This is a genomic window from Leeuwenhoekiella marinoflava DSM 3653, from assembly GCF_900129005.1.
GTDB lineage: Bacteria > Bacteroidota > Bacteroidia > Flavobacteriales > Flavobacteriaceae > Leeuwenhoekiella > Leeuwenhoekiella marinoflava.
In genome coordinates, this window is sequence record NZ_FQUN01000015.1 from 57,672 (window position 1) to 115,342 (window position 57,671).

The following is a 57,671-nucleotide window of genomic DNA, read 5'->3' on the forward strand; positions in this document are numbered from 1 at the left end:
ACTGCCGTAGATCAAGAAGGAGCAAAAAGTTTAATAAATGCTGCCAAAAATGCCGGAGTAAAGAAATTTGTGATGCTTAGTTCAATCAATGCAGATAATCCTGAAAGCAGCACTACGCTAAGACATTATTTAGAAGCAAAAAGAAATGCAGATAATTACCTGAAAAAAAGCGGATTGGTTTACACAATCGTACGTCCTGGAACTTTAAAAAATGAAACCGGAACTCGTAAGATTGAAGCAGCAATAGATGTTGAACCCGGAGAAATTACAAGAGATGATGTGGCTTACACTTTAGTACACGTTCTTAATGATGATGTGGCGCAAAATGCCGTTTTTGAAATGATAGAAGGTGATGAGCGTATAGAAGATGCGATTAAACAGATGTTCTAAAATGGCATCCCGTGTAAGATATCAAAAATACTCTAGTAAATGTTGCAATCATGTTTTGTTGAAATTAGGCTTGATCCATATTTTAGACTTAATTAATCGCATTACTATTTGTTCATTGCAATATTGCGATTAATAAGTGTTTAGAAACTGTTAAATCAATGTAAAAAGAATCCAAATATCTCAATAGTAAAAAGCGGCATCATTAATTGATGTCGCTTTTTTATTACCCTTTTGCGAACTAGCTCCTTTGAAATAAAAGCATAATGAAACCACACTGAAACCACAGTGAACCCACACTCCTACCACACTTTACCACAAAATCTGTGGGTGAGTGTGGTTTGATCACGGATTGACTCTTGAGTTACCTATAAGCATTCCTATCTTGTCAATAGTATGTGTATAGTTATTGGGATTATGCGAATAGCTTAGATAAGGTGCAATTACCCATTGAAGCCCTACAAGCTAGATCCCAGATGTGTGAAAAACTTTCCAAATCTGATCTCATTTATGTTGTAATGGTTTTAGAGGTGTATGAGAGGAGTGATGTGAATTTTGATCCTTACTTTGAATTACCGCTCTGTATTCAACTATTTTTTAAACAGAAGTACAAACGCTTCAGCAGAATCCTTTAATGCCAAAGTAAAGGCTTTTAGAGGATCACAATTCAGAGGAGTGAGGAATACCGAATACTTCTTATATCGATTGATTAAATTATATTCTTAAAATCGTAAAAACCCAGATTTTGGACTTGATCCAAAATAGACAAGATAAATTCAGATATTGTTACTCTAAAAAATGAAAAACCCTGTAAAGCAAGAGCCTTACAGGGTTTGTTCAATTCTAGTGGTACCCGGAATGGGACTTGAACCCACACGTACAAAGTACACACGGCCCTCAACCGTGCCTGTCTACCAATTTCAGCATCCGGGTTTGTTTAATTCAAAAATACATTAAAATTAAAACCAGCTGTTGCTGTTGTTTGAATTTGTGACTTGGCTGGGGCTCGAACCCAGGACCCTCTCCTTAAAAGGGAGATGCTCTGCCAACTGAGCTACCAAGTCGGTAATATTTAGTTCAATTCAAGACAATCTTAAAAAAAAAACCAGATGTTGAGATCTGGTTTATATTTTGTGACTTGGCTGGGGCTCGAACCCAGGACCCTCTCCTTAAAAGGGAGATGCTCTGCCAACTGAGCTACCAAGTCTTTCCTCAAATGCGGGTGCAAATATACATCCATTTTTTTGATCTATACAAGTCTTTTTGTGATAAATTTGAATAAAAATCACGAAGCGGATATAGGATTCTGAAAATCAGTAAATTTAACAATGAAAATATATTTAATAGGCTATATGGGGTCGGGTAAATCTACTCTAGGGAAGGTTTTAGCTCGTGAAAAAGAGATGGACTTTATCGATTTTGATGATTACCTAGAAGGAAAAGAAGGGAAACGTATAGCAGAAATATTTGAAGAAAAAGGTGAAATCTATTTTAGAAAGCAAGAAGCTCATTACCTTCAGGAGCTATTAGAAGGCTTTGATAATACGATTATAAGTCTTGGGGGAGGTACGCCTTGCTATGGTAACGCAATGGAGCGTATAAAAGCTGCTGAAGGAACTTCGGTATACATAAATGTACCTGTAGATGAGTTAACGAGACGTTTGTGGTCGCAACGGGATCATAGACCTGTCTTAAAACACCAAAACACACCTGAAAAGTTAGAAGAGTTTGTGCGCAAGCATTTATTTGAGCGTAGTTATTATTACAATCAGGCAGCTATAAAAATAATGGTCAAGGGGCAATCTGTGCCGCAATTGGTAAACGAACTCGGCGAAAAACTATTCTAGTACTGCTGAGTCTTTACCGGGCTTAAAGCGAACCTTAACACGTTCCTGTAAAGAAGTGCTTAGAGAGATTCCTTTAAAATCAGCTTTAACTGGATACTTTTTATGATTTCTGTTTACTAATACTGCAGTTTTGAACTTTTTTAGCGGTACATCAAGAAAATGTTTAACTCCATAAATGAGTGTGGTTCCCGAATTCAAAACATCATCAATCAATACAAGAGATTTATCCTGATATTCTTTTGATTCTAATGAAGTCTCAACAGTACCTTGTGGAGCCGTTTTATTCATAGTCACTTTACAAAGTGTACAGTTGAGGTCAGATACCTCTTCTAGAATCGCTTTAAGGCGCTCTGCGATTACATAGCCATTTAGAGCAATACCGGCAAGAATGATTTCCTGCTCGTCTACATTACTCTCGTAAATTTGATACGCAATGCGGCGTATTTTATTTTGAATATCCTCGTGATTGAGTATGGTCTGCACAGCAGTTTTCATCGGGTCGTTGTTATTGATTTTTCAAAGATAAAAAAGAGTTCTTTGCCATCTCGTGGTTTTATTGAATTATAACAGCGTTCTAAAGTTTTTATGCGGAAATATTCAGAAAAGAGTTGTTGATATTCCCTGAAACTTCCTCCAAACGGCGGTCCTTCTTCAGTTAACGGAAAATCAAATAGCAAACCCATCAGTTTTCCTTTAAGACTTAATAATTCGGAACATTTTTTAGCATAATCCGCTCTCAATTCGGGCTGAAGGGCACAAAAGAAAGTTTGTTCGATAATCAGATCGTAACTGCCGTTATGGTCAAAAAAGTTTCCTTCGATAAAATGAGAAGTAGGAATTTGAGGCAAAGACTCTTGAAGTCGGTTTAAAGCAGATGTAGAAAAATCGATAACCGTTACATCTTTAAACCCATCATTAATCAAATATTGAGCTTCGTAGCCAAATCCAGCTCCGGGAATTAAGATATTCAGGCTTTTATCAGTAAGCTGATCTACATAAGTTTTTAGAGGCGTGGAGATATGACCAATGTTCCAACCGGTTTTTTTGTTTTGGTATCTGTTCTCCCAATATTCCTTATTTAAATCAGTCTTCAAAAAAGTCGTCGTTTTCGTGAAAGTCATCCAAGTCTCTGCGGTCTTTTTTAGTAGGCCTTCCGGTTCCTTTTTTACGGTAATAGTCTTTAGAATATTTAAGCAGATCTAGTTTTTCAAGATTTTCTGCAGGTGTTCTATCTATATAATACAATCCCACTAGTTTTGCGCCAACCCGGCTAAGAGGTTGGGTTAAAACCTCAATAACATAGTTGACTTGGTTTTTTCTTATCTGTATGGTATCTGAAGGAAAAACTTCTCTTGAGGGTTTTACTGCAACATCATTTATTTTTACCTGTCCTTTTTTACAGGCATTTGTAGCGATAGAACGGGTCTTAAAGTACCGTACACACCACAAATATTTATCAACACGCATAATCTATTGCTTTAAAGCTCGTTTTTAACAATACAAAAATAGCGTAAAATTGTATCTTGCGCGACCTAAAAGCAATATGATGATTATGGTAAGAAATGTATTAGTGGCTGCTCTGGGCCTTTTAATTATTGTCTCTTGTAAGAAAGATGATGATGGGACAACAGAAGTTGAAATACGTGATCGGGGAGAGGTTCAGGCAGAAAGTTCAGTTAACCTAATGACTTATCTTGAAACTCATTTTTATAATTATGAAGAGTTTGCTGATAAACCTTCAGATTTTGATTATAAAATAGTTTTTGATACAATCAGTGGTGATAACGCAGATAAAATACCTCTAATAGAGCAAGTGATTGCGAGAGATTATACATATCAAGATACAGATTATAAACTGTATATTTTAGAAGCTCAAGAAGGCGCCGGGATACAACCTACTTTTGCAGATTCAACATTAGTAAACTATCAAGGAAGTGTTTTAGGCGGGAATAAGTTTGATGGTTCTGTTACTCCTGTTTGGTTTGATTTAAGCCAAGTAGTTTTTGGTTTTGCAAACGGAGTTAGTGAATTGAAATCAGGGACTGAATTTTCTCAAAATGCAGACGGGACTTATAATTTCGGAACAGATTATGGTATTGGAGCAGTGTTTATTCCTAGTGGCTTAGCATATTTCAGTAGTTCAGGTAATGGTTTTAGTTCGTATTCAGATTTAGTTTTTACCTTTGATTTATACCGTGCTATTGAAGATACAGATGATGATAATGACGGAATACCTAACTGGCAAGAGGATATTAGTGGTAATAACTATGTGAATGAACTTGCTGACGATACAGATGACGATGGTGTTCCAGATTATTTAGATGCCGATGACGACGGTGATGGTACTCCAACAAGAGATGAAATAGGCTTTGATGAAGATGGTAAATGGTTTCCTATTTACTCAAACGGTAATACAATACCGGATTACTTGAATCCAGATGTGAACTAAAGTCATTTGATTTCATAAAAAAAGGCTTGCTTTTAATTAAAAGCAAGCCTTTTTTTATGTTTTTTAAATACTATGCTATAGATTCAAAGAAAAACTCAGAATCAATTGATCTGGTCTTGTGTCTATTCGGCTTCCGTCTGTAATGATTCCGTTAGAATCTAAAAATTCAGCTTCATTATCTCCAAAACCACGCTCATAGCGCAAATCAATTCCTAGTTTACCTAAAGCTAAACCGGCACCAATATTAAGACCTACCGTAAAATCATTTTTAACATCACCTAGTGTGATGCCATCATATTTGGTATCTAAAATATATTGAAATGCAGGACCGGCAAAAATAGAAAGAGGGCCTATAACTTCATAACCTACAAGTACAGGAAGGTCTAATTTCTGCATGCTGAAGTCATTATCTTCATAAGTAGAATTGAGTTTAGTGTAAACTAATTCTGGTCTTAAATAAAGCTTTTCGCCAGTGCGGCCAAAAACTCCAACGTGGTAACCTATATCGCTGCTAGGATCTTGGTAAGCTCTTGAAGCGGAGTCTGAAATATCTCCAGTTCCTCCATAATTAAGACCGGCTTTTATACCAAAGCCTGGGTCTGATTGTGCGTGTGCATATGACACGACTAAAAATAAAATTCCTAAAAACGCTTTTTTCATATCAGTTAAGTTTAGCCCAGAAACTGGGCGTTTAAAATTAAATTTGATCGGTAAAGATCAGAATAATTCTAGCTGATTGAAGTAAACATTTTTAGGAATATTCAATAAAAGTGCTTACTTCTTAGCTAGCACCTTATTAACGGCTTCAACTATTGATTTAGTATTTAGACCGTATTTTTCCATAAGTTGAGCAGGAGTACCACTCTCACCAAAAGTATCGTTTGTGGCAACAAACTCTTGATAAACCGGATCTTTCTTAGCTAAAAGACCAGAAACACTCTCGCCAAGACCACCTAAATAGTTGTGTTCTTCACAAGTAACTACACAACGGGTTTTCTTAACAGAATTTAAAATAGCCTCATCATCAAGTGGCTTAATTGTGTGAATGTTTATTACTTCAGCACTAATTCCTTTTGCTTCTAATTCTTCAGCAGCTTCTAGGGCGTGCCATACTAAGTGACCGGTAGCAAGAATAGTAACATCAGCACCTTCAACAAGATGCAATGCTTTTCCTATTTCAAACTTTCCGTCAGCTTCCGTAAAATTAGGAACGCTAGGTCTACCAAAACGTAGGTAAACAGGACCTTCAAAGTCTGCGATAGCTTTTGTAGCTGCTTTTGTCTGATTGAAGTCACAAGGATTGATCACAGTCATTCCCGGTAACATTTTCATCAAACCTAGATCTTCTAAAATCTGGTGAGTTGCACCATCTTCTCCAAGCGTTAGACCTGCATGAGATGCGCAGATTTTCACATTTTTATTTGAATAAGCAACACTTTGACGTATTTGATCGTAAACGCGACCTGTAGCAAAGTTAGCAAAAGAAGTAGCATAAGGTATTTTACCGCCTATAGTCATACCGGCAGCCATACCTATCATATTAGCTTCTGCAATACCGGTTTGAAAAAAGCGCTCCGGGTGATTTTTAGCAAAATCGTTCAATTTTAAAGATCCGGTAAGGTCGGCACATAAAGCAACTACATTTTCATGAGTTTCTCCCAGTTCGTCCATACCTGCTCCAAAACCAGAACGTGTATCTATGTTTCCTGAATTTGTGAATTTTTTCATATTTCTGACCCCATTTTAATCTAAAGACTAAAACAAATCGGGGTGATTTTTAAATTAATAGATTGTTTTAAAGATACGCCCTAATTAATAGTCGCCTAAAGTCTCTGGGTTTTGAGCAAGAGCTTTTTCCAGTTGCTCATCATTAGGAGCTTTACCGTGCCAAGCATGGCCTTGCATCATAAAGTCGACGCCATATCCCATAATAGTATGTAATAAAATACAAACCGGTTTCCCTTTTCCGGTACGGGATTTAGCTTCGTTAAGACCAGTGATGATCGCTTCGATATCGTTTCCTTTTTCAATATCTAAAACATCCCAGCCAAAAGCTTCAAACTTAGCGCGTACGCTACCCATATTGAGTACATCGTCTGTACTACCATCAATCTGCTGACCGTTAAGATCTATTGTAGAGATGAGGTTGTCAATTTTATTACCGGCAGCATATAGAATAGCTTCCCAGTTTTGACCTTCTTGTAATTCACCGTCACCGTGAAGAGAATATACAAGGTTGTCATCGCCGTTTAATTTTTTAGCTTGAGCAGCACCAAGTGCAACACTCATTCCCTGACCTAAAGATCCCGAAGCAATACGAATACCCGGCAGGCCTTCGTGAGTTGTTGGGTGACCTTGCAGACGAGAATCTATTTTTCTAAATGTGTTTAATTCTTCAACAGGAAAATAGCCAGAACGAGCCAAAACGCTGTAAAAAACCGGAGAAATGTGACCGTTAGATAAGAAGAATAAATCTTCATCTTTTCCGTCCATATCAAAACCTTCTTTACGTTTCATTACTTCTTGGTATAAGGCTACAAAAAATTCAGCACAGCCTAAAGAGCCTCCAGGATGACCAGAACTTACTCCGTGTACTTGCCTTACGATGTCTCTTCTTACCTGAGAGACAAAATCTTCTAATTGTTTTGTGTTTGGCATTTTGATTAAGTTAAAATTTGAAATTCAAAAATACCCATTTTAAGCAGGTATTACAATCAATAACCCATATATTACTAAGCTTTTAAGGAAATTTAAGAAGTTTTGAGTTTTAAGTGTAAAATAAGCACTTATTATCGCGTTTTTGTGTCAGACACTATCTCTTAAATAGTTTTATCTTTGCCGTTCTAAATTATACTATGCAATTTAATCTTGTTACAAAAGACGCTGCCAGCAAGGCACGTGCAGGAGCAATCACTACAGATCACGGAACCATTGAAACCCCAATTTTTATGCCGGTGGGTACAGTTGCCACGGTAAAAGGGGTGCATCAGCGGGAGTTGGAACAAGACATAAGTCCAGATATTATCTTAGGTAACACCTATCATTTGTATCTGAGGCCACAAACTGAGATTCTTGAAAAGGCAGGAGGCTTGCATAAGTTTATGAATTGGGATCGAAACATTCTTACTGATAGTGGAGGCTATCAGGTTTATTCGCTTTCTGCTAACCGAAAGATTAAAGAAGAAGGTGTAAAGTTTAAATCACATATAGATGGCTCATTTCATATGTTTACGCCAGAACGTGTGATGGAGATTCAGCGGAGCATAGGTGCAGATATCATTATGGCTTTTGATGAGTGTACACCGTATCCTTGTGATTACAATTATGCAAAAAGATCGATGCATATGACGCATCGCTGGTTAGATAGATGCATCAATCATCTGGAGAAAACACCGGTTAAATACGGTTACGATCAGGCATTTTTTCCAATAGTTCAGGGAAGTACTTATAAAGATCTTAGAAAACAATCTGCAGAATATATCGCAAACTCCGGAGCGGTAGGTAACGCAATTGGTGGACTTTCAGTTGGAGAGCCGGCTGAAGAAATGTATGCAATGACTGAAATTGTCACCGAAATTTTGCCTGAAGAAAAACCGCGTTATTTAATGGGTGTAGGAACCCCTATCAATATATTAGAAAATATTGCGTTAGGTGTAGATATGTTTGATTGTGTGATGCCTACCCGTAATGGTCGTAATGGAACCTTATTTACCCAACACGGAACCATAAATATTAAAAATAAGAAGTGGGAAGATGATTTTTCACCACTAGATCCAGACGGCACGACCTGGGTTGATGCCGCATATTCTAAAGCTTATGTGCGTCACTTATTTACTGTAAGTGAAGCTTTAGGTCGCCAGATAGGTACGTTGCATAATTTGGGCTTTTATATGTGGTTAGTGCGTGAAGCGCGTAAACATATTATTGCTGGTGATTTTTATACATGGAAAGAAAAAATGGTAAAACAAATGGATAAAAGACTTTAAATGAAAATTCTTGACTGGTATATACTCAAGCGTTATCTGGGGACTTTTATTACCATGCTTGTGCTGTTTATCCCTATTGGGATAACCGTAAATCTGGCAGAGAAGATAGATAAAATGCTGGCTAACGAAGTTCCTTTTTTGGAGGTTGCTATTTACTATCTCAATTTTACAATCTATTTTGCTAACCTGCTTTTTCCGTTATTTCTATTTTTATCGGTTATCTGGTTTACGTCAAAATTGGCAAACAATACAGAGGTTATTGCTTTTTTAAGTAGTGGGGTTTCTTTCTATCGTTTTTTAAGACCTTATATAATAGGAGCTTCCATAGTTTGTGTAGGAGCTTATATTTTAGGAACGTATTTAGCTCCTAATGCGAGTAGAGGTTTCAATGAGTTTACTTACGAATATCTCAAGAACGGAAAAGCAGCTCGAGAAACCCGAAATGTTTACCGGCAGATAAATGATAATGACTATATCTATGTAAGTAGGTTTACACCTTCTAGTAAAATGGGGCAAAATTTTACGTTGGAGCATTTTGAGAACAATACTTTGAAGTACAAGATTCAGGCTCGTAGCATTGTTTATAGACCAGAAGATACCCTTTATCGTCTAAACGGTTATAAAAAACGTATCATCGGTCAAGAAGGTGATATTCTCATTTCTCAACCTAAATTAGATACCTTGTTTTCTTTTGATTTAGAAGATTTAACTCCATTAGAGTACATAGCTGAAACGCTTACAACACCAAGATTACGAGAGTTTATAGCAAAGGAAAGAGCACGGGGTTCATCTGCTATTAACCGTTATGAAGTAGTGCTTTACAAGCGCTTCAGTCTGCCGGTAAGTGCTTATATTTTAACCATAATCGCAGTAGCGGTTTCTTCTATGAAACGTCGTGGCGGGATGGGGATAAACTTGGCCTTAGGTATTTCGCTCGCATTTATTTTTATCTTTTTTGATAAGGTTTTTGGTACAATTTCAGAACAATCAGACTTTTCTCCTATGGTAGCTGTGTGGCTTCCTAATGTATTATTTGGAATTTTAGCCATTTACTTGCTCAACCGTGCGAAGCGATAATCTTAAGAGTTACCTGCATTTACACTTCATAGTTTTTATATGGGGTTTCACGGCTGTTTTAGGAGCACTTATTAGTATTGGCGCGACCGAACTGGTCTGGTATCGTATGCTTATCGCTTCGGCAGTGTTGTTTTTGTATATAAAATATAAAGGCATTTCGCTAAAAGCTAACCGAAAAACACAATTAGGACTTACTGTTGCCGGAATCTTAATAGCGTTGCATTGGTTGACTTTTTTTGGAGCTGTAAAAATCTCAAATGTTTCCATTACGCTAGCGATGATGAGTACCGGAGCTTTTTTTACTAGTATTCTAGAGCCTATTTTTTATAAACGGAAAGTAATCTGGTATCAGATTGTTTTTGGCCTGCTGGTCATATGCGGATTGTATTTGATTTTTGAAGTGGAAACCCGTTATACTGAAGGTATAATCGTTGCGCTTATTTCAGCTTTACTTTCAGCTGTGTTTACATTAATCAATGGTAAATTTGCGCAGAAACACAACCCTATCGTAATTTCGTTTTACGAACTTTTTACAGGAACGTTGTTTATTACTCTTTTTCTAGCGGTAACGGCACGTTTTGATGCAGCGTTTTTTCAGCTAAAACAACTAGATTGGGTGTATTTGATTGTGTTGGCAACAGTCTGTACAGCCTATGCATTTTTTGCTTCGGTAAAAGTGATGAAACACCTCACACCATACACGATTATGCTTACCACAAATATGGAACCTGTTTACGGAATCATCCTCGCATTTCTCATTTTAGGCGATGCTGAGCAGATGAATACAGGTTTTTACTTGGGAGCAATCTTGATTTTGTGTACGGTAATTCTTAATGGGATTTTAAAACATATGCGTAAACGCAAAGCAATCAGAGTGTTGAATGGAATAAAGACTATAGAATAAAATGTTTTTTTGACCGGTTTAAAAACCGATAAGGGTTTGGGAGAAGCTTTTTAAAACCTTTATATTTGTCAGCTAACTAAAAATTTCCCCTTAATGGAATATTTAGAATTTGAACAACCTATTAAAGAGCTAGAAGAACAGCTCCAGAAATGCTCACTTATTGGAGAAGAGAGTGATGTAGATGTCACCAATACTTGTAAGCAGATCGAGAAGAAATTAAAAGAGACTAAGAAAGAGATTTATAAAAACCTAACGCCTTGGCAAAGGGTTCAGCTTTCGCGTCATCCTAATCGTCCTTATACTTTAGATTATATCAAAGCTTTATGCGGAGATACCTTTCTTGAGCTTCACGGGGATCGCAATGTTAAAGATGACAAAGCGATGATAGGTGGTTTAGGTAAAATAGGAGATCAGAGTTTTATGCTTATTGGTCAACAAAAAGGCTATAATACGAAGACCCGTCAGTACCGTAATTTTGGTATGGCAAATCCAGAAGGGTACCGTAAAGCACTTCGTTTGATGAAAAGTGCAGAGAAATTTGGTATTCCTGTGGTTTGTTTTATTGATACTCCGGGAGCTTATCCTGGGCTTGAAGCAGAAGAACGCGGTCAAGGAGAAGCTATTGCTCGTAATATTTTAGAGATGACACGTCTTAAAGTACCTATTACAGTTGTAATCATTGGTGAAGGAGCTAGTGGTGGAGCTTTAGGTATAGGTGTTGGCGATAAAGTACTGATGTTAGAAAATACATGGTATTCTGTTATTTCTCCAGAATCCTGTTCTTCTATTTTGTGGAGAAGCTGGGAATTTAAAGAGCAGGCTGCTGCTGCTTTAAAGCTTACTGCAAAGGATATGAAGAAGCAAAAGCTTATTGATGAGATTGTAAAAGAACCTTTAGGAGGTGCGCATAGCGATCGCGAAGCGACCTTCTCTACAATAAAAGAAGAGATTTTGAAAGCGTATAATGAGTTTAAAAACTTATCACCAAAAGATTTGGTTGAAAAACGCATGGATAAATATTCAAATATGGGTGTGTTTAAAGGGTAATACACTTAAACATCACTTGCGACTAAATTCCGGAGTTTTGCACTTCGGATTTTTTTATGGTTGTTAACAAGATTATTTAGTTATCAACAAGCTATTTGTTAACTTATGGTGGACAACGGCTACGTTAAAAAGTTGAACCCGCCTTAACAAATTTTTTACATTCGCCCTCATGGAAAACCTGAAGACTAAACCTAATTATATTAAACCCAATAAAGACGTTATCTCTCTGGAGCGCGGTAAATTACCGCCTCAAGCTATTGATTTAGAGCAAGTTGTTCTAGGGGCGATGATGATTGATAAGAAAGGCGTAGATGAAATTATAGATATTCTCAGCCCAGAAGTTTTCTATAAAGAAGCACATCAGCATATTTATGATGCTGTACGCGCTTTATTTGAAAACGGGGAGCCTATTGACTTATTAACGGTTTCTGAGCAATTGAAGCAAATGGGTAAACTCGAGCAGGCTGGTGGGGACTATTACCTCATACAATTGACTCAAAAAGTATCTTCTTCTGCGCATATTGAGTATCATGCACGCATTATTCTTCAGAAATACATTCAGCGTAGCTTGATTAAGATTTCTAACGAAATCATCGAAGAAGCGTATGATGAGACTACAGATGTTTTCGACTTACTAGATACCGCGGAAAGTAAACTTTATGAGGTAACCCAAGGAAACATCAAGAGAAGTTCTGAAACAGCGCAGAGTTTGGTAATTCAGGCGAAAAAAAAGATTGAAGAGATTTCTAATAAAGAAGGTCTATCTGGTATTCCTTCCGGGTTTGACCGTCTTGATAAGTTGACTTCAGGCTGGCAGGCTAGTGACTTGATTATTGTTGCGGCACGTCCGGGTATGGGTAAAACAGCTCTTACACTTTCTATGGCGCGTAATATTGCTGTGGGACAAGGTATTCCTGTTGCTTTTTTCTCTTTGGAGATGGCTTCGGTACAGTTAATTACCCGCCTGATATCTTCAGAAACCGGCCTTTCTTCAGAGAAATTACGTACTGGTAAACTGGAGAAACACGAGTGGGAGCAACTAAACGTAAAGGTTAAAGGCCTTGAAAAAGCACCTTTGTTTATTGATGATACTCCGTCGCTTTCCATCTTTGATTTGCGAGCGAAAGCACGCCGACTAGCTTCTCAGCACGGTATCAAAATGATTATTATTGACTATTTGCAGTTGATGACTGCCGGAGGTAGTCAAAAAGGAGGAAACCGGGAGCAGGAGATCTCGATGATTTCTCGTAACCTGAAAGCTTTGGCAAAAGAATTGATGGTGCCGGTAATTGCATTATCTCAGTTATCACGTGCTGTTGAAACGCGTGGAGGTAGTAAAAGACCGTTGCTTTCTGACCTTCGTGAATCTGGTGCGATTGAGCAGGATGCAGATATTGTATCGTTTATTTACCGACCTGAATATTATAAAATTGAAGAATGGGATGATGAAGAACGAAGCCCAACAGATGGTCAGGCAGAATTTATTATTGCAAAACACCGTAACGGTGGTTTAGAAAATATACGACTGAAGTTCTTAGGGCACTTAGGTAAGTTTGACAACTTGGATGATTTCAATACGCCGTATCAATTTGAATCTGCAATGAATCAGAATGCCGCAGCTAATGATGATACGTTTACACCAGATACCTTCCCGACTCCAGATCAGGTATTTGGGAGCTCTATGAATGACGGTGGCTTTGATCGTAGCGGAGATGATGAGGTTCCGTTTTAATTGAACAACAAAAATATTTTGAATGAAAAAGGAAGTTGATAAAGCTTCCTTTTTTTATGGAATCTAATTTTACGGTATACTAGGCATAATCTTTGAATCGTTGTAAATTGAACAGGATAAAAAAACATACCTTTTGAGATTGAAAAGCCACACTTATTTTTTCCGAATTATATTAACCGTTTTCCTGTGCTTTTTTAGCGCTTCAGTTTTTGCATCCTATGTTTTGATACCTATGGATGCCGACGGTCAAAAAGAGCATTTAAAGGCATACGGAATAACCTACTGGACACTTGCAAAGCATGAAAACGTAAAGTGGTTGCTTAACTATCGTGGGGGTTCATTCCTCTTACCAGATACTGAAGCTTTACGCAAAGAATGCCAGATACGTGGTGTTTCTTTTGAAGTTTTAAGCGACGCTAAAACCGAAAGTATTTTAAAAGAAATTGAGAGTCCGTCGCAAAATATGGAAGCGGTTGTACTCGAGAAAGCTCCAAAAATAGCAGTCTATACTCCAGATGGTTCGGTGCCGTGGGATGATGCGGTGACGATGGTACTAGAATATGCAGAGATTCCTTATGAAAAAATCTACGATCGCGAAGTTCTGGCTGATGAGTTGGTTTTATACGATTGGTTGCATTTACATCATGAAGATTTCACAGGTCAGTACGGTAAGTTTTACGGGCGTTATCGTGCCGCTCTCTGGTATATTCAGGAAAAGAAAGATGCAGAAGCACTGGCAACAGATTTGGGTTATGATAAAGTATCGCAAGAGAAACTTGCTGTGGCGACAAAAATTAGTGATTATGTGATAGGTGGTGGATTTATGTTTGCGATGTGTAGCGCGACTGATAGCTTTGATATTGCGTTATCTGCAGCAGGTGTAGATATTTGTGAGCCTATGTTTGACGGCGATGCTTCAGATGCTAATTATCAGTCAAAAATAGATTTCAGTAGTACGTTTGCTTTTAAGAATTTTGATCTTGAGAAAAACCCACAGCGTTATGAGTTTTCCAATATAGATACGACACCATTTAGAAGGGTTAATAATGATGCAGATTATTTCAGTTTAAAAAGTTTTTCCGCCAAGTGGGATCCAGTGCCTGCGATGCTGTGTCAAAATCACACAGCGTTGGTAAAAGGCTTTATGGGGCAAACTACAGCTTATAATTCTGAAGTTTTAAAACCTACAGTTTTGGTTTTAGGGAAAAACAAATCAAACGGAGAGGCGCGTTACATTCACGGCGTAAAAGGCAAAGGCTTTTTTACGTTTTACGGCGGACACGATCCTGAAGATTACCAGCATTTGGTAGGTGATCCTAAAACAGAATTGAAATTGCATCCTACCAGTCCCGGTTACCGTTTGATTTTGAATAATATTTTGTTTCCCGCAGCTAAAAAGAAAAAGCAAAAAACCTAATGATTCGCGTTTTATCATTGTTGGCCTGCGTATTCTTTTTATCAAGTGTTCAGAAAAAATCTTATCGCTTTCCGTGGGAGGCAAACAAACTGCTACAATGGTCAGATTTTATAGGAAGGCCAGACCGGTCGACCAGTTATTCAGCTATGGCTAATACGGGAATTAGTCATAGATATACAATCAACAGTAAAGGATTTTTGGTTAAAGAGAAATCAATTATTCAGGCAAATTTTTATCCAAAACTTTCATGGTATAAGCCTAATTTGATTGATACGCATACACTCTCTCATGAACAGACGCATTTTGATATTTCAGAAGTTCATGCTAGAATGTTGCGTAAAGCAATAGCCGGGTTTAAATTTTCGAGACATTCTCAAAAAGAAGTAGATGCGATTTATAAACCTATAGAACGATCGCGTAAAGCGATGCAAATCAAGTTTGATATAGAAACTGAGCATTCTCAAAATTTAGAAGCTGAAATGAAATGGGAGCGTAAAGTGCGAGATCTGCTATATTTATACCGGCGATGGGCGCACTAACGTCCTGATTTTTGTTTTGGTTCATTTGTTGCGTTAATCTTCTGTTAGAAATTCGTTTTAAAAAGCTGGTGTCATTTAACTTTAAGAAAAAAATGATACGAAAAGGAAGTGGAGTAAAGTGGAAATGGGGTAACGGTACCGCAACCGGGAAGGTGAAAGAGAGTTTTTCTAAAGAAATCACCCGTACGGTAGATGGTAGCGAAATTACCCGAAAAGGAGAAGAAGGGAATAAAGCACTTGTTATAGAGCAGGAAGATGGTTCTAAAGTGCTCAAACTAGAAAGTGAAGTAGAAAAAGCATAGCCAATGGCAGAATTTATAAAATTATATGATGAGAACCCTAATGAGCGTGATATAAAACGTATTGTTGAGGTTTTAAAAAATGATGGGGTAATCATTTATCCTACAGACACCGTTTATGGTCTGGGGTGTGACATCACCAGCAATCGTGCTTTAGAGCGTGTTGCGCAGCTACGCGGAATAAAATTAGCAAAAGCTAATTTTTCATTTGTATGCGAAGATTTAAGTAATTTGTCTGATTATACCCGACAGATTGATACACCAACGTTTAAATTATTAAAACGTGCATTACCGGGACCTTACACCTTTATATTGCAAGGCAACAATAATTTGCCTACAGTTTTCAAAAAGAAAAAAACTGTAGGTATTCGTGTACCTGATAATAACATTGCGCGAGCTATTGTAAAACAGCTGGGAAATCCTATTATTTCTACTTCGATTTATGATGAGGATGATGTAATAGAATATACCACAGATCCTGAACTTATTTTAGAAAAGTGGGACAAGCTGGTAGATGTTGTCATTGATGGAGGTTACGGTGGAAACATTCCTTCTACGGTTATTGACCTCACAAGTGGAGAAGCTGTGCTTATTCGGGAAGGAAAAGGTGATTTGACTATTTAAGCAGCTAATTTAAAAAAAAAAGATACATGAAAAAACCCGGTCTTGAGGACCGGGTTTTAATAGTTTACAACTAAATCTAATTAGTTTTTAGGCATTCCGTCTTCGATCATTTTATAGAATTGATCTAATTTAGGAAGAACTACGATACGCGTTCTACGATTACGAGCACGACCTTCTGAAGTATCGTTGCTAGCTAATGGCACGTAATAACTTCTACCTGCTGCTACCATACGCTCTGGTGGTACACCAAATTCTTCTTGTAAAATACGTACTACTGAAGTTGCACGTTTAACACTTAAATCCCAGTTGTCTTCAATAACTGAAGTGCTAATAGGTTTGCTGTCTGTATGACCTTCAACCATAAATTCGATTTCAGGCTTGTTTTTTACAACAGTAGCAACTTTACCTAAAACTTCTTTAGCACGGTTAGTTACATCCCAACGACCACTGTTAAATAATAACTTGTCTGAGATAGATACATAAACCACACCTTTTTCAACGTTGATTTCAATATCTTCATCATTAAGATTTCCTATAGCTCCTTTTAAGCTTGTAACTAACGCAAGAGTAACAGAATCCTTTTTATTGATAGCATCACGGAAACTTTTGATCTGAAGATCTTTTTCTTTCATCTGCTCCAAAGATTTCTCTAAGTTTTCTGCGCCCTTAGCAGAAAGCGTAGTTAAATTTCCTTGCGTATTTATAAGGCTGTTGTTGGTACTTCTAAGGTCTGTGATTTGCTCTTTCATCGTTTCACTTTGTGCTAAACAAGCATTCAGTTTTACGGTTGCTGAATTAAGCATATCCTGAGTTTCTTTTTGTTTAGCCTCTAGTGCCGCATATTTCTTCTGAGATACACAAGAGGAAAGAAGTATCAAGGCTGAAGCCGATACAATCATTAATTTTCTCATAATTATAGTTGTTATCTTTAATTTTTAATAACGTCAAATGTATTAAAATTAGTGTCTAAAAGCCCAACCTTAACAATACTTTAAAATTTGTTAAAATAAGTCGCTGTAATACTTTTTATTGCGGACAAAATACTGCGTTACAATTGAGTTTATCGCAGCGTATTTCTTGGTTCCCGCAGTTTGCTTTCTGGTTTCTAGTATTTTAGGAATCAGCTTGTAAAAGTTAAAATGCGCTCTAAGAATTGCAAGAAAGTGTTTTGGTTTTCCTTCTGCTAAAAACTTCAGTGCGGCAACACCATCTAAGCAAAGTCTTGTGAATAAAATCAAATAGACTTTAGCACCTGAAATATTTTTAAGTAAAAGCATCAGGTTATTCCTGAAATTTAAAAAGGTTTTCTGTGGATTCATCTGTTCTAATGTAGCTCCGCCCAAGTGATATACAGAACTGGTCCCGATTGATTTTACACTATAGCCTAAATTCTGAACACGCCAGCAAAGATCTATCTCCTCCTGATGAGCAAAAAAGAGTTCGTCTAAAGCACCTGCTTGCTGAAAAACTTCTTTACGTACTGCCAGACACGCGCCACTCGCCCAGAAAATAGTTTTTATATCATCATACTGGCCAGTATCTTCTTCACAGGTTTCAAAAATACGCCCCCTGCAAAACGGATAGCCCAGAGCATCTAAATAACCACCGGCAGCACCGGCATATTCAAAATGCGTTTTCTTTTTGAGGTCTTTGATTTTAGGTTGCGCAGCCCCCATTTTTTTATCACAATCAAAAGCAGCAATTATAGGTTGTAACCAACCGGAAGTAGTCTCAATATCACTATTCATTAAAATGAAAAGATCTTCATCAAGACCTTGTAGCGCGTCGTTATAACCCTTTGCATAGCCTCCGTTAGTGGTATTTTGAATAATCTGAATCTGTGGGAAGCTCTGTTTTACAAAGCTTACAGAATCATCAGTCGAAGCGTTATCGGCAATGTAAATAGTAGCCAACTTTTCACTATGGGCAATCACAGCGGGTAAAAAGCGTTCGAGAAGCTCTTTTCCATTCCAGTTGAGTATGACAATAGCAGTTTTCAAAATCTTGTATTAGGGCGTGTAAACAGGAAAATCCGGTAAAAAAATATACTTTTTAGCATCATAATCCATCTGACAATAATAATGGTTTAGTCCATTTGTCACCATAAGATAATCGGCTTTTAGAGCGAGGTTGTATCGGGCAATCTGATCAAAAGTTTCTTGATTGATTTTAATTTTTGGTGCTTTGCATTCTACGATAAGTTGTATGCTTGCGTCAGGTTTAAAAACCACAACATCATAACGTTTAGAAACCTGATTCAGTTTTAATTCTTTTTCAACATTTACAAGCGAAATAGGGTAGTGATACGCATTTAAAATATGAGCGACGGTGTGTTGACGCACCCATTCTTCTGGCGTTAGCCTCACGAATTTTTTGCGGATCTCATCAAATATAAGCGGTTTATTTTCGCTACTTTTGAGCCTGAAGGGATATTGAGGAAAGTTTAATTCTTGCATCGATTCAAAGGTAATCAACCTGCAGAATTTAAGCACTCAGCAAGATTTAAATCTTTTGGCCAATTCTTTTAAATTCGCTTCAGACAATAGAAAAAATTTCAACTCAGACTTTGTGGAAGAGGTTACGCGTATTGTAAAAGACATTAAGAATAAAAATCTGAAGCCCATCTATTTTTTTATGGGTGAAGAGCCGTATTATATTGACCAATTAGCAGATTATATCGCAAATAACGTGCTTACCGAAGAAGAACGCGGGTTTAATCAGATGGTGTTGTATGGTCGTGATGTGACTTTAGATGATGTGGTATCGCAAGCTAAGCGTTTCCCGATGATGGCAGAGCGACAGGTTGTTATTGTTAAAGAAGCTCAAGATCTTTCCCGTGCTATTTTGGCGCAGTCTGATAAAACTAAAAATACTTTAGAAGCTTATGCTGAAAATCCACAACCTACAACGGTTTTGGTTTTTTGCTACAAATATAAAAAGCTAGATAAGCGTAAAAGAGTTTATAAGGCACTTTCAAAAAACGGACTCATTTTTGAAAGTAAAAAGCTGTACGAGAATCAGGTAGGGGATTGGATTCGACGAGTGATGACTGGCAAGGGATATACGGTTGAGCCAAAAGCTGCTCATATGCTTGTGGAGTTTTTGGGTACAGATTTATCTAAAATCAATAATGAGTTAGAAAAGTTGAGATTGATTCTTCCGGAAGGAAGCACGATTACTCCGCTTGCGGTAGAACAAAATATTGGGATTAGTAAAGATTTTAATAATTTTGAGTTGCAGCGTGCTATTGGTGATAAAGATGTGGTAAAAGCGCATCGCATCATCAATTACTTTGCGCAAAACCCAAAAGATAACCCGATGGTCATAACCATTGCTTTATTGTTTAGTTTTTTTCAAAATTTATTGATTTATCACGGGTTGTCTAGTAAAGACAAATCTTCGGTAGCAAAAGCGCTCAAGGTGAATCCGTATTTCGTGGGGCAATATGTAGATGCAGCTCGCAATTACCCGATGAAAAAAGTAAGTCACGTAGTACATCTGCTGCGCACAGCAGATGTAAAAAGCAAAGGTGTGGGAGCGTATAACATTCCACAAGGAGATTTGCTTAAAGAATTACTTGTGCAGATTATGGCATAGTGTATTCGAAATACGAAGTGGGAAATATAAAGTTAGAAGTGAAAAGTCAAATTTGAAATTCTAATCCTTAAACCCCACACAACCTTAAGATGAATAGTTTTTAGTAAAATATGATTAAGCGGATTGAAATTTTATACACTGTCTATTCTGGAGATTATATTAAGCGGCAAGTTGAGAAAGAATTATCAGTTGAAACAAAATTGGATTGGAATCTAATAAATTGGCTTCAAAAATTTGAAGCTAATTCCCAAGACGGAAAAAAATTTAGTGGAACAATCATTGGAAATAAAATTGAACTTCGATCAAAAACTATTTTTTACTGGCCAAAGACCATAATAGAAATTGAAGAGGGAACAAAGACCAAACTGATTTTAAATTATAGACTATATTGGCTGTATGTTTTAGCCTTTACAATCCTTGTTTTGGGCTATAGTATAATGATTTTCGAATCCGGTAGTTTCCTTGCTCTTGACCTAATAATGCCACTAATTCTTTTTGGAGGAATAGCGACATTTGGTAGATGGCTTCAAAATAATACTAAAAATTTCTTCAAGGAATGAAAAAGTTAAGTTCTAAAAAAATGAACCAGCTTCACTACTTTACCAATCTGATTTTTGATAATCAGGAATAAAGAATAATAAATAAGAATGGCAATAACAAAAACCTACTCGTTTACAAATGCTACGCTGTGTGTCGCTACTACAGCGGCAGTTTCAGTACGTAGTCTGCTTTCTCCCAACATTACAGGAGCAAAACCAGCTTGAATAGCTTTCTCGATTTCTGAAGTCGAAAAATCACCTTCAGGACCTATAAGAATAAGAATATCTTGTTTTGGCTGAAGTTTTTGTTTGAGTGAAAAACGATTGGTTTCTTCACAGTGTGCAATAAAGCGATCACCATTAAATTCTGACTGCTTCGCAATAAATTCTGAAAAAGAAACAGCCGGATTAAGTTTTGGGATAAAAGCTTTTAACGACTGTTTCATTGCGCTTTGTAAAATACGCTCATAGCGTTCTTCTTTGATGACTTTCCGTTCACTGTGGTCGCAAATAATAGGAGAGATCTCTGATATTCCTATTTCAGTAGCTTTCTCTAAAAACCATTCAAAGCGATCGTTGAGTTTAGTAGGTGCAACGGCAAGATGCAAATGGTAAGGTAACGGTTTTTCGGTAGTAACTTCAAGAATTTTAACTGTACATTTTGACGGACTTGCAGCGCTTATTTCGGCTTTAAAAAAATTACCGTTTCCATTAGTGATATCTAATAGATCACCGGTACGTTTCCGTAACACCTTTATAATATGCTTACTCTCATCTTTAGGAAATGTAGCTTCTGCTGCATCTGCAGTAATATCCGGATTGTAAAATAATTGCATACTTAGAGTTTAAGGCGAGATTGAGCCATTACCTGCGTGTTCGTGTAGCCAGTTGCTTCAAGTTTGTTTTCGGTATATTTTAGATAACCTACAATACCTATCATTGCAGCGTTGTCTGTGGTGTATTCAAATTTGGGGACAAATGTTTTCCAACCGTATTTTTCTTCGGCATCTTTCAGAGCTTTACGAATTCCGCTGTTTGCAGAAACTCCACCACCAATGGCAACCTGAGTAATTCCGGTTTGTTTAACGGCTTTTTTTAGTTTGTCCATCAGGATATTTATAATCGTATATTGAATTGAGGCGCAAATGTCGTTGCGATTCTTTTCAACAAAATCAGGATCTGCGGCAATTTCTCTTTGGTAAAAATATAAAACCGCGGTTTTTAATCCGCTAAAACTAAAATCCAGATTGTCTACTTTAGGTTTGGTGAACTTATAGGTTTTAGGGTTTCCTAATTGCGCATATTTATCAATTAAGGGTCCTCCGGGATAGGGTAAACCCAATATTTTTGCACTTTTATCAAAAGCTTCACCAACGGCATCATCAAGAGTTTGACCTAAAACAGTCATCTCAAAATAGCTATCTACACGTACAATTTGGGTATGGCCACCAGAGATCGTCATCGCCAAAAACGGAAATAGCGGTTTATCAAAGCCTTCTTCATCAATAAAATGAGCCAGAATATGTGCTTGCATATGATTGACATCTATCAGCGGAATGTTGAGACCCATCGCTAAAGATTTTGCAAAAGAAGTACCTACCAGCAGCGAACCCATAAGTCCCGGTCCACTGGTAAAAGCTACTGCACTAAGCTGTTCTTTTTTTACATTTGCCTTGCGTAAAGCCTCGTGTACAACAGGAACAATGTTTTGTTGGTGGGCACGAGAAGCCAGCTCGGGTACAACGCCGCCGTATTGTTCATGTACCGCCTGACCGGCAACAACATTTGCAAGGGTTTTGTCGTTGTAGAGCACAGCTGCCGCTGTGTCGTCACAAGAAGATTCTATAGCAAGTATATAGGTGTTATTTTTTGACATTATGGCGCTAGGTATAGGGAATGTTAATGTACTTTTACTCATTAAGAGCCAAGTTACTTCCGCAGTAATTTATAGCGTTTACATCGGTGATAGATGTTCGCGCTCTAAGTGTTTGTTAATCAATTTTGTAATATGCTATCGCTTTATTTGCATAATTAAAACGAGTGGCAAAGTTAAAACTTAAAAACGTATCAGAAAATTAAGAAAAATAGTTACGCGAATCCTGTTCATTCTAATAGGTGTTTTTGCATTGCTATTAATCATATTTTCTATACCCGCTATACAAACTACGATTGCAGATAAAGTTACCCATTCTATTAACGAGACTTACGGTACTTCAATCTCTATTAAGCGAATCAGTCTAAAATATAACGGCAATGCTTTGATTAAGCAGGTTTATATAAAAGATCATCATCAGGATACGCTTATTTATTCAAAAGAAGTAGAAACCAGTTTGCTAAGCATTCGGGCTTTGGTCAATAACCAGATGAATCTGGGTTATGTGCATTTAAATGGTGCAAAGTTCTTTGTTAAAAAATATGCGGGTGAAGAGAATGACAACTTGTATGTATTTTCTCAGAAATTCAATACCGGTAAACCATCAGCGACTCCTTTTAAGCTTTCTTCTTCTGAAGTAGAATTGAGCGATATGCATTTTAGATTTACAGATGAGGACTTAGATAGTCCGGTTGTGGTAGATTATAAAAACCTGCATTTATTAGCAGATGATTTTAAACTAAATGACGTTGAGGTTACTGCGCAAATAAACGATTTGCAGCTTGATGCAGACCGTGGATACAATCTAAGAGGCCTTCAAACCGACTTTAAATACAATCCAGATGAGATTGTCTTAAACGATATGATTCTGTCTACAGAGCATTCGGTAATTCGTGGAGATGCATATTTAGATACTCGAGAAGATGCATTTCAGGATTTTAATGATAGTGTAAACTTTGATATAGATTTTGCGCAAAGCGAAATATCCACAACAGATTTACAAGCGTTCTATTCAGAGTTTGGCGCAGATCATAAAATATTGCTTTCCGGAAAAATGCTGGGAACGCTGAATGATTTCACCGTAACTAATTTTGATTTGGCTGGTTTCAGTAATAGCCGAATTTTAGGAGATGTGCGTTTTCGCCGCTTACTGGGCGATGATAATACTTTTACCATAGAAGGAGATTACGGGCAATTGAAAACCAACTATCTGGATCTAACAGCCCTTTTGCCTAATATTTTGGGAACTAATTTGCCTGAAGAACTGGTGCGTTTAGGAACTGTTGATTTAAACGGAATTGTAAATGTTACCGAAAATACAGTTTATACAAAAAGCATTATTCAAACCAATCTGGGTTTTCTGGAGACTGATATAGACTTGCAGAATACTCAAAATATGGCTCAAGCTTCTTATGTAGGGATGTTACAAGGAAAAGCATTCCATATGGGAAGGCTTTTGAAAGTCCCAGAGTTGGGTACAATGACTTTTAATATGCGTGTTAATGGATCTGGAGTTGAAGCCGAAACGCTAGATACACGACTTGAAGGAATCATAAGCAATGTTACCTATCAGGGGTATACCTATAAAGGAATTACCGTTTCCGGAAATTTAAAGAATCCCATTTTTGATGGAAAACTAAGTGTTAGAGATCCTAATGCAGATTTTACCTTTGATGGCTTGGTTGACGTTTCAGAAGAGATACATAATTATGATTTTACAGCAGAAATCAATCGAATCGATCTGGGGAAACTCCATTTTCTTAAAGATTCTTCAGCAGTATTAAAAGGTAAAGTTGTGATGGATATGCGCGGTACCAATATTGATGACACCGGTGGTGTTATTTCCTTTACAGACGCGAGCTTTGAAAATGCAAATGACTTATATGAGTTTCAGGATTTCGTGATTACTTCTGGTTTTAGACGCGGAATCCGCACAATAACGATGAATTCACCTGATATTATTTCAGGTCAGGTTTCAGGTCAGTTTAAAATAGGAGATGTGCGGGCATTGTTTCAGAATGCAATCGGTAGTTTGTACACCAATTACGAACCGCAAAAGATCACTGAAAATCAATTCATGGATTTTGACATTCAGATCTATAGCAAAATTGTTGAAGTCTTAGTTCCTGATGTTGAGTTAGAACCAGATACCTATGTAAGAGGTAGTGTTGTTTCAGATGATTCTGATTTTAAACTAACTTTTAGATCCCCCAGAATCAAAGCCTACGGTGTGCTGGCTGAAGCTATAAATGTGCGAGTAGATAATAAGAATCCACTTTTTAATGCGTATGTAGAAGCAGATAGTATAGGTAGTGGTTTATATGGCGTGAGTGATTTCAACCTCATTAACGTTACATTAAAGGATACTCTTTTTGTTCGTTCAGAATTTAAAGGAGGACCTGATAAGCAGGATGTTTTTGACTTGAGTTTTTATCATACTATTAATGAAGAAAATAATTCTGTGGTAGGTTTTAAGAAGAGTAGCCTCAAGTTTAAAAATAATCTGTGGTGGTTGAATGAGGCAGATAATAAAAATAACAAGGTTGTTTTTGATAACAATTTTATGGATTGGGATATCAAAGAATTGATATTGTCTCATAATCAAGAGCGTATTTCGCTTGAAGGAGTAGTGAGAGACAGCACGTTTAAAGATATTAAGACCAATTTTGAGAGTGTGCGTTTGTCGCATATTATGCCGTATGTAGATAGTCTAGATATGCGTGGTCTGGTAAACGGTAATCTTGATATTTTACAGAAAGAAGGTGTTTACTTACCTAATAGTACCGTGAATATTTCAAATTTTACGGTTAACGAAATTTTGATGGGAGATCTTGATCTCTCCGTTTCAGGGAATGAAAGTTTGACTAGCTACGATATCAACACGCGTCTTATTAATGAGGATGTTGAGGTTTTAACTGCATTAGGAACTATCAATGTAAATAAAGAAACACCGGCAATAGATCTGGATGTTCAAATGCGAAAATTGAATCTGAAAGCATTCAGTCCGTTAGGTGGTGAGGTCATTTCTTCAATACGTGGCTTAGCGAGTGGAAGGGCTTCAGTGACTGGAGATTACAGGAACCCCGATATTGATGGTGAAATTCTATTACGAGAAGCAGGTTTGGCAATTCCTTATTTGAATACAAATTATGATTTTAAGGGCACGGCGAGAATTAGTTTAAGTGATCAAGAGTTTAGGTTTGGTTCTGTAGCACTTGCAGACACAAAATATAAAACTACCGGGACGCTTTCCGGGACTATAAGTCATCAGTTCTTTAGGGATTGGGAGCTTGATCTTGATGTAAATACAGACCGACTTTTAGTTTTGGATACAGAACCCGATGATTTTGCTTTGTATTATGGTACCGCTTTTATTAGCGGGGGCGCGCAATTGCGAGGACCTACAGACGAACTTGTTATAGATGTTGAAGCTACAACTGAAGAAGGAACCGTGTTTAAAATTCCTTTAAGTGATACCGAGTCGTTTGGAGATAATAGTAAAATTTACTTCTTAAGTCCTGAAGAAAAAGCGGCGCGTTTGAAAGGTGAAGAAGTCGTTATTGAAGAAATTAAAGGACTCGAACTTAATTTTGATCTAGAAGTAACACGTGACGCCGAAGTAGAAATCGTAGTTGATGAAGTAAACGGAAGTACACTCAAAGGAAGAGGTGCAGGTTTCTTGCTGATACAGATTAATACAAACGGTAAGTTTAATATGTTTGGTGACTTTACACCCTATCAAGGTTCTTATAACTTTAGGTATAGTGGAGTCGTTCAAAAACAATTTGATATCCTTCCGGAAGGAAAAATAAGTTGGGATGGTAACCCTACCGAAGCCTTACTAGATATAAGTGCAGTCTATAAAACTCAGGCAAACCCTTCAGTTTTATTAGATAATCCATCTATTAACCGAAAAATACCGGTTAGTGTAATTATCAATCTTGATGGAGAACTCGTACAACCTGAGATAACTTTTGATTTTGAGTTTCCTAATACCAGTTCTATTGTTACATCTGAACTGTCTTATCGTTTAGATAACAGGGCTACTCGCGAGCTTCAGGCATTCTCTTTAGTTACTCAGGGGTCTTTCTTTAGTCAGAATGGTATTGATGCACAATCAGCCGCTTATGGTAACCTTATAGAAACCGCATCAGGAATCTTTAATGATTTACTTTCTGATGATGATGGTAAGTTTAATGTAGGGCTAGATTATGTGCAGGCAGATAATAGACCAGACTTACAGACTTCAGGCCGTTTTGGATTTACACTTTCAACTCAAATATCTCAAAAAGTAATCATAAATGGTAAAGTAGGGGTTCCTGTAGGAGGAGTTAGTGAGCAAGCTGTGGTGGGTGATGTTGAGGTTAACTTTTTGCTTAATGAAGATGGTAGTTTGCGGGCAACTATTTTTAATCGCCAGACCGATATTCAATTTGTAGCACGAAACAATGAAGGGTATACTCAAGGTGCCGGATTATCGTATTCAGTAGATTTTAATACATTTAAAGAGCTAATCCAGAAAATCTTCAAAGGAAAAGCTCGCGAGGTTGAAGAAGAAATTAAAGTCATTCAGCCAGATTCAGAAATTCCATATAACGGTTTAGAGCAGTAATAAATTTCTATATTCCTTTGAGAATATGATATTTTGAGGTTGATTAAATTTTTAATCTCATAAAAAGGGGGTGTTTAGATTATAAATAAGCCAGTTTTATCCTTTTTAAAAAAATAGTTATTAACGATAACGATTGAAATTGCGAATGCCGTCAAATTCATTGAGAATGGCTTAGGAAAATGCAATTCAATTGCTATTTTTACTTCTCATTCAACAGTAAATGGCACAAAAAATTAGAAAAATCGGAGTTTTGACTTCCGGAGGTGATTCTCCGGGAATGAATGCAGCAGTTCGTTCAGTAGTTCGTACATGTGCATATCATAAAATTGACTGCGTAGGTGTTTACAGAGGATATGAAGGGTTGATTGATGGAGATTTTGAACCGATGGACGCGCGTAGCGTAAGAGATATAATAAATAGAGGAGGAACGATGCTTAAATCTGCTCGTTCTGATCGCTTTAGAACAACGGAAGGCAGAAAAATTGCTTTTGATAATCTAAAGGAAAATAAAATAGACGGCCTTGTTGTAATAGGTGGTGACGGTACATTTACCGGAGGACTTGTTTTCAATCAAGAATTTGGCTTTCCGGTTATCGGGATTCCTGGTACTATAGATAATGATATTAGTGGTACAGATAAGACCTTAGGTTACGATACAGCATTAAATACCGCGGTAGAAGCGATTGATAAAATCCGTGATACTGCAAGTTCTCATAACCGTTTGTTTTTTGTTGAGGTTATGGGACGTGATGTAGGTCACATTGCATTAAATGCAGGTGTGGGTGCAGGTGCCGAAGAAATATTAATCCCTGAAGAGAATTTAGGTCTAGATCGATTATTAGAATCTTTATTGCGCAGTAAAGCCAGTGGTAAGACTTCAAGTATAGTGGTGGTTGCAGAAGGGGATAAAACGGGTAAAAATGTTTTTGAACTAAAAGACTACGTTGATGAAAACCTTGAAGGTTATGACGTGCGTGTGGCTGTTTTAGGGCATATGCAACGTGGTGGTTCTCCTAGTTGTTACGATCGCGTTCTCGCAAGTAGAATGGGTGTAAAGGCAGTAGAGTCTCTTCTTGAAGGAGAAAGTAACTATATGGTAGGTATTCAACATGAGAAAATGAAACTCTACCCGCTTGAAAAAGCAATTAAAGGAAAAACACATATTAATAAAGAACTTGTTCGTGTGTCTGAAATAATGACCACATAATTAGTAATACAAATCAAATAGTAAATAAGATGGGAAATTTAAAATTAGGTATTAATGGTTTTGGCCGTATAGGTCGTATCGTTTTTAGAGCAACTGTAAAACGTGATAACGTAGATGTTGTGGCGATTAATGATCTACTTGATGTAGAACACTTAGCATACCTTTTAAAATATGATTCAGTACACGGAAATTTCGACGGAACAGTTGAAGTAAAAGACGGTAACCTTGTTGTAGATGGTAAAACTGTACGTATTACTGCTGAGCGTGACCCTAAAAATCTTAAATGGGATGAAGTAGGAGCTGATGTTGTTGCAGAGTGTACGGGTATTTTTACCTCTATGGAAACTGCAGATTACCACATTCAAGCTGGAGCTAAGAAAGTTGTAATTTCTGCTCCCTCTAAAGATGTACCTATGTTTGTAATGGGGGTTAACCATAAAGATGTAACTGCAAACGATAAGATTGTTTCTAATGCTTCTTGTACGACAAACTGTCTTGCTCCATTAGCAAAAGTTCTTAATGATGCTTACGGTATTGAAGAAGCTTTAATGACAACCGTACACGCAACTACTGCTACTCAAATGACAGTAGATGGTCCTTCTAAGAAAGACTGGAGAGGTGGTCGTTCTGCAATGGCAAACATTATACCTGCTAGTACTGGTGCTGCTGTAGCAGTAACTAAAGTAATTCCTGAATTAAAAGGGAAATTAACAGGTATGGCTTTCCGTGTTCCTACTACAGATGTATCAGTGGTAGATTTAACTGTGAAACTTTCTAAAGATACCAGCTACGAAGATATCAAGAAGACTTTTAAAGCAGCTTCTGAAGGGGAGATGGCCGGAGTTCTTGGTTATACTGAAGAAGCGGTTGTTTCTCAAGATTTCGTAGGTGATGCACGTACCAGTATTTTTGATGCAGGCGCAGGTATTGAATTGAATTCTAAATTCTTCAAGATCGTATCTTGGTATGACAATGAGTTTGGATATTCAAACAAATTAGTAGACTTAGCGGAATACGTTAACGCTCTATAATCGCTTTAACTGAATACAAGCCCTTTTACTCAATAGGTTTAAGGGCTTCTTTAAACTCTTATAACACATGATATTATTAGTAGATAGCGGGTCGACAAAGACAGATTGGATTGCACTAAATGCTGAAGGCACAGAGATTTTTCAAACACAAACTTTTGGTTTAAACCCACAGGTTTTGTCTGCAGAAATCTTAACAGAACGTATCATTAACAATTACGAGCTGTATAAACATCGTCACGATGTAACACACGTGCACTTTTACGGTGCCGGATGCGGGACTCACAAACCCAAAGAATTAATCAAGGGTGTTTTTGAAGACTTTTTTGATAAAGCTCAGGAAATTGATATCAAAGAAGATACCTATGCCGCGCTTTATGCTACTACTAAGAGAAACGAGGCAGGTATTGTTTGTATCATAGGTACAGGTTCAAACTGCAGTTTATATGACGGCGAGAATATAGAGCAGAAAGTGACATCATTGGGCTACATCCTTATGGATGATGGTAGTGGTAATTATTTTGGACGTCAGCTTTTGCGTGATTTCCATTTTAATAAGATACCTAAAGAACTGGCTTATGAGTTTGCTAAACAATTTGATCTAACGGCAGAAAGTATAAAAAACCATTTATATAAAATGCCTAACCCAAACACCTATTTAGCACAATTCGCTCGTTTTATAATAACAAACAAAGACCACGAATACTGTAAAAAATTAATCAGAAAAGGTTTTAAATTATTTATAGAGCATCAGATTCTTCAGTTTGATAATGCTAAAGAAATTCCGATTCATTTTGTAGGTTCAATATCATTTTACCTTCAAGATGAGTTGAAATCACTTTTAAGTGAGTACGACTTGAAAATGGGTAAGGTGTTAAAAAGACCTATTGAAGGACTTGTAGCATATCACAAAAACTATATGATGGTTTAGTGAAAAACTAAGACTTAAAAAAAACCTGAAAGAATTATTCTTTCAGGTTTTTTTTTATTTACAATTGGTTTGTGCTATTTAATAGCGATCATCGATATTTCTACATTCACAAATTTTGGAAGGTTTGCAACCTCTACAGTTTCGCGTGCAGGAGCAGTTTGCTCGTCAAAATAAGTACCGTAAATTTCATTTACAGCAGCAAAACTATTCATATCGCTTAAGAAAATAGAACTTTTAATTACGTTTTCAAAAGTAAGTCCGGCTTCGGTTAGAATTGCCTTAAGGTTTTGCATAACCATTTTAGTTTCCGCAGCGATATCACCACTTACTAACTCTCCTGTTTTAGGATTTAGTGGAATTTGACCACTGATATAAAGCGTCTCACCGGCAAATACAGCTTGATTGTATGGCCCTATAGGTGCTGGTGCGTTTGAGGTGCTGATTATTTTTTTCATAATATAAAAGGTTTTCAGGTTAGTTTAAAGACGTTGATCTGGCGTGCGGCGTTGCTCATACTTAAGATCGCTCAATACGCTAGATTTGATACCTATAAAGAAGTTCCAAGAAGCGTAAGTCCCAAAGGGTGTCCACGCAAAAGTCATGTTGAAACTCTCCAAATCTCTGGCAAATCTTAATTGTGTAGGCGTGAATTTTCCGGTAGTTAAATCTATACCCGAAGAAGCTCCTACAAACCATTTTTCACCCAGTTCTACATCTCCGCTAAAATTTAAGGCGTGAGAAGTTATAAGGTCTTGCCGTGTCGCATTACCATAATTCACATTATAGTTTACACGTAAATTCCACGGAATGGTGTAATTGTAGAGTTTTTGCTTTTCATCAGGATCTTCGTCTGCACCTTCGGTATCGTTAAATTTATTCTGAAGCTGCCTGCTGTCTTCACCTAATAAGTTATCCCGCCTACCACCATTTCGTGCGGTTTGGGTGTTTTCACCTTCTACATCATCATTTTCTTTACCAAAACTTTTACTGCTGAACGAATAACCAAAGTTCGCACTGGCATTAGTAAGCCTAAAGAGGCTTCCGCCATTGGCGATATTGAGTTTGTCGATGCGCTTATTATTATTATTCAAAGCATAAGGATCTAGCGTCATATTGAAATTAACGCTCAGTTTGCTCTGAATAATCGGAATAGTACCTCTTACAGAAACCGGACTCAACCTTAAACTATCTGCCAGAAAATTGTAGTTTGTAGAAATAGCTAGATTGCTAATCAAATCAATCTTTTTAGGCTCTATGGCGGTACTGTCTTTATCACGCACTTTAGCTTCAAGCGTGTTGTTTATACTAAAACTGATACCACTAGAACTGAAATTACTGGGGGCTCCATAAAAACCACCTTCAAAACGAGAATACGTTACCTCACGCGTCAAGTCGCCGTTAGGGTCATCTAACTCTGGAGCAAGATAGGTATCATAATACTGATCAAATGCCGGATTGTAATTAAAAGAAACCGAAGGTTTCATAGTGTGACGTATGGCTTGAATTTTTTTATCATCTCCAAAGTTAGCCTGGCCGTATACCGTAGTGCCTAAACTAGTACTGAAATTATAGGTTCTAAATGAGTCAAAGCCTTTAACGGTGTCGCGTACAACTTCACGAAGATTAGGGTCGTAACCTTGATTTATAGTTTCAAAGACCCAACTTTCTTGATAGTTAGTGCTTGCAGATACACTAAAATGTTTAAATAATTTAAAGTTGGTCGTAATTGGGATGCTATGGCGTATTCCCAATTCTGCATCTCTAAACATTTGTGCAGTAAAAAACAAACTGTCTGTCGTTTCAAAACGATTTTCACCGCTACCGCTGTAGTTAAAGTTTATGTTCTGAATAAAACCTTTTTTGGAACCACTCTTTGGAGCAAAAGGATAAATACGGTCTACATTTAATTGTAAGCTCGGTAAGGTCATGTTGATAACCTGCGTCTGTGTGTTTTGAGAATGTCTCGCGGTTAAAGCAAGATTAACCTGAGGTACTGATTGAAAGGTTTTTGAATACGAAACAGAAGAACTCAAAGTATTGGTTAATCTACTCGCTGTGTTGTCAATATTTGTAGACTGCGTAAAATAGTTACTACTACCTAAGTTAACCGATGCAGAAAATCGAGAATTAGGACTCGCTTTAGAATCCTGACTATGCGACCACTGTATGTTGTAGGTATTCGTTTCGGCAAAGTTAGGGAGGCCCCGCTCACCATTTAAGAGTCTTTCGTAACGTATGTTTACATTACCGCTGAATTTGTATCGTTTTCTATATGAACTGCTTCCTCTTAAAGCATAACTACCATTTGTGTAATAATCACCCGTTAAGGTAAGGTCCATATAATCGTTGACGGCAAAATAGTACCCACCATTTTGTAGAAAATAGCCTCTTTCATTGGTTTGCCCAGGAGATGGCATTATAAAACCAGAAACACTAGTCTCTTTTTCCATCGGAAAATATGAAAAAGGAACTCCTAGCGGAATAGGTACATCGTAAACAAACATGTTTACGAGCCCGGTTACAATTTTCTTTCCGGGGACAAACTTTACTTTACGAGCGTAGAAATAATATTCAGGATCGTCCTCATTTTCACTCGTGGTGAAGCGTACGTTTTTCATAAAAACGACCGAATCGTTAACCCGCTTACTCACTTCGTTTTTAATATAGAATTCCTGCTGTTGCGTACGCGAACCGTAAATAAGCGCTTTTTCGGTTTTGAAGTTGTACTTAATAGAATCGGGTTCTACGGTATTTGCTCCCTGAACGAATACAGGACTTTGTGTGTAACCTGTAGAATCTTTAATTCCTTTAGCAAAAACAGTATTCGTATTGTTGTCAACTATAATCTGACCTGCAGTTATATTGATGTCTGTGTAATTTATTTGCGCTTCGTTGTATAAATAGAGTTTATTTTCTTTTCTGTTGAATTTAGAATAATCAGTGGCACTGTATTTGACAATATCAGTTAATGCTTCTCTGGGAGCAGCGATGCTGTCTTGTAAAGTGCTGTCTTGCTGAGATTCTGGCTCTTGTTCTGTTAATAGCGTTCCCGTAGGTTTTAAGCGGGAGTCAACGCCAGATGTGTCTGCAGGTATCTTGTTAAGTGTGCTAACCGGTAGTTCCTGAGACCATAAAGACCCACAGAATAAAAGGCTTATGCCTAAAACTAGCAGTACTGAAAGGATCTTTGTTTGCAATGGGATTAATACTATTTTTGTAAATGTAAGGGCAAAAATCAAAGTGCCAAAATTACATCTATTTTTTAGAAGCCCTAAAGTATTGCCATTAAAAATGGACGAATTAAACTCAGGGGAAAAATCTTTGATTTCAAATTCTAAAATACTATAATTTCTAAGACCTTGCTGCAAGTATACAAATCCCAGGCAGTATATAAAATAGTTAGACTTTAATTGACGTTACCCAAATATGAGAACGACTGCAACCTATATATTAGTATTCTTTTTTATAATTCCTTCAAAAAAGGTTTTTGCCAACCTTAAATCCGATGATTTTAAGAAATTTATTGTGGTGATAGATGCCGGTCACGGCGGTCACGACCCGGGTAAAAACACAAGAAATGGTATTAAAGAAAAAGATATTGCTCTTAAAATAGCTTTATTAATAGGAGATGAACTTCAAAAGCGAAAAGATATTGAAGTAATTTATACGCGTAAAACTGATGTTTTTATAGGCCTAGAAGAGCGCGGTCACATAGCAAACCGTGCAGGGGCAGATTTATTTATCTCTGTTCATTGCAATGCGCATAATTCTCAAGCTTCTGGAGCAGAGTCGTATGTTTTAGGATTGCACCGTAATAAAACCAATTTTGAAGTTGCTAAGGCAGAAAACGAAGTGATCTATCTGGAGGATAATTATGAAGAGAAATATGCTCAGTATAATTTGAATTCACCAGAATCTGTAATCGGGCTTACATTGATGCAGGAAGAATTTTTAGACCAAAGCATACAGTTGGCTAGTTATGTTCAGGATAATTTTAGACAAAAACTAAAGCGAAAAGACCGAAGTGTCAAACAAGCAGGATTTGTGGTTTTGCACCAAACCGTTATGCCTAGTATTCTTATCGAAACCGGTTTTATAACAAATAATGACGAAGGTAGATATTTGAACTCATCAAGTGGTCAAAGAGAAATAGCACACGCAATTTCTCAAGCTGTAGAAAAATATAAAGATAATGTGACGACAAATGACTTTTTGGGTATTAAAAAAGAGGTGCCTGTAGCCGAAGTGAAAGATGTGGTTGTTGATGACGCTATATTTAAAGTTCAAATAGCGGCTAGTAGTCGTAGTATAGATACTAAGCCTTATAACTTTAAAGGTCTCCGTGAGATTTCTAAAACTAAAGAGGGAAAGCTCTATAAATACTATTACGGCGACACTTCTAATTATACAGAAATAGAGCGTATGCTGCGAGAAGCTCAAGCTAAAGGTTATAAGACAGCCTATATAGTAGCCTTTAAAAACGGAATTAAGCAAAACGCTAATGATTTTATAAATAAAAGTTAGCGTGCGAAGTCCTAATAGAATTTATTCCTAAATTTGAGGCTCATCAAAAAAAAATACTTTGAACATTTCTAAAGAGGTAAAAACAGGTCTTTTAGCAGTTGTTGCTATAGCTCTGCTAGTCTTTGGCTATAGCTTTTTAAAAGGCAATAACCTATTGAGCAACGATCGTACCTATTATGCTATTTATGATAATGTAGAAGGTTTATCGCCGGGTTCTAATGTTACCATAAATGGTCTTATTGTAGGTAAAGTTTTATCTATTGATTTTGCAGATAATAAAGGAGATCTTTTAGTAACTTTTAATGTTCAGAATGATTTTCAATTTTCTAAATCTAGTAAAGCTCAGATTTATGGAGGAGGCTTAATAGGGGGTAAAAATTTATCTATTGAACCAGACTACCAATCAGGAGAAACAGCAAAATCAGGAGATACACTTGAAGGTACAATTGATGAAGGTATTTTTGAATTAGTAAATGAGCGTTTAACACCATTACAGGCTAAAGTAGAGTCTGTTATAAATAGTACAGATTCTGTTTTAACGGGGGTTTCTGATGTTTTAGATCAAAGTACTCGTAAAAATCTTAGAGAAACCATTGCGCACATTAATGAAACTGCAACAAACTTTAAGCAGGCTTCTTATAGTCTCAATAAGCTACTTGCAGATAACGATCAGAAGTTGTCAAGAACGTTTACCAATCTTGATGAAATGTCTGCAAATTTTAATAAAGTAAGTGATAGTCTATCTAAAGTAGATGTTAATGCGTTAGTAACCAGAATGGAAAGTGTATTGGCAGATTTTGAAAGTATATCTTCTAAAATAGAACGTGGTGAAGGTACACTGGGGCAGTTTATAAATGACGACCAGATGTATAATAATCTAGAGCGTGCTACAAAACAAATGGAAGAGTTGATGCAAGACATAAAGCTTAACCCTAAGCGTTATGTGCATTTCTCAGTTTTTGGTAAAAAACCAGGGCCTTATGAAGAGCCGCAAGATTCACTTAAATAAAACTTATGCAGTATCTGCCTAATATTTTGTTTGTAATAGCTCTTGCAGTAGGAGTTGGTTTTTTTGTACTGAATATTAAAAAACTCATCCGGAATATTAAGTTAGGTCGTGATGAAGATCGAAACGACAACAAGCCTCAACGTTGGAAGAATATGGCTAAAATTGCTCTTGGGCAATATAAGATGGTCACAAGACCGGTTTCCGGAATAGTTCACGTGCTGGTATATTTAGGTTTTGTTATTATAAATATTGAAGTGCTTGAAATCATCATTGATGGTATTTTTGGCACACATAGAATTTTTAGTTTTCTTGGAGGTTTTTACGATTTCTTAATCGCTGTTTTTGAACTATTTGCTTTACTTGTTTTAGTAGGTGTAATTATCTTTTGGATACGCCGAAATATTCTTCATATAAAAAGATTTCTTAATCGGGAGATGAAAGGTTGGCCAAAATTAGATGCCAATCTAATACTGTATTTTGAAGTGGTTTTAATGGTTTTGTTTTTGACCATGAACGCTGCAGACTTAACGCTTCAGACTAAAGGAGCTGAGCATTATGCAAGTGCTTCGGGCATCGTAGGATCTTTTCCTATAAGTCAGTTTATCACACCTCTATTTGAAAACCTGAGCATTTCGACCTTAATACTTATTGAACGTACGACTTGGTGGGTCCATATTTTAGGAATCTTAGTATTCCTTAATTATCTATATTATTCAAAGCACCTACATATTTTATTAGCTTTTCCTAATACGTATTTTGCACGTTTAAAACCACAGGGTCAGTTTGATAATTTAGAAGCTGTCACTAACGAGGTGAAATTGATGATGGATCCTGATGCAGATCCATATGCAATGCCAGACGAAGGTGCCGAAGATGAGGTGCCAGCAAAGTTTGGAGCAAGTGATGCTACAGATTTAAGTTGGGTACAATTGCTCAACTCCTATACATGTACAGAGTGTGGTAGATGTACCAGTGAGTGCCCGGCAAATCAAACCGGTAAAAAATTATCGCCACGTAGAATCATGATGGCAACCCGTGATCGTATAGAAGATATCGGTAAAAACATAGATGCTAATAAGGGATTCTTTAAAGAAGATGGTAAACAATTATTAGATGATTACATTAGCCGAGAAGAATTGTGGGCTTGTACCACGTGTAACGCGTGTGTAGAAGCTTGCCCGGTAGGCATTAATCCTTTGTCTATAATTATGGATATGCGTCAATATCTTGTAATGGAGCAGAGTGCTGCGCCAACAGATTTGAATAACGCAATGACCAATATTGAAAATAATGCTGCTCCTTGGCCTTTTAATCAAATGGACAGAGCAAATTGGATTAACGAGAACTAGTAACCAACCAGTAAATATTTAAATAGAGAACTCATGAAAAAAGAGGAAGTAGACAAAATGTTAAGTGAAAAACTTCAAGACGGAGAGCACGTAAGTCCTGTGCTACCTGATGGAGTTAAGAACTACCTCATTGACATAGACGGAACAATTACTGAAGATGTTCCTAACGAAGAACCAGAGCGTATGGGAACTTGTGAACCGTTTCCTGATGCTTTGGCTACATTAAACAAGTGGTATGATGAAGGTCATATTATTTGCTTCTTTACATCACGTACAGAAGAGCACCGTGAAGTAACCGAAAATTGGTTGAACAAACACGGCTTTAATTATCACAGCTTGCTAATGGGGAAACCACGTGGTGGAAATTACCATTGGATTGACAATCACTTGGTAAGAGCAACCCGTTATAAAGGGAAGTTTACAGATCTTGTAGAAAAAGATGTAACTATAGAAGTGTTTAAAGACTAAGTTTTAAACACTAACGCATAAAACAATTATCTATGGCAGAAGCTATCAAAGTACCTACGATGGCAGAATATATGGCGCAGGGCAAATCTCCAGAAGTTTTATTTTGGGTGGGTTGCGCCGGAAGTTTTGACGATCGTGCAAAAAAAATCACTAAGGCATTTGTTAAGTTATTAGCAAAAGCAGAGGTGGATTTTGCGGTTTTGGGTACCGAAGAAAGCTGTACCGGTGATCCGGCAAAACGCGCAGGTAATGAGTTTTTATTTCAGATGCAGGCGGTCACTAATATCGAAGTACTTAATGCGTATGAGGTAAAAAAGATTGTTACAGCGTGCCCACATTGTTTCAATACGATTGCTAATGAATATCCCGGTTTGGGAGGAAATTACGAGGTTCTGCATCATACCCAATTCTTAAAATCCTTAATCGATGAAGGTCGTTTAACGGTAGAGGGAGGTAAGTTTAAAGGGAAACGTATAACCTTCCATGATCCGTGTTATTTAGCACGAGCTAATCGTATTTATGAGGCGCCTCGAGATTTGTTGAAAAAGCTCGAGGTAGAACTTATAGAAATGAAACGTTGCAAAACTAAAGGTTTTTGTTGTGGTGCAGGTGGGGCTCAAATGTTTAAAGAGCCAGAGCCGGGTACTAAAGATGTGAACATCGAGCGTACCGAAGAAGCATTAGAAACAAAACCAGAAGTTATTGCAGCCGGTTGCCCGTTTTGTAACACAATGATGACAGACGGTGTCAAAAATAAAGAACAAGAAGACAAAGTTGAAGTGTTGGATATTGCAGAAATAATAGCCAGCGCAGAAGATTTATAGCTAAAATTTAATTTAAAGTATAAAAGCCATCTTAATTAGGGTGGCTTTTTTTATGCTCTTCTAATTTATCGCATATTCTTAGATATAAAGATTTGATTTTAGAGCCTTTTAACAGTATCTTTTTTAAAGGCGGACTTTATATACCTTAAGTTTGCGAGACTAAATTTCTCTTAACTTTATGTTGACTCCTTTTAAAGAATTACCGGATAATTCACGCTTATGGATTTACCAAAGCGATCGTAAATTTTCAGAAGAAGAACTTCTGAAACTTCAAGAATATTTAATTGCATTTCTAGAAAAGTGGACGGCTCACGGAGCAAGTCTTAACGCAGGTTTTGAAATAAAATATGAACGTTTTATAGCTATAGCTCTAGATCAAAGCACCAGCTCAGCGAGTGGCTGTTCTATAGATGCCCAAGTACATTTTATACAAGAATTGGAGAAAGAGTTTGAGATTTCTCTCCTTGATAAAATGAACGTGACTTATATTCAAAACGACCGACTACACTTTAAACCACTTGCAGATTTTAAAAAGATGGCAAAAGATGGTGCTGTGGGTAAAAATACCACTGTTTTCAATAATTTAGTAAACACTAAAGAAGAATACTTAGAACATTGGGAAGTGCCTGCAATAGAAAGCTGGCATAGCCGTTTCTTTAAATAAAAAGATATATGCTTAAAGATCGTTTACTCTTAGGAGTAGTACTCATAATGGCCTTTACTGGCTACTCACAAACTAATAATCCCTTAATAGCAAAAGAGCTTACCGAGCAACAGGCTTGGGTAGATAGTATTTACGACTCCATGACCTTAAAAGAGAAAATAGGTCAGTTGTTTATGGTAGATGTATTTAGCAGCGACCCTAAGTCTAAGACTGATGCTATTATGACCTTGATCAAAAACAACCATATAGGTGGTGTTATTTTTTCAAAAGGTGGTCCTATGCGACAGGCAAAATTGAATAATGAGTTTCAGGAGGCGAGCAAGATTCCGCTAATGATTGCGATGGATGCAGAATGGGGACTTGCCATGCGATTAGACTCTACTTATGCTTTTCCGTGGAATATGACCTTGGGTGCGATCAAAGACAATAAATTAGTTGAACAGGTTGGTCGTCGGATTGGGTTGCACAATAAAAGGCTGGGTGTTCATATTAATTTTGCACCGGTTGTAGATATCAATGTAAATCCGGAAAATCCAATAATTGGCAATCGTTCTTTTGGTGAAGACCGCGATAATGTGACTGATAAAAGTGTAGCATTTATTAAGGGGATGCAGGGAGCCGGAGTTTTGGGCAGTGCAAAACACTTTCCGGGGCACGGGGATACCAATCAGGATTCACATAAAACTTTACCTACAATTCCTTTTACACGCAAGCGACTAGATTCTATTGAGATGTATCCGTATAAAAAAGTGATCGATGCTGGTATCGCTAGTATTATGGTCGCGCATCTCAATGTCCCGGCATTAGAAAGCAGAAAAGGCTTTCCGACCTCTCTTTCTCAAAAAGTAGTTACCGGTTTACTTAAAGACAGTCTTAAATTTCAAGGTCTCATTTTTACCGATGCGTTGAATATGAAAGGAGCATCTAACTACAAAGAGCCTGGATTGATTGATTTGGAAGCCTTTAAAGCAGGTAATGATATTTTACTTATCAGCGAAAATGTGCCTAAAGCCGTTGCTAAAATAGAAGAGGCTTATACTCAAGGAGAAATCACAGAAACCCGTTTGTCACGCTCTGTAAAGAAGATTTTATTTGCAAAATTCAAGGTAGGATTAAATAATTATCATCCGGTTGAAACTACAAATCTTTATGAAGATCTAAACAAGCCTGAAGATGAAGTAGTTTATCGAAAAGCAATGGCTAGTGCACTTACAGTGCTTAAAAACAATCAGGCAATTTTGCCGATAAAAGATCTTGATGATAAGAAAATCGCCTATGTAGAATTAGGTGATGATAGTGGAGATGCATTTTTTCATTCTTTAAAGAAGTATGCTGAAATAACAAAAATAAATGGTTCTTCTACAGTAGAATTACTTTCGAAGTTAAAAGACTACAACTATGTAATTATTGGTTTTCATCGTTCTAACGACAATCCGTGGAAATCTTATTCTTTTTCGGCTCAAGAAATCGCAACCATTGAAGCGATAGCGGCAGAGAAAAAAACAGTTTTGGATGTTTTTGTAAGGCCATACGCCCTGTTAAAGTTGAAAAATACTCAGAATATTGAAGGCATAATTATGTCTTACCAAAATAGTAAGATTGCTCAAGATCTGAGTGCTCAACTTGTTTTTGGTGCTATTGGAGCCGAAGGAAAACTACCTGTTTCTATAGGGAATGAGTTTAAGATTAATACCAGTTATGAGACAGGAATTCTTCGCCGACTGAAATACGGTATCCCTGAAGAAGAAGGGATGGACTCCAAAAAACTAAGTGGCATCGATAAGCTGATGAATGAAGGCCTTACTGATGTTATGTTTCCCGGAGCACAGGTTTTGGTAGCACGTCACGGTAAAGTAATTTATGAAAAAGGCTTTGGGTATCATACATATACTAAAAAAGAAAAGGTGAAGTTAGACGACGTTTACGATCTGGCTTCGATGACTAAAATTCTTGCAACATTACCGCTTTTGATGAAGCGTTATGACGAAGAGAAATTGACCTTAAATGATAAATTGGGGACGTTGCTACCGGTACTGCAAGGTTCAAATAAGCAAAATATTACTGTGAAGCAGGTGTTGTCGCACTACGGCAGACTTAAACCCTGGATACCTTTTTACACGGCAACATTTGATGAATCCGGAAAGCTTTCAAAAAAATACTATCGTACCAGACCTGAAGATAACTTTGATATAAAAGTTGCAGAAGATATGTATCTGCGCAATGATTATCCTGATACGATTGTAAAAATTATAGCAGATTCAGATCTGTTAAGCAGACGAGTTTATAAGTATAGCGATTTGTCTTATTTTCTATTTAAAAAATATTTGGAAGATACAGAAGGTGATGACCTTCATGGCTTAACACAGAAATATTATTACGGTTCTCTAGGAGCAAATAGAATGGGTTATAAACCTTTAGAGCGTATTGTAAAAGGTGCTATTGTTCCTTCAGAGAATGATACCTACTGGCGTATGCAGCAGGTACAAGGCTACGTGCACGATATGGGCGCAGCGATGGAAGATAATATAGGCGGTCATGCCGGCCTTTTTAGTAATGCTAATGACGTTGCTAAGATGATGCAGATGTATCTGCAAAATGGGTATTATGGCGGTAAACGCTATTTCTCAAAAGCCACTATGGATGCGTTTAATACATGTTATTATTGCTCAGAAGGAGTGCGAAGAGGTGTAGGTTTTGATAAACTTCAGCTGGGTACAGCAGGTCCTACTTGCGGTTGCGTTTCAAAGGCTAGTTTTGGGCATAGTGGTTTTACCGGTACTTTTACCTGGGCAGATCCTGAGACAGAAATTATCTACGTATTTCTTTCAAACCGCACATTTCCTACAGCAACTAATAGAAAGTTGATTTCTTCAAACCTCAGAACACGTATTCAGGAAGTTATTGAAAATGCGGTAATGCCGTGATTCTGATCATAAATAATGATTAAAACCAGAATTTTAATTCTTAAGCTGGCGTAATAATTGGTAATTTTACGTCATGAAAATTGCTATAGTTTGTTATCCCACTTTTGGCGGTAGTGGCGTTGTTGCTACAGAGCTGGGTATTGCGTTGTCTAAACGCGGTCACGAAGTTCATTTTATCACTTATAAACAGCCGGTAAGACTTGATTTACTTAATGAAAAAATATTTTTTCACGAGGTAAATGTACCGGAGTATCCGCTGTTTCATTTTCAGCCTTATGAGTTGGCGCTTTCCAGCAAACTGGTTACGATTATCAAGGCATATCATATAGATGTTTTACACGTGCATTATGCGATACCACACGCATATGCAGGTTATATGGCAAAGAAAATGCTTGAGCAAGAAGGGATAACCATACCTATGGTGACAACTTTGCACGGTACTGATATTACGTTAGTAGGTAATCATCCCTTTTATAAACCAGCTGTAACCTTCAGTATCAATAAAAGTGATGTGGTGACTTCGGTTTCTCAGAGTCTAAAAGACGATACTAATCGCTTGTTTAATATTAAAAGAAAGATTCAGGTTATCCCCAATTTTATAGATCTCAGCATAGTTAAAAACTCATTTACAGATTGTCAACGCAGATTAATGGCTTCTGAAAACGAATGTATAATTACGCATATTAGTAACATGCGGGAGGTAAAATGTATTCCTGATGTGATTAAGACTTTCTATCGTATTCAAAAGGAAATACCAGCAAAACTTATTATGGTGGGTGAAGGACCAGAACGTGTCCCTGCTGAAAAACTCGCTGAAGAATTGGGTATTGCAGGTAAAGTTATATTCTTAGGAAACAGTAATGAGATTGATAAAATACTTTGTTTTTCAGATCTGTTTTTGCTTCCTTCTAAAGCTGAAAGTTTTGGCCTAGCTGCGCTTGAAGCGATGTCGCATGGAGTACCGGTGATATCTTCAAATGCAGGCGGACTTTCAGAAGTGAATACCGAAGGTTTTTCAGGCTTTTTAAGCGATGTAGGAGATGTTAAAACGATGGCAAACAACGCGCTTAAAATTCTAAAAACAGATGATAGTTTGGCTCAATTTAAATTACAGGCAAGACAGCAGGCAACTCAGTTTGGTATAGAAAAAATAGTACCGATGTACGAAGAGGTTTACGCAAAGGCAATCAAAAAAAATCAGCCTAGGACTAAAGCGTCTTTAGCTTAAACTCCCAGATTCTAACACATAAAAAAGCCGTGAATTTTAAAATTCACGGCTTTTTTATGTGCTATTTTGATTGATTAAAACTGGTAACGTATACCCAATGCAATATCAAAATCTAAATCATTATTGTCGTAGTAAGGATTATTATCACCAAAGCCAATTTCTGGCCTGAAATCAAGTGATAAAACTAACGGAATATCAAAGTTGTATTCAATACCTATATCACCTGCAGCAAATACAAAAGTGTCATCGTCATAACGATTATCATCATATCCGTAAGAGGCAAGACCACCACCTACACCAGCGTACCAGTTAAAGCCACCATCAATATTCCATACCCATTGGTAAAGACCTGCAAGTTTAAATCCGTCGTAATTTTTACCATCTCTAATACCTAAATCTAATTCTAATCTGTTGTTTCCGCCTAAAGCTCTTTGATAAGAAATTTCTGCACCAAAACCGTCACTGTCACCCAATCTTAAACCCAATGCGTTAGGAGCGATATCCTGTGCTTGTGAAGTGAAAGAAAATCCTGCAATGAGTACAAATGCGATTAATACTTTTTTCATAATTATAAATCTTTTTAAATGTTAGTATTGCAAATGTAATCTGAGATAAGCTGAGTGCTTACAGCCGTTGCGCCAATCTTTTGTTAAGCTTATCTAATCATGTGTTAATGCCTTCAAAGGGATTAATTGTAACTTTAGCCTATGATTTCAAACCTCTCAGACGCTTTAAAAACACTTGCCAAATCTCTTGAAGGAGATTTGGTTTATGATGATTTACACAAACATTTGTATGCTACAGATGCATCAGTTTATCGCAGGTTGCCGGTTGCTGTTGCTTTTCCAGAAAATGAGCAGGATTTAAAGAAACTTATTTTATTTGCCGGCGTGCATCAGATAGGGTTGATACCGCGAACCGCTGGAACTTCTCTTGCTGGTCAATGTGTGGGAGATGGTATTGTGGTTGATGTTTCTAAACATTTCACAAAGATTATTTCTTTTGATAAAGTCAATAAGACGGTTACCGTACAACCGGGAGTGATTCGAGACGAGCTCAATAGATATTTAGAACCTCACGGCTTGTTTTTTGGTCCTAATACGTCAACGTCAAATCGGTGTATGATTGGTGGAATGGTGGGTAATAATTCTTCAGGAACGACTTCTATTCAGTACGGAGTTACACGAGATAAACTGGTTCAATTGAAAACTCTTTTAAGTGATGGAAACGAAGCTGTTTTTAATGAAATCACAGCTGAAGAGTTTTCGCAAAAGCGGAAGCTAAAAAATAGGGAAGGCGATTTATACCGAAGCATTTTTGAAGAATTAAACACTTCAGAATCCCAAAAGGAAATTCGGGAAAATTATCCCAAACCTGAAATTCATCGAAGAAATACCGGGTATGCATTAGATGCATTGCTTGATAATTCGGTTTTTGAAGAAACGAGTACCCAGCATTTTAATATGTGTAAACTGCTGGCAGGAAGTGAAGGTACTTTAGCTTTAACAACAGAAATCACCCTGAAATTAGATGAATTACCACCGGCAAACGGAGTGATGATCGCTGCACATTTTGAAAGTATTGAAGCCTGTTTAGAAGCTGTTGTTCCTGCTATGAAGCATAAGCTGTACGCTTGTGAAATGATGGATAAGGTTATTTTAGATTGTACATTAAATAACCGGGAGCAGCAAAAAAATCGATTTTTTATAGCAGGTGATCCGAAAGCTATTTTAATGCTTGAAGTACGTGCAGAAACAATAGATCAGGCTCGCAAAGCAGCGGTAGAACTTATTGCAACGGTAGAAGCATCAGGCTTAAGTTATGCCTATCCTACTTTAGAAGGTTCAGAGATTAGCCAGGCTTTGGAATTACGTAAAGCCGGTTTAGGTTTGTTGGGAAATATCGTAGGTGACCGTAAAGCGGTGGCGTGTATAGAAGATACCGCCGTAGCTCTTGAAGACCTGGCTCCATATATTAAAGAGTTTAGCGTATTAATGGCAAAATTTAGACAGGATGCGGTGTACTATGCACACGCGGGAGCAGGCGAATTACATTTACGACCTATTCTAAATTTAAAGCGAGCCGATGATGTTATTTTATTTCGGCAGATAACTACTGCGGTTGCACAGTTGGTAAAGAAATATAAAGGCTCTATGAGCGGCGAGCACGGTGACGGTCTCGTACGTGGAGAGTTTGTAGCGTTGATGTTAGGCAGTGCAAATTATGAGCGCTTAAAACGCATTAAAAACAGTTTTGATCCTCAGAATATTTTCAATCCCGGGAAGCTCGTAAATGCAGGACCTATGGATGCACATTTACGGTACACGCCAGATCGCGATGAACCGGAGATTGAAACACTGATGGATTTTAGCGATACGCAGGGAATTTTAAGAGCGGCAGAACAATGTAACGGTTCTGGTGATTGTAGAAAGATGCCCGAAGCTGGTGGAACGATGTGTCCCAGTTATCGTGCAACACGTGATGAAAAAGACTCTACACGTGGTCGAGCCAATACACTTCGTGAGATTTTAACGAATTCTGAGCGAAGAAATAGCTTCAATCATAAAGAACTAAAAAATGTTTTTGACCTTTGCCTAAGCTGTAAAGCTTGTGCGAGTGAATGCCCCAGCAATGTGGATGTGGCTGCTTTAAAAGCGGAGTTTGAATATCAATATAAAAAGGAAAATGGAAGTTCGTTAAGAACTCGGGCATTTGCATTTAATGCTTACCTGAACAAATTTGCTGCGGTGCTTCCCAGTATCACAAACGGATTGTATAAAGCTAAATTGAGCGGTAAATTCATAAGAAAAACTTTAGAAGTTGCTCCAGAAAGAAGCCTTCCGCCTCTGGCGAAAAAAACTTTACGTAAGCGCTTTAAAAGACTTAGAGCGTTCAATCCTAAAAATCCTATAAAGACAGTCTATCTTTTTGCTGATGAATTCACCAATTATCTGGACGCTCAGATAGGGGAGGATGCAGTGGTTTTGTTGCAGCGGTTGAATTATGAAGTGCGCATCGTAACGCACGCAGAAAGCGGCAGGTCATTTATATCAAAAGGTTTTTTAAAATATGCACGGAAAGCTGCTCAGAAAAACATTCAGACTTTTAAAGATTTAATTGATGAAGAACATCCATTAATTGGTGTTGAACCCTCAGCGATTTTAGGGTTTAGAGATGAATACATCAGGCTGGCAAAAGATGTTGAAGCAGCTAAAAAGCTTGCAAAAAATACATTTACAATAGATGAATTTCTAAATGCTGAAATCAAAGCAGAACGTATTAAAGCAACCTCTTTTACTACCGAATCAAAAAAACTTAAAATCCACGGGCATTGTCATCAAAAAGCATTGAGCGGTATAGAGCATACCTTTAATATTCTCAATTTACCAGCCAATTTTAAACCAACCATTATTCCGTCTGGATGTTGTGGTATGGCGGGGTCTTTTGGGTACGAGAAAGAGCATTACGATTTGAGTATGCAAATAGGAGAGCAAACCTTGTTTCCAGCAGTAAGAAAGGCGACTAATGATACTTTAATAGTAGCCCCGGGAACAAGCTGTAGACATCAAATAAAAGACGGGACGCAGCGCGAAGCAGTACATCCCGTAACAGTTTTGAAGAATGCTTTGGTTTAGATATTTAGAAATACAGAGAATACTGTTTCACCATCTCCTAAAGTCTGAAAACCTTCGTGTAAATTTTCCTGTTTTACGGCGTAAGGATAAAAACTAATAGGCTCTATACAAAGCATATTGGTGACTTCGGTCCAGAGCATAAAGTTGCCAAAACCTTCAGATTTAATGGTGATGTTTTTATCGTCCTGTAGACTGATTTCAGTACAATCTGATACTTGAAAAGCGCGGCTTCCTACAGCCATAATTTCTTCTAAAGAAATCTCTTTTTTTGCATTTTGAACCACAGGTGTTTCAGAATGTAATTTAAATGCAGGATGATACCCCAGCATAAAAGGCATTCCTTTTTCACCGCTGATTATGAATTCGATTTTGAGCTCGTTTTTACTTAGTGTGAATTGCTTTTTAAAAACGAAATCATAAGGCCAGGATAACCATTCTTCAGCTGACTTTTTAGGGAATTTTGAATTCTTAACTTTGGTTCCTGCTTTATATTTTTTTTCAAAAATCGCTGAAGTTTCCGTAGAGCTTTTCAGTTCGTAAGTAAGTTCACGCAATAAACCGTGCTGATCTAAAATGGCTTCACCTTTGGGGGTTTGCACTTTAAAATAGGCTTCGTCAGTTGGTCCAATAACCGGAAACATCTCATCATCAGATTTTCCCCAGCCCGGACTTCCTACCTGATGTATATATTCGTGATCATCCTTTTTATAACTTGATAATTGTCCTTTATCTATTGAAACCGCTTGGTTGTTCAGTTGTAATTGTGTCATTTAATTTAGATTTTCTAGTGCGTTATAATAATCAAGATGCAGGTCTTCGTGCAGTGCTTCAATTTTTTTATGGATGTATTCCAGTTGTCTGAGATAGAGATTACGCAGCGTATTATTATTCCGAATCGCAGGTCTAACCGTGTTCATCTTTTCGCAGAAATAAATCAGGAGTTGTACCTCAGTTTCTTTGTTGCCGGAATAGCGAATGTACTTTTTAGTTTCCCTTAGAATCTTACGTATAGACTTTTTCATCCAGTAATAATTCTTGTTATTAATCGTCTTAAACTGCTCATCAATATCCTCTTTTACACTTGCCAGGTAACCCGCCTCATAATCCGATTCAAAAAGCAAATAAGTGAGTAATTCTTTGTTTTCTTTTTTGAATTTTACCAACCGCAAACAGATTTGAAGCAGTTCTTCTTCTTCTTTGTGCTTTAATTCTTTTTTGAGTTGCGTTACCGTAGCTGCTTTCATAGTTGCAATTTAACCAAAATGCTGTTAAAGCCCGTTAATACTAGAACTATAAACGCTAAATTATATTTAAAATAGTTGTGAGGAAGGCACTTGATGGTTAGTTTTAGATAAACCAAAAAATAAAAAATAGACATATGAAATTTTCAAGAAACGCATCTGCAAACTGGAAAGGGCAAATTAAAGCCGGAATGGGAACAATCTCAACAGAAAGTACAGTTTTAGACGGTGCAAAATACGCATTTGGAACCCGTTTTGAAGACGGAAAAGGTACAAACCCTGAAGAATTAATAGGGGCAGCTCACGCCGGTTGCTATACGATGCAATTATCAGCATTTTTAGGAGAAGAAGATTTAACTCCAGAGAATTTGCACACGGATGCTAAAGTAACTTTTGAAGATGGAGCAATCACTAAAGTTCACCTAACCTTAAAAGGTAAAGTACCTGGGTGTGACGCAGAGACTTTTGAGAAAATTGCTTCAAAAGCAAAAGAAAATTGTCCGGTTTCAAAATTGCTGAAAGCTGAAATCACTTTAGACGTTACATTAGAAGAATAAAACCTTTTGAAATATAATTATAAACCGCTTTCTGGCGGTTTTTTTATGTCTTAGTGTCAATTGTGTAAAGCGTATATTTGAAAACCTAAATTCTCAGTAGTGCCACAATTGTTACTATATTTTTTACCGGCTTTGTTAGCATTTGCAATAACATTTGCAGTTGCAAAGCTGTTGTGTCAGCCAAAATTATCAAGCTATTTTATTGATGATACCGGTGGAAAAAAACTGCATAAAAAAGCTATTCCTGCTTCTGGAGGGATTGCATTGTTCATAGGTATAGTTATCACCGCTTTAATTTTTGAAGGAAGCTTTTTAATACAGAATCATTTATATGTGATTATAGGCTTTGCAGCGATGTTTCTGTTGGGACTTGTAGACGATTTAAAACCTTTAGGTTGGAGGAGTAAATTAGCACTTCAATTCGCGATTATTTTTTTTGTTGTTTTAATAGGAGATTTGCGTTTAGAATCGGTTATACTAGAGCATAGTTTCTACCAAATGCCTTATTATATAAGTGCAAGTATTTCGATATTTTTATTGTTATTTTTAACGAACGCATTCAATTTTATTGATGGCGTAGATGGCTTGGCAACAACTGTGGCGTTACTTTTTTTTCTGGGTTTACTTTATTTTCAGACTCCATTTTCCGGAATATTTTTAATGTGTGCAGCTGCTAGTTTATTTGCGTTTAGAAGGTTCAATAAAGAACCAGCGCAATTATTTATGGGAGATAGTGGTTCTTTATTTTTGGGTTTTATGTGTGCGGTATTTTGCATTCTTTTTCTAGAAGCAGATTTAGTTATTTCCAATATACGCTTGCAATCCTATCAGCAGCGTTTACCGGTTATGACAGGCTTATTTTGGTATCCTGTTTTTGATACTGCGCGCGTTTTGTTATTGCGTTTATATAAGCGTAAACCTCTTTTTAAACGTGATAAATTACACAGTTATTCAGCATTACTCAGATTAGGTTATAGCCATACTCAGATTGTAAGTTTGATTTTTCTAGTGACCTTAATTCTACTTGGAGGAGTTTTGTTTCTGGAACCTGTAATCGGTTTGTGGTTCTTTTTAATCCTTCAAATAATGGTGTTGCTTGCTCTTCACATATATTTAGATGTTCAGATTAGAAACTTTAAGAAAGAAACCAAGCGTAATTAATGCTTAAACCTTCTAAAATAGCACTTTCAGCACCACAGCTTGATGCGAATTCAGTTGCTGAGATTACACGCGCCATTGAGGGTAACTGGATTACAGCAGGTGGACCGTTTGTGACAAAATTTGAAAATTCACTTCAAGAAGTATTGGGTACAAAACGAGATATCGTGGCGCTAAATTCAGGCACTTCAGCTTTGCATTTGGCCTTGATTCTTGCCGGTGTTGAGGCGGGAGATTCTGTTTTGTGTCAGACCATGACATATGTTGCGACGGCTAATCCTATTGCTTATCTAGGCGCAAAACCCATTTTTATAGATAGCGAAAACGAAACCTACAATATGTGTCCTCAGGTTTTAGAAAATGCTATTGAATTACTAATCGAAAAAGGGGAGGAGCCTAAAGCTATAATTGTGGTGCATTCTTACGGAATACCGGCTAAAATTCAGCGTATTGCTAAAATCGCTAAGAAGCATAAGATTACTTTAATCGAAGATGCTGCCGAAGCTCTAGGGAGTAAAGTCAATGAGCAATATTGCGGACTTTTTGGGGATTATGGAATACTGTCTTTTAATGGGAATAAAATAATAACGGCTGGTGGTGGCGGAGCGTTGATTTGCAAAAAAACTAAAGATGCTGTAGAAGCCCGTCATTTGGCGAGTCAGGCAAAAGTGAGTGCATCTGGTTTTGAGCATGACAGCGTTGGTTATAATTATATCATGCCGGGAATCAATGCTGCTCTGGGGATTGCTCAACTGAAAACATTAAATGAACGCGTTGACGCAAAGCGGAAAATACACAAATTCTATACAGAAATATTTGCCGAACTTGATGAAGTTAATTTGTTTAAAGTTTCTGACATAGAGTTGTATTCAAATTATTGGCTGAATGTAATTCAATTTAAGGAAAGCGCATTGAAGAATCCCGAAGGACTTCGTGTATACATGGAAAAATTAGAAATTGAATCCCGATTTTTATGGAAGCCTTTGCACCTTCAGGGGATTTATTCCAATCAAAAATACTTTGGAAATACTACAGCAGTAGATTTCTGGAAGCAAAGTCTGTGCTTACCATCAGGAACCGGAATGACAGCTGATGAGCTTGATAGAATCAAAGATGCACTAATTGCTTATTTTTCGAATTGATGATGAGCGATAGGATTGATTTAAGTTTAGAAGTGATTTTAGTTACCGGAGCAGCTGGAAGTATCGGTCGCGAGTTGGGTTTAAATTTCGCTTCAAAAAATCCTGAACAACTCATTCTGGTTGATATTTCAGAAACAGGTTTATTCAATCTAATCGAAGAGCTTCAAGTAAATCATCCCAAAACGAATTTTATCTACTTTACAGAAAGTATATGTAATCCAGAGTTTCTTAATTTTCTATTTCAGAACTATAAAATCACATCGGTTTTTCACGCAGCGGCCTATAAACATGTTTCTTTAACGGAGCAGAATGTTTGTGCAGCGATTACAACTAATATTTATGGAGCAAAGCTGTTGATAGATAAGGCAACGACGGCTGGTGTAAGACGCTTCATATTTATTTCCACAGATAAAGCTGTAGACCCGGTAAGTGTGATGGGGCGAACTAAAAAAGTTGTAGAAGATTATTTGGTATTTAAACAAATAGAAAACAATCACATCCAAATTTGTACACTTAGACTGTGTAATGTTTATGGTTCTTCGGGGTCTGTGGTTCCTGTTTTTAAAAATCGAATAGCTTCAAATCTACCCCTTGAGATTAAAGGTCAAAATATAAAACGTGCATTTATAACTGTTGATGTAATAAATCAGATTGCAGATTGGCTTTTAGTTGTAGAAGATTGCGCAGGTATATTCATTCCAAAGAACCCTAAGGTTTTTACTATACTTGAAATCGCACATCAAGTGCTCAAAGAAACCGGAGTTACATCTGTTGAAGAATATCCAGTGCAGTTCATTCATTTGCCAAATTCTGAAAAACAGGAAGAATCTTTGAAAAATACTTCAGAGAAAGCAATTCAAATTGAAAGTTCCGAATTAATTCAAATTGAAAAAAAGAAAGCGCAACATTTCAATATCGAATTGTTAGAAGCGTGTCTTCTAGCAGCAAAATCTTATAAAAGAGATGAAGTTCAAAGTCTACTAAATAAGTTGTGTTACTAACAATTAAAAGCTAAAAGTAGCCGTGGTATTGCTGATTATTTTCTCTATAGACTGCTCATATTTTCCTGCAAATTTCACCTTTTTTAGATTATCTATATGACGCATATGGTGCGTATCTGTACCTATAAAATCGTACATATTTTCCGCTAAAAGGCGTAAAGCTGTTTTTGCGATACCAGGTCCGTAATAGCCACTGATTGAGAGCGCATTTAATTGAAATTTACAGATGCTTTTTAGTTCGGTATATGTGTCGTATTTGGCATGATAAAACGCATAACGTTCCGGGTGTGCTAGAACCGGTGTAAAGCCGGCGTTACCAATTTTAAATAAGATTTCTCTTAGATTTACGGGTGGTTGTAGGTAAGACATTTCTACTAAAACATAGTTGTCTTTTAATGGTAGAATTTGTTTGTTCTCTAATAGATCCACGAGACCGGAATCCATCATATATTCAGAAGATGATCTAATATTAAAATCATTTTGATTATTTTCTTTTAAAAAAGATTTTAAAGATTGTTCTGCGCCCAAAATAGTATCGGGAGTATTGGCATAAAAATCGCTCATAGTGTGCGGAGTACAGATCAAATCTGTAATACCAAATTCTTTAAACCCAGCTAAAAGTTTTAATGAATCTTCTGGCGTTTTTGCTCCATCGTCAATTCCGGGTAGTATATGATTGTGAATATCTGTAAATTTACCAAGCTTATTTACTAAGTATTTCTTTGAGCTGAAAATTGAGAGCATTAGGTTTTTAATTTTTTGCAAAATTAAGCATTCTAAACCGTACGTATAGCTAATATAAATATACAATATAATACTATTGAAGCTAATTGAGTAAATTGCTGTTCTATGTTTAGTTTTTTACGAGATCTGCAATTCTTGCTTTGTTTGGCTTTAGCTTTTTGGGCTATAAAATTTAATGCTCAAGAACTTCCTCCGATTCTAAACTTCACACCAGAAGATTATACTGCAGAGAACCAAAACTGGGCTGTTGCTCAGGGAGATCAAGATTTTATATACGTAGCAAACAATTCAGGACTGTTAGAGTATGACGGTGCAAAATGGAGCCTTTATAAATCTCCAAACAATACGATTTTACGATCAGTAACAGTTGTGGGTAATCGTATTTACACAGGAAGTTATATGGAATTTGGTTATTGGCAACATGCTAATACCGGCTTACTTGAATATACTTCATTGAGCGAGTCTTTAAAGAATTCACTAGTTGTAGATGAGCAGTTTTGGAATATTTTAGCCATAGACGATCTGGTGTTATTTCAATCTCTAAATAAAATTTATAGTTTCAATAATAATACACAAGAAGTTAAAATTTTTGATTCAGAATCTTCTATTACACAATCCTATTTAATTGATAAATCTGTTTATTTTCAGCAGGAAGGGCTGGGTTTGTTCCAATTGCAGAATGGTAATGCTGTTCTTGTTTCTGAAGCTCAACCTTTTTTAGAAAACATTGTTGTTTCCTTTTTTAAGAAAAACGAGAACTATATAGCTGTAACTCAAAAAAGCGGCATTTTTCAGTTAAATAATGGTAATCCAACTGTATGGAATAAGAACACAACTAATTATCTTTTAGACAAAACGATTTACACAGCTAAGAAGCTTACCGATGGTTCTATAATGTTGGGTACCATTTCTAGTGGATTGATTCACCTTTCTTCTGAAGGAGATATAATTTACCAGATTGATCAGAATTTAGGTTTAGGAAATAATACGGTTCTAAGTATTTTTGAAGATAAAAATGCTCACGTCTGGTTAGGATTAGATAACGGAATCAGCGTAATTAATACCAATACCGCTTTTAAAGTTTATACGGATAACGTGGGTAAGCTGGGGTCTGTATATGCAGCAGCTAGACATAAAGGCTACAGCTATTTAGGAACCAATCAAGGATTGTTTTACAAAAAAAATACAACTGTAAACGCTACCTATACTTTAATTTCAGAAACAAAAGGGCAAGTATGGAATTTAAATAAACTAGGAGATGATTTATTTTGCGGACATCACGAAGGTACTTTTTTAGTGAATGCTGATAAGGTTGAGAAGATAGCAGATAAACCCGGAACATGGAAAATTCAGTGGCTTGATGCTTCTAAAAATTTAGCTATTCAAGGAAATTATAATGGCTTGTATATCCTTGAGAAGTTAAATTCTAAATGGCAAATACGTAATAAGCTAACGGGTTTTGATATTTCCAGTCGCTATTTCGGGATTGCAGCAAATCAAACTATTTATGTAAATCACGAATATAAAGGGGTCTTTAAACTGAGAGCTAACGCAAATTATACAGAGATTATAAGTTATAATCTGGTTGAAGAACTTCCTAAGGGAGCCAAGTCAAGTTTAATCAGTTATCAAGATAAATTACTTTTTGCCTTTGAAGATGGAATTTATGTTTTAAAAGAGGGTGCAGAAAGCTTTGTAAAGGATACGATACTCAGTAACGGCTTTTTAGAAACTGCTAAATATACTTCCGGAAAATTAACTTATGATAGCATTAATGATAAACTGTGGGCTTTTAACGCACAGGAGATCATGTATTTTGAACCCGGGATACTTGCTGATGAATTAAAGGTACGGCGTATTGCGTTGCCTTCTAAGACGAGAAAAGATATTTCTGGATTTGAGAACATTACAGATTTTGGTGATGACACCTATCTTTTTGGTAATGCAACCGGCTATATTCTCTTTGATCTTGAAAAGTTAGATTTCAAGCCCTACACTATAACTCTAAGAACGATTCAAAATAAATCGCGTAAGGAGGAACAGAATTTTGTTGCACTAACAACTGCTGAACCTTTTAACTATAAGGATAACTCCTTTGTTTTTGATTACAGTGTAGCAGAATATGATAAGTTTCGGTCTGTGGTTTATCAATACCTTTTAGACGGAATGTATGAGGAGTGGTCTAGTTGGTCAACGGTTTCTCAAGCTACTTTTGAGAATTTGCCTCCGGGTGATTATGAGTTTAAAGTGCGGGCACGTATTGGAGATCAGATTTCAGAGAATATCGCTTCGTATCAGTTCAGTATAGCAAGACCCTGGTATTTATCTGTTGTAGCGATTGTGATTTACATTGTGTTGCTGATAGCATTATTTATTGCGATACAGATATACAATAGGAAATATTATCGCAAGCAAAAAGAAACACTTATTGAGACCAATCAAAGAAAACTGGAATTGGCCAACTATGAAAGTGAGCGGAAAATCATGAAGCTTCAAAATGAAAAGCTGCAACAAGATGTGGAAAGTAAAAACAGGGAGCTGGCAGCTTCTACGATGAATATTGTAAAAAAGAACGAGTTGCTGAATGCCATCAAGAAAGAATTGAAAGCAGATTCACAAGAGGAAGAATTAAAATCAGTTATCAAGATCATCGATAAAAACTTAAATCCTAAAAAGGATTGGGAATTCTTTAAAGAAGCTTTCAACAATGCAGACAAAGACTTCCTAAAGAAGATAAAAGAACTACATCCCAAGCTTACTCCAAATGATTTAAAACTTTGTGCATACTTAAGATTGAATCTTTCTTCTAAAGAAATCGCGCCGTTATTAAATATTTCGGTAAGAAGTGTGGAGATCAAAAGATATCGTTTGCGCAAAAAAATGGAGTTGGAGCACGAGGACGGACTTGTTGAGTATGTTTTAAGTATTTAGCCTACCTCATCATTTCTTAAAATAACCTATACATTACCTATACGAAAACGTTAGTAGTTTTGTTTTTAGTGTATTGTAGCCTATACAAAATTAAATTTAACGTTTCGCTTCAGGCCTTATTACGCAAGCGTTTTCGTTGTGTCTTGTCTCATTTAATCCTCTTAATTATAAGTTGTATATTTTTTGTTGAGGTGGCTTTTTAGATTTTAGGTCTTGTTAATTCTAGATTTGGTTTCCAAAATATAATTTATGAAATCAATATTATCCTTGATCTTATTCGGGTTGATCAGCACCGGACTTTTTAGTCAGACTGGCAATGCTATTCGCGTGACGGGTACGGTGACAGATGTGTCAGGAATGCCTCTTCCGGGAGTTAATGTAATTGTAAAAGGTACAACAACGGGTACAAGTACAGACTTTGACGGTTTATTTACATTAGACGTACCGGCTCAAAGCACACTTGTTTTTTCGTTCTTGGGTTTTCAAACTCAGGAGTTGGCTTTTAATAATACATCTGATTTATCTATACAAATGATAGAAGATGCCAGCACGCTTGATGAAGTAGTTGTTGTAGGTTATGGTACTCAAAAGAAAAAAGAAATTACAGGTGCAGTTAGCGTTGTAAGTTCTGAGACAATTGAGAATCAAAATCCGGTTCGTATAGAGCAGGCCCTACAAGGTAGAGTTGCAGGTGTAAATATCAGTTCTAACTCGGGTTCTCCGGGTAGTGCTTCTACGATATCTATACGGGGTATTTCTACTAATGGAGATAACAGACCTTTAATTCTAGTTGATGGTGCTGTGATCGAAGATTTGAGCGTTATCAATCCTAATGATATAGAGAGCATCAATGTTTTAAAAGATGCAACGGCTGGTATTTATGGTGTTCGTGCTGCAAACGGTGTTATTCTTATTACAACAAAAGGTGGTCGTAAAAATACAGACTTGCGCGTTGATATAGACTCTTATGTGGGGCTGCAAGAAACTACACGTAAGCTTCCGGTTCTGAATGCTACGGAATATGGCGCTATTATTAACGAGGCTTATGTAGCAGGAAACCAAGCTCCACCGTTTCCTAATCTGGCAAGTCTGGGACAAGGTACTAACTGGCAGGATGAGGTTTTTAGACAAGCTTTATTGTCTGATGTGAATGCTACAGTTTATGGTGGAGGAGAGAAATCTGCATATTCTGTTGGTGCTGGTTACTTAGATCAAGACGGTATTGTAGGTGGCGGTGCTGTGAACTTCAATCGTTTTACAGGAAGAGGAAGTTATAATCTGGATATTCTAGAAAATTTAAAACTTTCAACCACGGCAATCTACACGCGTTCTAACCGAAAAACACTTTCCGAAAATGCTTTAGGTTCGGTATTATTTAATGCTGTGAACATGGCGCCTACTTTTAATGTGCGAGATCAAAATGGTGATTTTACTATTGCAAATGGTTTAGGTAACGAGGTTATTAATCCAATTGCGCAAATAGCAAATACATTTAATTCTAACGAAGTAGATAAGATTACCGGAACTGTTGGACTTTCATACAGTTTCTGGGATCATTTTACAGCAGAATCTCGTTATCAGTTTAACTATTCTGAAGTTCGTGGGCGTAGTTTCTTACCGGCAGGATTGAATTTTGGTGACGGTAAAGTGTTTAACAACTTGGGAGTTAATCAATATTTTGTGGATGATAGCTTCTTCAGAGATTATACGTTTGATAACTTTTTAACCTATAAAAATACGTTTGCAGACAATCATAACCTTACAATTCTGTTGGGTATGTCTGCATTCAAGACTAGTGGAGAATTTTACAATTTTACAGGTCGTGATGTTCCCGGAAGCACCTTTGAAGAAGCTAGTTTAGAAGGAGCAGGAGAAGTAATTGATTCTCGTGACATAAGCGGTCCAAATGAATTTGATCAGCGCTTACTTTCCTATTTTACACGTGTTCAGTACAACTACAAAGAACGTTATTTACTTTCTGCTGTGGTGCGACGTGATGGTTCCTCAAACTTCGGACCTCAAAATAAATTCGGTTATTTTCCCTCAGCTTCTATCGGTTGGGTAGTAAGTGATGAGCCTTTCTACGGAAGTAGCGATGTATTAAGTTTTTTTAAAATGAGAGCGAGTTACGGGATTTTAGGTAATGACCGTATTGGAGCCTTTGGATTTATTTCTAC

The 57,671-nt window shown here is 37.0% G+C and carries 51 protein-coding genes and 3 tRNA genes (2 of these 54 cut by a window edge); 34 read left to right on the forward strand and 20 right to left on the reverse strand.

Annotated elements, in window-relative coordinates; genetic code table 11:
* On the forward strand, positions 1–390 hold the 3' portion of the coding sequence (locus BUB91_RS14090) for an SDR family oxidoreductase (RefSeq protein WP_073099936.1). Its footprint begins 261 nt before the window's first position; only the last 390 of its 651 coding nucleotides appear in the window; the start codon falls outside the window, past its left edge; its stop codon occupies positions 388–390.
* Positions 391–954: 564 nt separating this feature from the next.
* Entirely contained in the window at positions 955–1,113 is a 159-nt protein-coding gene (locus BUB91_RS14095) for a transposase (RefSeq protein WP_241652622.1), read from the forward strand.
* A 121-nt stretch (positions 1,114–1,234) separates the two neighbouring features.
* Here BUB91_RS14095 and BUB91_RS14100 read toward each other — a convergent pair.
* The 3 genes from BUB91_RS14100 to BUB91_RS14110 all read right to left on the reverse strand — a co-directional run bounded on the left by BUB91_RS14100 (position 1,235) and on the right by BUB91_RS14110 (position 1,594).
* Positions 1,235–1,320, reverse strand: a tRNA-Leu gene (locus BUB91_RS14100).
* A 58-nt stretch (positions 1,321–1,378) separates the two neighbouring features.
* Positions 1,379–1,451 (reverse strand) — tRNA-Lys (locus BUB91_RS14105).
* Positions 1,452–1,521: 70 nt separating this feature from the next.
* A tRNA-Lys gene (locus BUB91_RS14110) sits at positions 1,522–1,594 on the reverse strand.
* Between the two features lie 121 nt (positions 1,595–1,715).
* Here BUB91_RS14110 and BUB91_RS14115 point away from each other — a divergent pair.
* Positions 1,716–2,234 carry a shikimate kinase gene (locus BUB91_RS14115; RefSeq protein ID WP_073099938.1) on the forward strand — a complete coding sequence of 173 codons (519 nt, stop codon included), beginning with the start codon at positions 1,716–1,718 and terminating at the stop codon, positions 2,232–2,234.
* On the opposite strand, the gene BUB91_RS14120 is transcribed toward BUB91_RS14115, so the two are convergent.
* The 3 genes from BUB91_RS14120 to BUB91_RS14130 are packed head-to-tail and all read right to left on the reverse strand — an operon-like array spanning position 2,226 to position 3,701.
* Positions 2,226–2,729, reverse strand: coding sequence for a phosphoribosyltransferase family protein (locus BUB91_RS14120; RefSeq protein WP_073099939.1), 504 nt, complete (start codon positions 2,727–2,729; stop codon positions 2,226–2,228). The two genes, BUB91_RS14115 and BUB91_RS14120, sit on opposite strands and share 9 nt — an antisense overlap.
* Positions 2,726–3,328: a TPMT family class I SAM-dependent methyltransferase gene (locus tag BUB91_RS14125; protein WP_241652621.1), complete on the reverse strand. Its 603-nt coding sequence runs from the start codon at positions 3,326–3,328 to the stop codon at positions 2,726–2,728. Before BUB91_RS14125 ends, BUB91_RS14120 begins: the two co-directional genes overlap by 4 nt.
* Positions 3,318–3,701 carry an RNA-binding S4 domain-containing protein gene (locus BUB91_RS14130; RefSeq protein ID WP_073099941.1) on the reverse strand — a complete coding sequence of 128 codons (384 nt, stop codon included), beginning with the start codon at positions 3,699–3,701 and terminating at the stop codon, positions 3,318–3,320. The genes BUB91_RS14125 and BUB91_RS14130 overlap by 11 nt, the downstream gene beginning before the upstream one ends.
* An 85-nt stretch (positions 3,702–3,786) precedes the next feature.
* Here BUB91_RS14130 and BUB91_RS14135 point away from each other — a divergent pair, with 85 nt between their 5' ends.
* Positions 3,787–4,683 (forward strand): FKBP-type peptidyl-prolyl cis-trans isomerase, encoded by an 897-nt coding sequence (locus BUB91_RS14135; protein ID WP_241652620.1) that lies wholly within the window; start codon positions 3,787–3,789, stop codon positions 4,681–4,683.
* 75 nt (positions 4,684–4,758) lie between these two features.
* Here the strand turns inward: BUB91_RS14135 and BUB91_RS14140 are convergent, their stop codons facing one another.
* The 3 genes from BUB91_RS14140 to BUB91_RS14150 all read right to left on the reverse strand — a co-directional run bounded on the left by BUB91_RS14140 (position 4,759) and on the right by BUB91_RS14150 (position 7,341).
* The gene (locus BUB91_RS14140) at positions 4,759–5,343 is read right to left on the reverse strand and encodes a porin family protein (RefSeq protein WP_073099943.1); all 585 of its coding nucleotides are present in this window, start codon (positions 5,341–5,343) and stop codon (positions 4,759–4,761) included.
* Positions 5,344–5,457: 114 nt separating this feature from the next.
* On the reverse strand, positions 5,458–6,411 hold the full coding sequence (locus tag BUB91_RS14145) for a transketolase family protein (protein ID WP_073099944.1): 954 nt from the start codon (positions 6,409–6,411) through the stop codon (positions 5,458–5,460).
* A gap of 84 nt (positions 6,412–6,495) precedes the next feature.
* Positions 6,496–7,341 carry a transketolase gene (locus tag BUB91_RS14150; RefSeq protein WP_073099945.1) on the reverse strand — a complete coding sequence of 282 codons (846 nt, stop codon included), beginning with the start codon at positions 7,339–7,341 and terminating at the stop codon, positions 6,496–6,498.
* A 197-nt stretch (positions 7,342–7,538) separates the two neighbouring features.
* On the opposite strand from BUB91_RS14150, the gene tgt reads away from it, so the two are divergent.
* The 9 genes from tgt to BUB91_RS14195 all read left to right on the forward strand — a co-directional run bounded on the left by tgt (position 7,539) and on the right by BUB91_RS14195 (position 16,308).
* Positions 7,539–8,669, forward strand: coding sequence for a tRNA guanosine(34) transglycosylase Tgt (tgt, locus tag BUB91_RS14155; protein ID WP_073099946.1), 1,131 nt, complete (start codon positions 7,539–7,541; stop codon positions 8,667–8,669).
* Positions 8,670–9,746, forward strand: coding sequence for an LptF/LptG family permease (locus BUB91_RS14160; RefSeq protein ID WP_073099947.1), 1,077 nt, complete (start codon positions 8,670–8,672; stop codon positions 9,744–9,746).
* Positions 9,733–10,650, forward strand: coding sequence for a DMT family transporter (locus BUB91_RS14165; RefSeq protein WP_073099948.1), 918 nt, complete (start codon positions 9,733–9,735; stop codon positions 10,648–10,650). Before BUB91_RS14160 ends, BUB91_RS14165 begins: the two co-directional genes overlap by 14 nt.
* 93 nt (positions 10,651–10,743) lie before the next feature.
* Positions 10,744–11,697: an acetyl-CoA carboxylase carboxyltransferase subunit alpha gene (locus BUB91_RS14170; RefSeq protein ID WP_073099949.1), complete on the forward strand. Its 954-nt coding sequence runs from the start codon at positions 10,744–10,746 to the stop codon at positions 11,695–11,697.
* A 169-nt stretch (positions 11,698–11,866) separates the two neighbouring features.
* Positions 11,867–13,429: a replicative DNA helicase gene (dnaB, locus tag BUB91_RS14175; protein WP_073099950.1), complete on the forward strand. Its 1,563-nt coding sequence runs from the start codon at positions 11,867–11,869 to the stop codon at positions 13,427–13,429.
* A 166-nt stretch (positions 13,430–13,595) separates the two neighbouring features.
* On the forward strand, positions 13,596–14,846 hold the full coding sequence (locus tag BUB91_RS14180) for an asparagine synthetase B (protein WP_128759366.1): 1,251 nt from the start codon (positions 13,596–13,598) through the stop codon (positions 14,844–14,846).
* Entirely contained in the window at positions 14,846–15,385 is a 540-nt protein-coding gene (locus BUB91_RS14185; RefSeq protein ID WP_073099952.1) for a DUF922 domain-containing protein, read from the forward strand. The genes BUB91_RS14180 and BUB91_RS14185 overlap by 1 nt, the downstream gene beginning before the upstream one ends.
* 92 nt (positions 15,386–15,477) lie before the next feature.
* Positions 15,478–15,687 carry a hypervirulence associated TUDOR domain-containing protein gene (locus BUB91_RS14190; RefSeq protein WP_073099953.1) on the forward strand — a complete coding sequence of 70 codons (210 nt, stop codon included), beginning with the start codon at positions 15,478–15,480 and terminating at the stop codon, positions 15,685–15,687.
* A gap of 3 nt (positions 15,688–15,690) precedes the next feature.
* Positions 15,691–16,308 carry an L-threonylcarbamoyladenylate synthase gene (locus BUB91_RS14195; protein ID WP_073099954.1) on the forward strand — a complete coding sequence of 206 codons (618 nt, stop codon included), beginning with the start codon at positions 15,691–15,693 and terminating at the stop codon, positions 16,306–16,308.
* Between the two features lie 80 nt (positions 16,309–16,388).
* On the opposite strand, the gene BUB91_RS14200 is transcribed toward BUB91_RS14195, so the two are convergent.
* The 3 genes from BUB91_RS14200 to BUB91_RS14210 form a co-directional block, all read right to left on the reverse strand.
* On the reverse strand, positions 16,389–17,219 hold the full coding sequence (locus tag BUB91_RS14200) for an OmpA family protein (RefSeq protein WP_073099955.1): 831 nt from the start codon (positions 17,217–17,219) through the stop codon (positions 16,389–16,391).
* Positions 17,220–17,309: 90 nt separating this feature from the next.
* The gene (locus BUB91_RS14205; protein WP_073099956.1) at positions 17,310–18,308 is read right to left on the reverse strand and encodes a glycosyltransferase family 2 protein; all 999 of its coding nucleotides are present in this window, start codon (positions 18,306–18,308) and stop codon (positions 17,310–17,312) included.
* A 9-nt stretch (positions 18,309–18,317) separates the two neighbouring features.
* Positions 18,318–18,764, reverse strand: coding sequence for a type I restriction enzyme HsdR N-terminal domain-containing protein (locus BUB91_RS14210; protein WP_073099957.1), 447 nt, complete (start codon positions 18,762–18,764; stop codon positions 18,318–18,320).
* Between the two features lie 112 nt (positions 18,765–18,876).
* Here BUB91_RS14210 and holA point away from each other — a divergent pair, with 112 nt between their 5' ends.
* Both holA and BUB91_RS14220 read left to right on the forward strand, forming a co-directional pair.
* Positions 18,877–19,905, forward strand: coding sequence for a DNA polymerase III subunit delta (gene holA / locus BUB91_RS14215; protein ID WP_073100004.1), 1,029 nt, complete (start codon positions 18,877–18,879; stop codon positions 19,903–19,905).
* A gap of 110 nt (positions 19,906–20,015) precedes the next feature.
* Entirely contained in the window at positions 20,016–20,465 is a 450-nt protein-coding gene (locus tag BUB91_RS14220) for a hypothetical protein (RefSeq protein ID WP_073099958.1), read from the forward strand.
* Positions 20,466–20,569: 104 nt separating this feature from the next.
* On the opposite strand, the gene BUB91_RS14225 is transcribed toward BUB91_RS14220, so the two are convergent.
* Both BUB91_RS14225 and tsaD read right to left on the reverse strand, forming a co-directional pair.
* Complete coding sequence (locus tag BUB91_RS14225) at positions 20,570–21,280, reverse strand: 16S rRNA (uracil(1498)-N(3))-methyltransferase (RefSeq protein WP_073099959.1); 711 nt, start codon at positions 21,278–21,280, stop codon at positions 20,570–20,572.
* A gap of 2 nt (positions 21,281–21,282) precedes the next feature.
* Complete coding sequence (gene tsaD, locus BUB91_RS14230; RefSeq protein ID WP_073099960.1) at positions 21,283–22,320, reverse strand: tRNA (adenosine(37)-N6)-threonylcarbamoyltransferase complex transferase subunit TsaD; 1,038 nt, start codon at positions 22,318–22,320, stop codon at positions 21,283–21,285.
* Positions 22,321–22,570: 250 nt separating this feature from the next.
* On the opposite strand from tsaD, the gene BUB91_RS14235 reads away from it, so the two are divergent.
* From BUB91_RS14235 to BUB91_RS14250, 4 genes are all read left to right on the forward strand, one after another.
* A complete protein-coding gene (locus BUB91_RS14235) occupies positions 22,571–26,929 on the forward strand; it encodes a translocation/assembly module TamB domain-containing protein (protein ID WP_073099961.1) in 4,359 nt (1,452 codons plus the stop codon).
* Positions 26,930–27,149: 220 nt separating this feature from the next.
* On the forward strand, positions 27,150–28,136 hold the full coding sequence (pfkA, locus tag BUB91_RS14240) for a 6-phosphofructokinase (protein WP_073099962.1): 987 nt from the start codon (positions 27,150–27,152) through the stop codon (positions 28,134–28,136).
* A gap of 29 nt (positions 28,137–28,165) precedes the next feature.
* Positions 28,166–29,167 carry a type I glyceraldehyde-3-phosphate dehydrogenase gene (gene gap, locus BUB91_RS14245; protein ID WP_073099963.1) on the forward strand — a complete coding sequence of 334 codons (1,002 nt, stop codon included), beginning with the start codon at positions 28,166–28,168 and terminating at the stop codon, positions 29,165–29,167.
* A 67-nt stretch (positions 29,168–29,234) separates the two neighbouring features.
* A complete protein-coding gene (locus BUB91_RS14250; RefSeq protein ID WP_073099964.1) occupies positions 29,235–30,095 on the forward strand; it encodes a BadF/BadG/BcrA/BcrD ATPase family protein in 861 nt (286 codons plus the stop codon).
* 74 nt (positions 30,096–30,169) lie between these two features.
* On the opposite strand, the gene BUB91_RS14255 is transcribed toward BUB91_RS14250, so the two are convergent.
* Both BUB91_RS14255 and BUB91_RS14260 read right to left on the reverse strand, forming a co-directional pair.
* Positions 30,170–30,550, reverse strand: coding sequence for a RidA family protein (locus BUB91_RS14255; RefSeq protein WP_073099965.1), 381 nt, complete (start codon positions 30,548–30,550; stop codon positions 30,170–30,172).
* Between the two features lie 24 nt (positions 30,551–30,574).
* Positions 30,575–33,292 carry a putative LPS assembly protein LptD gene (locus BUB91_RS14260; RefSeq protein WP_073100005.1) on the reverse strand — a complete coding sequence of 906 codons (2,718 nt, stop codon included), beginning with the start codon at positions 33,290–33,292 and terminating at the stop codon, positions 30,575–30,577.
* Positions 33,293–33,521: 229 nt separating this feature from the next.
* Between BUB91_RS14260 and BUB91_RS14265 the strand changes: the two genes are divergently transcribed.
* The 8 genes from BUB91_RS14265 (at position 33,522) to bshA (ending at position 43,085) form a co-directional block, all read left to right on the forward strand.
* Positions 33,522–34,619: an N-acetylmuramoyl-L-alanine amidase family protein gene (locus BUB91_RS14265; protein WP_073099966.1), complete on the forward strand. Its 1,098-nt coding sequence runs from the start codon at positions 33,522–33,524 to the stop codon at positions 34,617–34,619.
* A gap of 58 nt (positions 34,620–34,677) precedes the next feature.
* A complete protein-coding gene (locus tag BUB91_RS14270; RefSeq protein ID WP_073099967.1) occupies positions 34,678–35,628 on the forward strand; it encodes an MlaD family protein in 951 nt (316 codons plus the stop codon).
* A 5-nt stretch (positions 35,629–35,633) separates the two neighbouring features.
* Positions 35,634–36,977, forward strand: coding sequence for a 4Fe-4S dicluster domain-containing protein (locus tag BUB91_RS14275; protein ID WP_073099968.1), 1,344 nt, complete (start codon positions 35,634–35,636; stop codon positions 36,975–36,977).
* A gap of 33 nt (positions 36,978–37,010) precedes the next feature.
* Positions 37,011–37,445 carry an LNS2 domain-containing protein gene (locus BUB91_RS14280; protein ID WP_073099969.1) on the forward strand — a complete coding sequence of 145 codons (435 nt, stop codon included), beginning with the start codon at positions 37,011–37,013 and terminating at the stop codon, positions 37,443–37,445.
* A gap of 32 nt (positions 37,446–37,477) precedes the next feature.
* Positions 37,478–38,269 carry a (Fe-S)-binding protein gene (locus tag BUB91_RS14285; RefSeq protein WP_073099970.1) on the forward strand — a complete coding sequence of 264 codons (792 nt, stop codon included), beginning with the start codon at positions 37,478–37,480 and terminating at the stop codon, positions 38,267–38,269.
* Between the two features lie 178 nt (positions 38,270–38,447).
* On the forward strand, positions 38,448–38,933 hold the full coding sequence (locus tag BUB91_RS14290) for an ABC transporter ATPase (protein WP_073099971.1): 486 nt from the start codon (positions 38,448–38,450) through the stop codon (positions 38,931–38,933).
* A gap of 8 nt (positions 38,934–38,941) precedes the next feature.
* Positions 38,942–41,857: a serine hydrolase domain-containing protein gene (locus BUB91_RS14295; RefSeq protein WP_073099972.1), complete on the forward strand. Its 2,916-nt coding sequence runs from the start codon at positions 38,942–38,944 to the stop codon at positions 41,855–41,857.
* A 73-nt stretch (positions 41,858–41,930) separates the two neighbouring features.
* On the forward strand, positions 41,931–43,085 hold the full coding sequence (bshA, locus tag BUB91_RS14300; RefSeq protein ID WP_073099973.1) for an N-acetyl-alpha-D-glucosaminyl L-malate synthase BshA: 1,155 nt from the start codon (positions 41,931–41,933) through the stop codon (positions 43,083–43,085).
* 74 nt (positions 43,086–43,159) lie between these two features.
* Here bshA and BUB91_RS14305 read toward each other — a convergent pair whose 3' ends face one another.
* On the reverse strand, positions 43,160–43,651 hold the full coding sequence (locus BUB91_RS14305; RefSeq protein WP_073099974.1) for a hypothetical protein: 492 nt from the start codon (positions 43,649–43,651) through the stop codon (positions 43,160–43,162).
* A gap of 141 nt (positions 43,652–43,792) precedes the next feature.
* Between BUB91_RS14305 and BUB91_RS14310 the strand changes: the two genes are divergently transcribed.
* Complete coding sequence (locus tag BUB91_RS14310) at positions 43,793–46,720, forward strand: FAD-binding and (Fe-S)-binding domain-containing protein (RefSeq protein ID WP_073099975.1); 2,928 nt, start codon at positions 43,793–43,795, stop codon at positions 46,718–46,720.
* Here BUB91_RS14310 and BUB91_RS14315 read toward each other — a convergent pair.
* Both BUB91_RS14315 and BUB91_RS14320 read right to left on the reverse strand, forming a co-directional pair.
* Positions 46,717–47,490 carry an aldose 1-epimerase gene (locus BUB91_RS14315; protein WP_073099976.1) on the reverse strand — a complete coding sequence of 258 codons (774 nt, stop codon included), beginning with the start codon at positions 47,488–47,490 and terminating at the stop codon, positions 46,717–46,719. The two genes, BUB91_RS14310 and BUB91_RS14315, sit on opposite strands and share 4 nt — an antisense overlap.
* Positions 47,491–47,964: a hypothetical protein gene (locus BUB91_RS14320; RefSeq protein ID WP_073099977.1), complete on the reverse strand. Its 474-nt coding sequence runs from the start codon at positions 47,962–47,964 to the stop codon at positions 47,491–47,493.
* A 134-nt stretch (positions 47,965–48,098) separates the two neighbouring features.
* Here BUB91_RS14320 and BUB91_RS14325 point away from each other — a divergent pair, with 134 nt between their 5' ends.
* The 4 genes from BUB91_RS14325 (at position 48,099) to BUB91_RS14340 (ending at position 51,819) form a co-directional block, all read left to right on the forward strand.
* The gene (locus BUB91_RS14325) at positions 48,099–48,518 is read left to right on the forward strand and encodes an OsmC family protein (RefSeq protein ID WP_073099978.1); all 420 of its coding nucleotides are present in this window, start codon (positions 48,099–48,101) and stop codon (positions 48,516–48,518) included.
* Positions 48,519–48,617: 99 nt separating this feature from the next.
* Positions 48,618–49,679 carry an MraY family glycosyltransferase gene (locus BUB91_RS14330; protein ID WP_128759363.1) on the forward strand — a complete coding sequence of 354 codons (1,062 nt, stop codon included), beginning with the start codon at positions 48,618–48,620 and terminating at the stop codon, positions 49,677–49,679.
* The gene (locus tag BUB91_RS14335) at positions 49,679–50,818 is read left to right on the forward strand and encodes an aminotransferase class I/II-fold pyridoxal phosphate-dependent enzyme (protein WP_073099980.1); all 1,140 of its coding nucleotides are present in this window, start codon (positions 49,679–49,681) and stop codon (positions 50,816–50,818) included. The genes BUB91_RS14330 and BUB91_RS14335 overlap by 1 nt, the downstream gene beginning before the upstream one ends.
* The gene (locus BUB91_RS14340) at positions 50,818–51,819 is read left to right on the forward strand and encodes a polysaccharide biosynthesis protein (RefSeq protein WP_073099981.1); all 1,002 of its coding nucleotides are present in this window, start codon (positions 50,818–50,820) and stop codon (positions 51,817–51,819) included. Before BUB91_RS14335 ends, BUB91_RS14340 begins: the two co-directional genes overlap by 1 nt.
* 3 nt (positions 51,820–51,822) lie before the next feature.
* Here the strand turns inward: BUB91_RS14340 and BUB91_RS14345 are convergent, their stop codons facing one another.
* Positions 51,823–52,563: a tyrosine-protein phosphatase gene (locus BUB91_RS14345; protein WP_073099982.1), complete on the reverse strand. Its 741-nt coding sequence runs from the start codon at positions 52,561–52,563 to the stop codon at positions 51,823–51,825.
* 105 nt (positions 52,564–52,668) lie between these two features.
* Between BUB91_RS14345 and BUB91_RS14350 the strand changes: the two genes are divergently transcribed.
* Complete coding sequence (locus tag BUB91_RS14350; RefSeq protein WP_083557955.1) at positions 52,669–55,494, forward strand: helix-turn-helix and ligand-binding sensor domain-containing protein; 2,826 nt, start codon at positions 52,669–52,671, stop codon at positions 55,492–55,494.
* A 249-nt stretch (positions 55,495–55,743) separates the two neighbouring features.
* On the forward strand, positions 55,744–57,671 hold the 5' portion of the coding sequence (locus BUB91_RS14355) for a SusC/RagA family TonB-linked outer membrane protein (RefSeq protein WP_073099983.1). Its footprint extends 1,108 nt past the window's final position; only the first 1,928 of its 3,036 coding nucleotides appear in the window; its start codon is at positions 55,744–55,746; its stop codon lies off the right edge, out of view.

What these genes read in the sequence shown, in the direction of transcription:
- BUB91_RS14350 (WP_083557955.1), top strand. Translation starts at nt 52,669, where the DNA reads ATGTTTAGTTTTTTACGAGATCTGCAATTCTTGCTTTGTTTGGCTTTA.
- BUB91_RS14305 (WP_073099974.1), bottom strand. Translation starts at nt 43,651, where the DNA reads ATGAAAAAAGTATTAATCGCATTTGTACTCATTGCAGGATTTTCTTTC.
- BUB91_RS14200 (WP_073099955.1), bottom strand. Translation starts at nt 17,219, where the DNA reads ATGAGAAAATTAATGATTGTATCGGCTTCAGCCTTGATACTTCTTTCC.
- BUB91_RS14130 (WP_073099941.1), bottom strand. Translation starts at nt 3,701, where the DNA reads ATGCGTGTTGATAAATATTTGTGGTGTGTACGGTACTTTAAGACCCGT.
- BUB91_RS14120 (WP_073099939.1), bottom strand. Translation starts at nt 2,729, where the DNA reads ATGAAAACTGCTGTGCAGACCATACTCAATCACGAGGATATTCAAAAT.
- BUB91_RS14135 (WP_241652620.1), top strand. Translation starts at nt 3,787, where the DNA reads ATGGTAAGAAATGTATTAGTGGCTGCTCTGGGCCTTTTAATTATTGTC.
- BUB91_RS14140 (WP_073099943.1), bottom strand. Translation starts at nt 5,343, where the DNA reads ATGAAAAAAGCGTTTTTAGGAATTTTATTTTTAGTCGTGTCATATGCA.
- dnaB (WP_073099950.1), top strand. Translation starts at nt 11,867, where the DNA reads ATGGAAAACCTGAAGACTAAACCTAATTATATTAAACCCAATAAAGAC.
- BUB91_RS14225 (WP_073099959.1), bottom strand. Translation starts at nt 21,280, where the DNA reads ATGCAATTATTTTACAATCCGGATATTACTGCAGATGCAGCAGAAGCT.
- BUB91_RS14275 (WP_073099968.1), top strand. Translation starts at nt 35,634, where the DNA reads ATGCAGTATCTGCCTAATATTTTGTTTGTAATAGCTCTTGCAGTAGGA.
- BUB91_RS14250 (WP_073099964.1), top strand. Translation starts at nt 29,235, where the DNA reads ATGATATTATTAGTAGATAGCGGGTCGACAAAGACAGATTGGATTGCA.
- BUB91_RS14160 (WP_073099947.1), top strand. Translation starts at nt 8,670, where the DNA reads ATGAAAATTCTTGACTGGTATATACTCAAGCGTTATCTGGGGACTTTT.
- BUB91_RS14190 (WP_073099953.1), top strand. Translation starts at nt 15,478, where the DNA reads ATGATACGAAAAGGAAGTGGAGTAAAGTGGAAATGGGGTAACGGTACC.
- pfkA (WP_073099962.1), top strand. Translation starts at nt 27,150, where the DNA reads ATGGCACAAAAAATTAGAAAAATCGGAGTTTTGACTTCCGGAGGTGAT.
- tgt (WP_073099946.1), top strand. Translation starts at nt 7,539, where the DNA reads ATGCAATTTAATCTTGTTACAAAAGACGCTGCCAGCAAGGCACGTGCA.
- bshA (WP_073099973.1), top strand. Translation starts at nt 41,931, where the DNA reads ATGAAAATTGCTATAGTTTGTTATCCCACTTTTGGCGGTAGTGGCGTT.
- BUB91_RS14295 (WP_073099972.1), top strand. Translation starts at nt 38,942, where the DNA reads ATGCTTAAAGATCGTTTACTCTTAGGAGTAGTACTCATAATGGCCTTT.
- BUB91_RS14185 (WP_073099952.1), top strand. Translation starts at nt 14,846, where the DNA reads ATGATTCGCGTTTTATCATTGTTGGCCTGCGTATTCTTTTTATCAAGT.
- BUB91_RS14145 (WP_073099944.1), bottom strand. Translation starts at nt 6,411, where the DNA reads ATGAAAAAATTCACAAATTCAGGAAACATAGATACACGTTCTGGTTTT.
- BUB91_RS14285 (WP_073099970.1), top strand. Translation starts at nt 37,478, where the DNA reads ATGGCAGAAGCTATCAAAGTACCTACGATGGCAGAATATATGGCGCAG.
- BUB91_RS14255 (WP_073099965.1), bottom strand. Translation starts at nt 30,550, where the DNA reads ATGAAAAAAATAATCAGCACCTCAAACGCACCAGCACCTATAGGGCCA.
- BUB91_RS14290 (WP_073099971.1), top strand. Translation starts at nt 38,448, where the DNA reads ATGTTGACTCCTTTTAAAGAATTACCGGATAATTCACGCTTATGGATT.
- BUB91_RS14320 (WP_073099977.1), bottom strand. Translation starts at nt 47,964, where the DNA reads ATGAAAGCAGCTACGGTAACGCAACTCAAAAAAGAATTAAAGCACAAA.
- BUB91_RS14315 (WP_073099976.1), bottom strand. Translation starts at nt 47,490, where the DNA reads ATGACACAATTACAACTGAACAACCAAGCGGTTTCAATAGATAAAGGA.
- BUB91_RS14310 (WP_073099975.1), top strand. Translation starts at nt 43,793, where the DNA reads ATGATTTCAAACCTCTCAGACGCTTTAAAAACACTTGCCAAATCTCTT.
- BUB91_RS14150 (WP_073099945.1), bottom strand. Translation starts at nt 7,341, where the DNA reads ATGCCAAACACAAAACAATTAGAAGATTTTGTCTCTCAGGTAAGAAGA.
- BUB91_RS14335 (WP_073099980.1), top strand. Translation starts at nt 49,679, where the DNA reads ATGCTTAAACCTTCTAAAATAGCACTTTCAGCACCACAGCTTGATGCG.
- BUB91_RS14170 (WP_073099949.1), top strand. Translation starts at nt 10,744, where the DNA reads ATGGAATATTTAGAATTTGAACAACCTATTAAAGAGCTAGAAGAACAG.
- BUB91_RS14345 (WP_073099982.1), bottom strand. Translation starts at nt 52,563, where the DNA reads ATGCTCTCAATTTTCAGCTCAAAGAAATACTTAGTAAATAAGCTTGGT.
- BUB91_RS14325 (WP_073099978.1), top strand. Translation starts at nt 48,099, where the DNA reads ATGAAATTTTCAAGAAACGCATCTGCAAACTGGAAAGGGCAAATTAAA.
- tsaD (WP_073099960.1), bottom strand. Translation starts at nt 22,320, where the DNA reads ATGTCAAAAAATAACACCTATATACTTGCTATAGAATCTTCTTGTGAC.
- BUB91_RS14220 (WP_073099958.1), top strand. Translation starts at nt 20,016, where the DNA reads ATGATTAAGCGGATTGAAATTTTATACACTGTCTATTCTGGAGATTAT.
- BUB91_RS14280 (WP_073099969.1), top strand. Translation starts at nt 37,011, where the DNA reads ATGAAAAAAGAGGAAGTAGACAAAATGTTAAGTGAAAAACTTCAAGAC.
- gap (WP_073099963.1), top strand. Translation starts at nt 28,166, where the DNA reads ATGGGAAATTTAAAATTAGGTATTAATGGTTTTGGCCGTATAGGTCGT.
- BUB91_RS14265 (WP_073099966.1), top strand. Translation starts at nt 33,522, where the DNA reads ATGAGAACGACTGCAACCTATATATTAGTATTCTTTTTTATAATTCCT.
- BUB91_RS14115 (WP_073099938.1), top strand. Translation starts at nt 1,716, where the DNA reads ATGAAAATATATTTAATAGGCTATATGGGGTCGGGTAAATCTACTCTA.
- BUB91_RS14340 (WP_073099981.1), top strand. Translation starts at nt 50,818, where the DNA reads ATGATGAGCGATAGGATTGATTTAAGTTTAGAAGTGATTTTAGTTACC.
- BUB91_RS14195 (WP_073099954.1), top strand. Translation starts at nt 15,691, where the DNA reads ATGGCAGAATTTATAAAATTATATGATGAGAACCCTAATGAGCGTGAT.
- BUB91_RS14210 (WP_073099957.1), bottom strand. Translation starts at nt 18,764, where the DNA reads ATGCAAGAATTAAACTTTCCTCAATATCCCTTCAGGCTCAAAAGTAGC.